Genomic DNA, 55345 nt, shown 5'->3' with positions numbered 1-55345 from the left:
TGCCCGACTACCTCGGCTGGGACTGGAAGTCCAAGGCCGGCATCCCCATCGTGTGCGTCCCGGGCTGCCCGATCCAGCCCGACAACTTCGCCGAGACGCTCACCTATCTGCTCTACCAGGCGGCCGGCTCCGCCCCGATGATCCCGCTGGACGACAAGCTCCGTCCGTCCTGGCTGTTCGGCGCCACCGTGCACGAGGGCTGCGACCGCGCCGGCTACTACGAGCAGGGCGACTTCGCCTCGACATACGACTCGCCCAAGTGCCTGGTCAAGCTCGGCTGCTGGGGCCCGGTCGTCAAGTGCAACGTGCCCAAACGGGGCTGGATGAACGGCATCGGCGGCTGCCCGAACGTCGGCGGCATCTGCATCGCCTGCACCATGCCCGGCTTCCCCGACAAGTTCATGCCCTTCATGGACCAGCCCCCCGGCGCGACCCTCTCCACCGCCGCGAGCGGCGCCTACGGAGCCGTGATCCGCAGGCTGCGCTCCGTCACCCTCCACACCGTCGACAAAGAGCCGAAGTGGCGCCACAAGGGCCGCAAGCTCACCACCGGATACCGGCGTCCGTGGTGAACCCGCGGCACGCCTGACCCCACCCCCGCCCACCTTCCGACCCCCGGCACACGAAGGACACCACACAGACCATGACCCCGAAGACCAAGGCGGCCGGCGACGGCAGCGGCCTGATGGAGATGTCCTGGGACCCGATCACCCGGATCGTGGGCAGCCTGGGCATCCATACGAAGATCGACTTCAAGCAGAAGCGGGTCGCCGAGTGCTACAGCACCTCGTCGGTCTTCCGCGGCTACAGCGTCTTCATGCGCGGCAAGGACCCGCGCGACGCCCACTTCATCACCAGCCGCATCTGCGGGATCTGCGGCGACAACCACGCCACCTGCTCGGTGTACACGCAGAACATGGCCTACGGCGTGAAGCCCCCGCACCTCGGCGAGTGGGTCATCAACCTCGGCGAGGCCGCCGAGTACATGTTCGACCACAACATCTTCCAGGAGAACCTGGTCGGGGTCGACTACTGCGAGAAGATGGTCAAGGAGACCAACCCCGGCGTCCTCGAACTCGCCGAGCGCACCGAGGCCCCGCACGCCGCGGAGCACGGCTACCGCACCATCGCCGACATCATGCGGTCCCTCAACCCCCTCGAAGGCGAGTTCTACCGCGAGGCGCTGCAGGTCAGCCGCTACACCCGCGAGATGTTCTGCCTGATGGAGGGCCGCCACGTCCACCCCTCCACGCTGTACCCCGGCGGTGTCGGCACCAACGCCTCGGTCCAGCTCTTCACGGACTACCTCAGCCGGCTGATGCGGTACGTGGAGTTCATGAAGCGGGTCGTCCCCCTCCACGACGACCTCTTCGACTTCTTCTACGAGGCCATGCCCGGCTACGAGGAGGTCGGCCGCCGCCGCGTCCTGCTCGGCTGCTGGGGAGCGCTCAACGACCCCGAGTACTGCGACTTCACCTACGCCAACATGACGGACTGGGGCCGGCGGATGTTCGTCACCCCCGGCATCGTCGTCGACGGCAAGCTGGTCACCACCGACCTCACGCAGATCAACCTGGGCATCCGCATCCTGCTGGGCAGCTCGTACTACGAGGACTGGGAGGGCAAGGACCTCTTCGTCACCCACGACCCGCTCGGCAACCCGGTCGACCCGCGCCACCCCTGGAACCAGCACACCATCCCGGCCCCGCAGAAGCGGGACTTCGACGACAAGTACAGCTGGGTCATGTCCCCGCGCTGGTTCGACGGCAAGGACCATCTCGCCCTGGACACCGGCGGCGGCCCCATCGCCCGTCTGTGGACCACCGCCCTGGCCGGACTCGTCGACACCGGCGGCGTCAAGGCCACCGGCCACAGCGTGATCATCAACCTGCCGCGGACCATGACCAAGCCCGAGACCACCTTCGAGTGGAAGATCCCGCAGTGGAGCAACGCGCTCGAACGCAACCGCGCGCGCAGCTACTTCCAGGCCTACACCGCCGCCCTCGCCCTGCACTTCGCCGAACAGGCCCTGGACGAGGTCCGCGCCGGACGCACCCAGACCTGGGAGAAGTTCGAGGTCCCCGACGAGAGCATCGGCGTCGGCTTCACCGAGGCGGTCCGCGGTGTCCTCTCCCACCACATGGTGATCCGCGACGGCAAGATCGCCAACTACCACCCCTACCCGCCCACCCCGTGGAACGCCAGCGTCCGGGACTCCTACGGCACTCCCGGCCCGTACGAGGACGCCGTGCAGAACACCCCGATCTTCGAGGAGAACTCCCCGGAGAACTTCAAGGGCATCGACATCATGCGCGCCGTGCGCAGCTTCGACCCCTGTCTGCCCTGCGGTGTCCACATGTACGTCGGCGGCGGCAGGACCGTGCAGAAGATGCACGTGCCCACCGGCCTGAGCGGACTGGGCGGATGAGCGCGCCCACGGCGGCCGCCGCCACGCGCCCGATGAGCGCGGAAGAGGCCGGGCGGCGGATCGAGGACGTCCTCGACCGCCTGGCCGCCACCGGCGACACCGCAGCGGTCGCCGCGGCGGAGGAACTGGTGCGGTCCCTCATGGAGTTCTACGGCGCCGGGCTCGCCCGGATCGTGGACCTGCTGTCCGCGGGCGCCCCCGTCGAGGCCCTGCTCGGCGACGAACTGGTGGCCGGCCTGCTGGTGCTCCACGACCTCCACCCCGAGGACCGGGAGGCCCGCATCGCCCGTGCCCTGGCCACGGTGCCCGACCAGGGCCTGGAGGTCGAGGACTTCGACGAACCCACGGGCAGGCTCCGGCTGCGGGCGGCGGCCGGGGCGGGCTGCGGCTGTGCCGCCACCGCGTCGGCGGTGCGGCAGGCGGCCGAGGACGCCCTCACCTGCTTCGTACCGGAGATCACGGCCGTCGAGGTGCGCACCGCCGACACCCCCGGCGAGTCCGCGCTGCTCCAGATCGGCACCCGGCCCGGGGCCCGCGGATGACCGCTCCGTCGGCCCCGGCGTCCGGCCTGCGCAGATTCCTCACCGAACGCCCGCCGCGGCCCGAGCGATGCGGACTGTGCTCGCTCGTCGTGGCCGAGGGGGAGCACCGCCACCTCGTGGACACCGAGCAGCGGGCGCTGGTGTGCGCCTGCCCGTCCTGCTTCCTGCTGATGGAGCGGCCGGGCGCCGGCGCGGGCCGCTTCCGGCCGGTCCCGGCCCGCTACCTCACCGACCCGGACCACCGCCTCGACGACAACGCCTGGGACACGCTGCGCATCCCGGTCGGTGTCGCGTTCTTCTTCCGCAACACCGCACTCGACCGGCTGGTGGCCCTCTACCCGAGCCCCGCCGGCGCCACCGAGAGCGAGCTCGAACCGGAGGCCTGGACGGCAGTCCTCGCCGCCACCGGGCTCGCCCGGCTGCTCGAACCGGACGTCGAGGCGCTCCTGCTGCGCCGTACCGAGGCCGGTGTCGAGTGCCATCTCGTACCGATCGACCTCTGCTACGAACTGGTCGGCCGGATGCGCCTGTTGTGGCAGGGCTTCGACGGCGGAGCCGAGGCCCGCGCCGCCCTGGACGCGTTCTTCGCACGGGTCGCGGCCCTCGCCAGGCCCGTCGGCGAGGAGGACCGGCCGTGACCGCACTCTCCTTCGTCTGCACCGGCGTACGCGCGGACCGCTACGCGGCCGGACCCACCCTGGTGTTCCGGCTGCGCATCACCAAGCCCGACGACGAACCGGTGCACGCCCTCCTGCTGAACTGCCAGCTCCGCATCGAGCCCGCCCGGCGGGGCTACGACGGTGCCGAGGCGGAGGCGCTCACCGACCTCTTCGGCGAGCGCTCCCGCTGGGGCAGCACCCTCCAGCCGGTGCAGTTCGCACAGGTCCCGCTCATGGTCACGGGCTTCACCCGGGAGACCGAGGCGGACCTGGTCGTGCCCTGCACCTACGACATGGACATCGCCGCGACCCGCTACCTCGACGCCCTGAGCGGCGGCGAGGTGCCGCTGCTGATGCTCTTCTCCGGCACGGCCTTCACCGGCAAGGGCGGCTTCCGTGTCGAGCCGGTGCCCTGGGACCGGGAGGCGACGTTCCGGATGCCCGTCGCGACCTGGCGCGAGATGGTCGACCAGCACTTCCCCGGCTGCGGCTGGATCCGGCTGCCCCGCGACACCATGGTCGCCCTGCTCGCCTTCCGCTCACGCAGGGCACTGTCCTCCTGGGACGCGACCGTACGGGCCCTGCTGGACGAGACACGGAGCGCGTCCGGCACCGGCGCCGTCATCACCGGAAGGACCGCTTCGTGAGCGTGACCACGTTCGCGCCCGAGACCGAGGCGCGGCTCGCCCTCGCCCGGCAGGTGGCCGACGCCGTGCTCTTCGAGGGCTATGTGCTCTACCCGTACCGGGCCTCCTCCGCGAAGAACCGGCTGCGCTGGCAGTTCGGTGTGCTGGTGCCGCCCGGCTGGGGCGCCGAGTGCGAGGAGCACGCCTTCCAGCACACCGAGTGCCTGATGGAACCCCGGTCGGGCGCCACCCTCGCCGTCGAGCTGCGCTTCCTGCGCGCCCGTCGGCGAACCGTCCAACGGGTGCTTGCGGACGGCGGGTTCGAGACGGTCCCCGAACTCCGGCTCGCCGACCGGGTCCTGGTTCCCTGGGACGAGGGCGTCGAGGAACGCGTCGAGGCCGTCGTGCCCGTGGCGGACCTCCTCGCAGGTGACGTCACCATCCCCTTCGACCGCCCCGCGGGCGAGGACAGCGAGCCCGTCCTCGACGAGAACGGCCGCACCGTCGGCCGGACGATCCACCGCTACGAGGAACTCGGCGGACTGCTGCGCCTGTCGGCGCGCGAACTCGACGGGCCCTACCGGGTCGTGCGGCTCACCGCCGTCGCCGAGAACACCAGCACCTGGCTCCCGCCGTCGGGACACGCGGCCGACCGGGACGCGGCACTCCCGCGCTCCCTCGTGGCCGCCCACCTCCTGATGGCGCTGAGCGAGGGGTCGTTCCTGTCGATGACCGATCCCCCCGAGTGGGCGAAGGCCGCGATCGCCTCCTGCCGCAATCTGCACACCTGGCCGGTGCTCGCCGGCGAACCCGGCCGCGCCGATGTCGTCCTGTCCTCACCGATCATCCTGGAGGACCACCCGGCCATCGCGCCCGAAAGCCCCGGCGCCCTGTACGACGCCACCGAGATCGACGAGATCCTCGCCCTGCGCACCGCCGCCCTCACCGACGAGGAGAAGCGCGAGGCACGGGGCACCGACGAGCGGGCCGCCGCCGTGATCGACCTGGCCGACTCGCTGCCCCCGGAGGTGCTGGAACGCCTGCACGGCACCGTGCGCGGCCTGCGCGAGGTGACACGGCCCGCGCCCGTCGCGGGCTTCCCCGACGAGGACGGCGTACCACAGCCCGACGTGCCCTGGTGGGACCCGGCGGCCGACGCCGGCTTCGACCCCGCCCGCGACCGGGTCACGGTCGGCGGGCGGCCGGTGGGCGCCGGCAGCCGGGTCGTCCTGAATCCCGGCCTGCGCCGCACCGACGCCCAGGACCTGTTCCTGCGCGGGCGCACCGCGACGGTCGAGGCCGTGCTGCACGACGTGGACGGCGCAGTGCACCTCGCGGTGACGGTGGACGGCGACCCCGGCGCCGACCTGCGCCGCGAACAGGGTCGCTATCTGTACTTCCAACCCGACGAACTGACCCCCCTGGAGGACGACGCATGAGCCCTTCCCCGGAGCGGGGCCATGACGGCCGTGTGCTCGTGGCGGGCATCGGGAACATCTTCCTCGGCGACGACGGCTTCGGCGTGGAGACCGTGCGCGCCCTCGCGGGACGTGAACTGCCCGGCCACGTCGAGGCGGTGGACATCGGAGTGCGGGGCGTGCACCTCGCCTACCAGCTCCTCGACGGCTACGGCACCCTGATCCTGGTGGACGCCACGGCCCGCGGCGGCGCCCCCGGCACCCTGTATGTGATCGAGCACGACGACATCGGCGCGGACGGCACGGAGCACACCCCGCTCGACGGCCACCGGATGACCCCCGACGCCGTGCTCGCCCTGCTGGGCACCCTGTGCGTCGGCACCGGCGGCCGGCCCCCGCGCCGCACCCTGGTCGTGGGCTGCGAACCGGCCTGTGTGCAGGAGGGGATCGGCCTCAGCGGGCCGGTGTCCGACGCCGTACCGCACGCCGTCCGGCTGATCGAAGAGCTGCTGGCCGCGCCCCCGGAGTCCGGGGCGCCGCCCCGGGCCGCCGAAGCCGTCAACCTAGGAGAGACAGGATGAAGAAGAACATCGCGCTGGGAGTGCTGTCCGCCGCCATCGCGGCCCTGGTCGTGCAGTCGCTGCCCGACATCAGGCGCTACCTGAAGATCAGCCGTATGTGAGACACGGTCCCGTCCGCCCGGCGCCCCGTTGCGGCGAACGGCGTACGTGCCCGGGCGGCGACGGCGTGCCGAGCCGCCCGCCCGTGCTGCCGCGCCTGTAATGGGGTCCGGCGACCGGCGCGCACACCACGCGCCAGGACGGAGACCGATGCACGAGATGTCCATCGCGCTGGCGGTGATCGGACAGGTGGAAGAAGCGGCCGAGCGGGCCGGGGACGTCACCGCCGTGCGTTCGGTGCACCTGGAGGTGGGCGAACTCGCCGGTGTCGTGGCCGACTCCCTGTCCTTCTGCTTCGAACTGGCCTGTGCCGGCACCGTGCTTGAGGGCGCCGAACTGGTCACCGACACCGTCCCGGGGCGGGCGCGCTGCGCACCCTGCGCGCACGAATGGGCCGTCGGCATGCCGCCCTCGCTGACCTGCCCACGGTGCGCCAGCGGGACCACCGAACTGCTGTCGGGCCGAGAACTGCGCGTCACCCGTGTGCGGTGGGACGACGGCGGCGCGCCCCCGGCCACCCGCGAACCGATCGTCCAGGAGCGCTGAACCATGTGCCGTGTGCTCGATCTGCAACAGGCGGTCCTCGCCCGGAACGACGAGGCCGCACACGCCCTGCGCACCGAACTGACGGCCCGCGGCACCACGGTCGTCAACCTGCTCTCCAGCCCCGGCAGCGGCAAGACCGCGCTGCTGGAACACGAGTTGACGCTGGCGCGCGAGCGGTCCGTGCCGGTCGCGGCGCTCACCGCCGACCTCGCCACCGAGAACGACGCGGCACGGCTGGCGCGTTCGGGCGTCCCGGTCAAGCAGGTCCTCACCGACGGACTGTGCCACCTGGAGGCGGGGATGCTCGCCGGGCACCTGGACGGATGGCTGCCCGAGCCGACCCGGCTGCTGTTCGTGGAGAACGTGGGCAACCTCGTCTGCCCCGCCTCCTACGACCTCGGGGAGACGCTCCGCGTCGTGCTGGCCTCCGTGACGGAGGGCGAGGACAAGCCGCTGAAGTACCCCACCGCCTTCGGCCTTGCGCATCTGGTGGTGGTCACCAAGACCGACATCGCCGAGGCGGTCGGCTTCGACGAGGCCGCCTTCCGTGCGAACGTCGAGCGGGTCAATCCCGGCGTCGAGGTGCTGCTGACCTCGGTGCGCGGCAACCAGGGGCTCGGCGCCCTGCTCGACCGGGCCCTGGCGGCCGCCGAGGGCGCCCCGCCGCACAGTCCCGTGATGGCCAGCCAGCCCCTTCACCACCATCACCACGACCACGCCACGGTCCCGTCCCGATCGTGAGCGTCCTGCCTCCACCCCCCGAAGTCGAAGGCCGGACCCGCCTACGGCGCCGGGTCACCGTGCGCGGTGTGGTGCAGGGGGTCGGCTTCCGGCCCTACGTCTTCACCCTCGCCACCGCACTGGACCTGTCCGGGCACGTGACCAACACCCCCGAGGGCGTTGTGGCGGAGGTCGAGGGCGCGCCCGAGGCGGTCGCCCGGTTCTGCGCCCGGATCGCACCGGACGCACCGCCCCTGGCCCGCGTGGACCTGGTCGACCACCAGGACGTGCCCGCCGTCGGCGAGAGCGGGTTCACCATCCTCGTCTCGCGCACGGCAGGACCCGCCGGCACGCTGATCCCCCCGGACACGGCGACCTGCGCGGAGTGCCTGCGCGAACTGGCCGACCCTGCCGACCGGCGCCACCGGCACCCCTTCGTCAACTGCACCCACTGCGGCCCGCGGTTCACGATCGTCACCGGCCTGCCCTACGACCGGGCACAGACCACGATGGCCGGCTTCCCGATGTGCCCCGACTGCGTCCGCGAGTACGCCGATCCCGCCGACCGGCGCTTCCACGCCCAACCGGTCGCCTGCCCGGCCTGCGGGCCCCGTCTGCGACTGCTGGTGCGCGCATCCGAACCCGGAGGCCGGCCGGTCCCGGTCACCGCGGCCGACCCGGTCGCCGAGGCCCGCGCTCTGCTGGCGCGCGGCGCGATCGTCGCGGTCAAGGGACTCGGCGGCTACCACCTCGCCTGCGACGCCACCGACCCCGGCGCGGTCGCCCTGCTGCGCGACCGGAAGTCCAGGGGCGACAAGCCGTTCGCCGTCATGGCCCGGAGCCTCGACGACATCGAGCACCTCGTCCGCCTCGACCCCGAGGAGCGCGCTCTGCTCACCGGCGCCTGCCGCCCGATCGTCCTGCTGCGCGGCCGCGCACACACCGATCCCGCGAGGCCCCGGCCGGCGAAGACCGTCGCCCCCGGCAGCCCCGACCTCGGCATCATGCTGCCGTACACCCCGCTGCACCACCTCCTGTTCGGCCTGCCCGGCGACCCCGAGGGCACCCGGCTGCTCGTCATGACCAGCGGCAATGTGTCCGGCGAGCCGATCGTCACCGACGACGCGGAGGCGCTGGAGCGATTGGCCCCGCTCGCCGACGCCTGGCTCACCCACGACCGGCCGATCCATGTGCCGTGCGACGACTCCGTGGTGCGCGTGTGCGACGGCGAGCCCCTGGTCGTGCGCCGCGCCCGTGGCTACGCGCCCCTGCCCCTCGACCTCCCTGTCCCCGTGCGGCCGGCCCTCGCGGTCGGCGGCGACCTGAAGAACACCCTCTGTCTCGGCGAGGGACGCCGGGCGTGGCTGTCGGCGCACATCGGCGACATGGACGACCTGGCCACCCAGCGGGCCTTCGAACGCGCCGTGGGGCAGCTGCAGTCGATCACCCCGGTACGGCCGACCCTGCTGGCCGCCGACCGGCACCCCGGCTACCGCTCCGCCCGGTGGGCGACCAGGAACGCCGACGGCCGGCCCGTCGTCCGCGTCCAGCACCACCACGCCCATGTGGCCTCCGCGATGGCCGAGCACGGACTGGACGGCAGCCGGCCGGTTCTAGGTGTCGCCTTCGACGGCACCGGCTACGGCGACGACGGGGCCGTGTGGGGCGGGGAGTTCCTGCTCGCGGACTACGACCGCTTCACCCGCTTCGGACACCTGGCCTATGTACCGCTGCCCGGCGCAGACGCCGCGGTCCACCGGCCCTACCGCATGGCCCTCGCGCATTTGCGCGCCGCCGGGATCGACTGGTCCGCCGACCTGGCCTGCGTTGCGCACTGCCCTCCTGGCGAACTGTCCGTCCTGGCACGGCAGTTGGAGCGGAACCTGAACTGCGTTGCCACCTCCAGCATGGGCCGGCTCTTCGACGCCGTGTCGTCGCTCGCGGGGGTGTGCCAGCTGGCCGGGTACGAGGCCCAGGCGGCCGTCGAACTGGAGGCCGCGGCCCTTCAGGCGCCCCGCGAGGACGCCGCCGCCTACGCCTTCGCGCTGCTGGACGGCGAACCGGTGCGGGCCGACGCGGCGCCCGTCCTCTCGGCGATCGTGGCCGATCTGCGTGCGGGTGCCGATCCGGCGAGCGTGGCGGTCCGCTTCCACCGGGCCGTCGCCGATCTCGTCCACCGCGTCTGCCTACGGGCGCGGGAGCGGCACGGAGTCGACACGGTCGCCCTGACCGGCGGAGTGTTCCTCAACTCCCCGCTCTCCTCGGCCTGTACGAGGGCACTGGACGCGGACGGCTTCACGGTGCTGCGCCACCACCTGGTCCCGCCGGGCGACGGCGGTCTGGCCCTGGGCCAGTTGATGGTGGCCGCGCGCACCCCGGTCCCCGACTGACGAACCACCCCACAGCGAGGAGAGGCCCATGTGCCTGGCGGTACCCGGCAGAGTCCTGGATATCGAGGAGCGCGACGGCACCCGGTTGGCCACCGTCGACTTCGGCGGTGTGGTCAAGGAGGTGTGCCTGGAGTACCTGCCCGACCTGCAGGTCGGCGAGTACGCCATCGTGCACGTCGGGTTCGCGCTGCAGCGGCTCGACGAGGAGTCGGCCCGGCAGACGCTCGAACTCTTTGCCGAACTCGGCATGCTCCAGGAGGAGTTCGGCGATCCCTGGGAAGCTGCCGCGGGCGCGGGAGCGACGCACGTCGCCGAGGAGGCGCGCAAGTGAAGTACATGGACGAGTTCCAGGACCCGGCGCTGGCACGGCGGCTCCTCGACGAGATCCACGCCACCGTGACCAGGCCCTGGGCGCTGATGGAGGTCTGCGGCGGGCAGACGCACTCCATCATCCGTCATGGCATCGACCAACTCCTCCCCGAACAGGTCGAGTTGATCCACGGTCCGGGCTGTCCCGTGTGCGTGACCCCGCTCGAGGTCATCGACAAGGCCCTGGAGATCGCCTCCCGGCCGGAGGTGATCTTCTGCTCCTTCGGCGACATGCTCCGGGTGCCCGGCACCGGACGGGACCTGTTCCAGGTGCGCGGCTTGGGCGGCGACGTACGGGTCGTCTACTCTCCGCTCGACGCCCTGCGGATCGCCCAGCAGAACCCGGACCGCCAGGTGGTGTTCTTCGGCATCGGCTTCGAGACGACCGCACCGCCCAACGCCATGACGGTCCACCAGGCCCGCAAGCTGGGCATCCGCAACTTCAGCCTGCTGGTCTCGCACGTCCGCGTGCCTCCCGCCATCGAGGCGATCATGCGCTCCCCGAGCTGCCGGGTGCAGGGCTTCCTGGCCGCCGGGCATGTGTGCACCGTGATGGGCATGGACGAGTATCCGGAGCTGGCGGAGCGCCACCGCGTCCCGATCGTCGTGACCGGCTTCGAGCCGCTCGACATCCTGGAGGGCGTGCGCCGGACCGTGGCGCAGCTGGAGCGCGGTGAGCACACCGTCGACAACGCCTACCCCCGCGCCGTCCGCGCCGAGGGGAACCCGGCCGCGCGGGCCATGCTGGAGGATGTCTTCGAGGTCACCGACCGCGCCTGGCGGGGCATCGGCGTGATCCCCGACAGCGGATGGCGGCTGTCCGCCAAGTACCGCGAGTACGACGCCGAGTCGCGCTTCGCCGTCGAGGGCATCCGCACCCGCGAGCCGGCCGAGTGCCGCAGCGGTGAGGTCCTGCAGGGACTGCTCAAGCCGAACGAGTGCGAGGCCTTCGGCACCCGCTGTACCCCCCGCACCCCGCTCGGAGCCACCATGGTCTCCAGCGAGGGTGCCTGTGCCGCGTACTACCTCTACCGGCGTCTGGACATCACCCCCGCGGCCCGGGAGGCGAGCCCCGTTGCCTGACAGCACCTCCGACACCCTGGACCTGACCGGGTGGACCTGCCCGGCCCCGCTGCGCGACCAGCCCCGGATCGTCATGGGCCACGGCGGTGGCGGCACGCTCTCCGCCGAACTGGTCCAGCATGTGTTCGCGCCCGCCTTCGGGGGCGAGGTCCTCGCTCAGATGGGCGACGCGGCCGCGCTCTCCCTCGGCGGTGTGCGGCTGGCCTTCTCCACCGACTCCTTCGTCGTACGGCCCCTGTTCTTCCCCGGCGGCAGCATCGGCGACCTCGCCGTCAACGGCACGGTCAACGACCTCGCGATGAGCGGGGCCCGGGCCGCCTACCTCTCCTGCGGATTCATCCTGGAGGAGGGCGTGGAGCTGGAGACCGTCTCACGGGTCGCCGAGGCGCTCGGCGCGGCGGCGCGGACCGCGGGCGTCGAGGTCGCGACCGGCGACACCAAGGTGGTGGAGGCGGGCCACGGCGACGGGATCTACCTCAACACCGCCGGCATCGGCCTCGTCCCGGCGGGCGTCGACCTGCGGCCGCAGAGGGTCGTCCCCGGCGACGTCGTGATCGTCAGCGGTGCGATCGGGGTGCACGGCGTGGCCATCATGAGCGTGCGCGAAGGCCTGGAGTTCGGGGTGGAGATCGAGAGCGACTGCGCCGCGCTCGGCGGTCTCGTCGAGACCATGCTCGCCGTCACCCCGGATCTGCATGTGCTGCGCGACCCCACCCGCGGCGGACTCGCGGCCTCGCTCAACGAGATCGCGGCCGCCTCGGGGACGGGCGTGGTCGTCACCGAGCGGGACGTCCCGGTCCCGCCGGAGGTGGCCAACGCCTGTGCGGTGCTGGGCCTCGACCCCTTCTACGTCGCCAACGAGGGCAAGCTCGTGGCCTTCGTGCCGCGCGAGCATGCCGACGCCGTCCTGGACGCGATGCGCGCACATCCGCTGGGCAAGGAGGCGAGGATCATCGGCGAGGCGGTGCGCGAGCACCCCGGGATGGTGGTGGCCCGCACCGGACTCGGGGGCACCCGGGTCGTCGACATGCCCCTGGGGGAGCAGCTCCCGAGGATCTGCTGACCTGACCGGGGCACCCGTCGTTCCGGATGCTTGTCGTACCGGCGGGTGCCCCGATCGGGCGGCGCACTCACCCCACCCGGTGAGCGCCCGGGTGCGCGCGTACCACCGGCGCACAGCGCGCGTTGCTCCGGCATGGACCGAACCTCCGTCGCTTTCCGACGCTCACAGAACCCGGAGCCTGCCGCGCCCCGTCCCGCACGGCCGGCCGCCGCACTGCGGACCCGTGAGCCGATCTACGCGCAACTCGTCGCGGAGTGGCGCGCCGAGGGCCGGTCCGTGCCGGCCGACCCGGACCTGAAGTGGACCTTCCTCGCCGGACTTCCGGTGCGCATCCGGCCCGGGGTGGAGCGTCTGTGAGGCGCTATCCGTCGGCCTGTGGCCCGAGGACCGCGAGCGTGCCGTTGGCCTGGCGCAGGGCCATTTCCAGGGTGCCGGGACCGTGCAGCGCGCCGGTTCCGTCGGGCGGGATCAGCCACTCCAGCGAGCGGGCCGACCGGTACGGCGGCGGTACGGCGACCCAGGACCCCTTGGTCGCGTAGCGCAGCCCGGCGCCGACCCACTGTCCCGACGGGTCGGGCGGCAGGAAGAAGCCGACCCGGTGCGCCGTGGTGTCCACCAGAGTCGGCCCGGGAACGGGCAACGAGGGCCGCCACAGCAGGTCCAGGGTGAGCAGACCGAGTCGGTCGGGAACGCTCAGCACGTCCCAGAAGCGTCCGGCCTCCAGCAGCGCGATGCCCTCACCGTGGTCCCATTCCCATTTGCACGCCCGGGGGTTCGCCGCCGCCGCGGCCAGCCATTCCACGCCCTGCATCCACATCGGGTTCATCATGCACCGCTCCGGGTGATCTCCGCTCGCCTGACACGGGCGTGGGCGCGGCGTCTGTCACCGGGCAGTTCGTGCGACTTCACGCCAACACCGGATATGCATGCTCGTAGATAGATGCACCTGGCGGAAGGGGTGGCGCGCCCTGGCGTTTCATGGTCGACACTCGAAAATCGAGCACGGATTCGGGGTGTCGGGAGAGTAATCGTTACTTCCAGTGACGAGGTGGACGCTCGATTCGAGCACTTGGACACTCGAATCGAGCGTCAAGCCTTGATGGCTCAGCTGCTTCGATCGTACGCTCCGAATGTTCCGTCGCCACTGCCGTCGCCACTGGGGAATTCCATGGACCGCACCCGTCTCCACCACCTCCTGGCCCGCGAGAGCGCCGAGGCCGAGCGCCGCAACCCGCGCTCGAAGGCGGCCTACGCGCGGGCCGATCACCTCTTCGGCCGGGTGCCGATGACCTGGATGAACAAGACCGCCGGCGCCTTTCCGCGCTATCTGGCAACCGCCCGGGGAGCCCGGGTCAGCGACATCGACGGGCACGAGTACATCGACTTCTGCCTCGGTGACACGGGTGCCATGGCCGGTCACTCGCCCGCCGTGGTGGCCGCGGCGGTGCACCGCCGGTTCGCCGAGCAGGGCGGGGCCACCGCGATGCTCCCCACGGAGGACGCCGAGTGGGTCGGCGCGGAGCTGACCCGCCGCTTCGGGCTTGCGCGCTGGAGCTTCTCGCTGACCGCGACCGACGCCAACCGCTGGGCGATCCGGCTCGCCCGGGCCGTCACCGGCCGGTCCAAGATCCTCGTGAACAGCTACAGCTACCACGGCAGCGTCGACGAGTCGCTGATCGTCGTGGGCCCGGACGGCCGCGGCACCGCCCGCCCCGGCAACGTCGGCGCCCCCTGCGACGTCACCCTGACCAGCAGGGTCGCCGAGTTCAACGACCTCGCGCAGCTGGAGCGCGAGCTCGCCCATGGAGATGTCGCCGCCGTCCTCATGGAACCCGCGCTCACCAACATCGGCATCGTGCTGCCCGAACCCGGCTATCTGGCCGGCGTACGCGCTCTCACCCGGCAGTACGGCACCCTCCTCATCAACGACGAGACGCACACCTTCTCCGCCGGGCCCGGAGGCTGCACCGCCGCCTGGGACCTGGAACCCGACCTGCTGACCATCGGCAAGGCCATCGGCGGCGGCATCCCGGCCGGCGCCTACGGCCTCTCGGCCGACCTGGCCGAGCGGCTGCTCGCCCGCGACGACCTGGACCTGGTGGACATGGGCGGCGTCGGCGGCACCCTGGCGGGCAACGCGCTCTCCGTCGCCGCGATGCGAGCCACCCTGGAACACGTCCTCACCGACCAGGCGTTCGACCACATGGCCAAGCTCTCCGAACGCTTCGAGGCCGGCGTCCGCGCGGGCATCGCGGCCCACGCACTGCCCTGGTCGGTCAGCCGCCTCGGCGCCCGCACCGAGTACCGGTTCGCCGACCCGGCGCCGCGCACCGGAACCGAGTCCGAGGCCGCCGCCGACCCGGAGCTGGGGGACTTCCTCCACCTCTACCTGGCCAACCGGGGCATCCTGCTGACCCCGTTCCACAACATGGCGCTGATGTGCCCCGACACCACCGAGCAGGACGTGGACACGCACACCGAGGTCTTCGCCGCCGCCCTCGCCGAACTGAACGGCTGAGCCACGCCACTAGGGTTGACCCGAGCAGGCCAGGGGCGGAGAGGAAGCACGTGGACGAGATCGACCGGGCCATCCTGCGTGAACTGCAGACCGACGGGCGCATCGCGTACGCCGACCTCGGTCCGAAGGTCGGCCTGTCGGCCTCGGCGGCCCGGCAGCGGCTGCAGCGGCTGCTGGATGCCAAGGCCGTGCAGGTCGTCGGCGTCACCGACCCGATGGCCATGGGCGGGCAGGCCATGGCGCTGCTCGGCATCGGCGTGGACGGCGACCCGCGCGCCGTCGCCGACGCCCTGGCCGACCGCCCCGAGGTCGTCTACTCGGTGCTCACCTCGGGCGGCTTCGACCTGTTCGCCGAGGCGGTCACCCCCGGCCCGAAGGACCTGCTGGACTTCGTCAACGACGTCGTCCGGCAGATCGAGGGCGTACGGCAGGTCCAGTCCTTCCCGTACTTCGCCATCCACACCCACCGCTTCCTGTGGGACGTGGGCTGACCCGGTCAGCGCAGGTCGGGGGCGAGGACGAGCATCGTCGCGTCGTCCCGGACGGTGCCGCAGTGCCGTACGAGATCCGACCAGACCAGCTTCGTCAGCGCGGTCGAGCGGTCGTCGGCCAGCTCCGCGAGCCGCTCGGGCAGCGGATAGAAGTCGCCGGAGTCGTCCCGTGCCTCCCACACCCCGTCGGAGGCCAGGAACAGCCGGTCGCCCGGCGCGAGCGCCACCGTGACCTCCTTCGGCGGATCGACACCGACGAGACCGAGCCCCAGGGGAGTGCCCGACTCGACGCCGACCTCGCGGACCCGCCCGTCGTGCAGCAGCAGCGGAGGCGGATGGCCGCAGGCCACGATCCGTACCGAGCGGGCGTCGCCGGAGAACTCCAGCAGCATGGCGGTGGCGAACAGCTCGGCATGCCGCACCCCAGCCGAGTCCACCGTCAGTCTGCGGTCCATGCGGGCCGCCACCGACTCCAGATCGGGCTGGTCGAGCACCGCCTCCCGGAAGGCTCCGAGCAGTGACACCACCGTCGCCACGGCCGACAGCCCGTGCCCCTGCACATCGCCCATCACCGCCCGGACACCGTACGGCCCGTCGCGCACGTCGAAGAAGTCCCCGCCGACCAGCGTCCCGTGCTGGGCGGCCCGGTACAGCCCCGTGCACCTGATCCTCCCGACCCGCTCCGGCAGCGGCGGCGCGACGGCACGCTGCACCACCTCGGCGACCGTCCGCTCCGTGACCAGCTGGGCGTCCCGGTGACTTCGCACATAGGACACGAACACACTCAGTACGGCGACGAAGATGATGGTGAGCAGATCGGTGTTGCCGGGCCGGTTCAGATGGGTGGCCGGTATGTGCAGCACCACGATGACCATGGCGCCGAGCAGCGCGGTCGCCAGCGGACCGTACGACAGGACCGCCAGCGGCGGAATCGCGCCCAGCAGGAACCCCAGGTCGAGGTAGTTGCCACTGGCGACGGTGGCCATGGTGACGCCCACGAGCAGGGCGACGGGCAGCACCCGCACCCACCACGGCGGCGGAGCGCCCCGCAGCCAGCTGCGCTCGTCCCGGTACTGGCGCGACCAGCGCCCGCCCACCGTTCTCACAAGCCCAAGCTACGCCCCCGCACGGTTCCGGGCCCGCCCGCGAGAAAGCGATGGACGTGTGCGTACGCGCCCGCTTACCGTGTGACACCACGCCCGACGACCGCACGGAAGGAGGCGAGTGCCATGAGGTTCACGACCGACCAGCGCTTCCTTCCCGTCGCCCGGGCGTGCCACCTCTGACCTGACCGGGAGCGCTCCACGCCGCATGCATCCCGGAGGAATCCATGACCGGTCCGGTCATCCACACGCTCGACGAGAGCACCGCCCATGTCTTCGACACCATGCCCGACCCGCTGCGCACGCGTGAGGCGTCCCGGTCGGCCCGGCACCGCCCCGACTGGATGCGTGTCGCCCTGCGCGACGGCACGGTGGTGGCGCGGGGCGCCTGGTGGGGCGGCCCCGACGACCCCGAGCCGCTCACCGTCGACTTCTTCGACGTGGCCGAGGGCGAGGAGGACGCGGGGGCCGAGTTGCTGCGCACCGCGCCCTGGCGGGTCGACGGCCTGGAGCTGAACCTGCCGAGCGGCTGGCGTGCCGAACCCCTGCTGCGCGCGGCCGCCGAGACGCGCTTCACCGCCGCGCGGAAGGCCGGGTACGAGCTCTTGGTGGAGCGCTTCGTGTACCGGTGGACACCGGAGTGCGGCCTCCCCGAGCGGCCCGGCCGGCTGGTCTTCGGCCCGGAGCCCGACGATGCGGTGTTCTTCGACGCGCTGCGCCGCATCCACTCCGTCACCCTGGACGCCCACGCCCGCAGGGCCGTCGAGGAAGGGGGAGTGGACCGGGCCGCTCAGGAGGAGCTCGACTTCTTCCGGTGGTGCCCCTCTCCGCGCCAGTGGTGGCAGGTCGCCCGCACGCCGGAGGGAGAACCGGTCGGCATCCATGTCCCCGCGCACAACCCGTCGGGGCCGTGCATCGGTTTCATCGGCGTCCTGCCGGAACAGCGCGGTCACGGCTATGCCTACGACCTCCTCGTGGAGTGCACCCACTTCCTGGTCGAGCGGGGAGCCGAGTGCATCGCCGGTGCCACCGACCAGGGCAACTTCCCGATGACCGCGCACTTCACCAGGGCCGGGTATCCCGTCGTCCGGGAGCTCGCCACTTTCCGGTCGGCACCGGATGTCAGTGCCGGGTGACATGCTGTCCGCGCGGTGATCGACAACGGGTGGCGGAGGGCGTGGGCATGGCGTTCGACGGTTCGGTGTGGCGCGTGCGCAGTGGCGGGGAGTCCGTGGGCGAGATCCTGATCGACGACATGGACTTCCCCTGGCTGTCGGGGAGGTTCACGCCCGGCCCCGCCTTCGGCTCCGTGCGAGAGTTCTTCGCCCGTGAACTCGCCCTGGCGGACCGGGACGACGACTGGGAGCTGTGGGAGGAGGCGTACGACGAGATCCGGCGCCGGGTGTCCCTGTCCTCGCCGGACGGGCCCGTCCCCGAGTTCCTGCTGCACATGGAGGGGGACCGGGCCTGGTTCCGGTGGAGTGAGGAACCGTTCGACGAGGACTGAGACGAGGACTGAACGGACGCGGCCTATGCGGTCCTGCCGTTGAGGCGGGCCTCGGCCGTCGTGAGTATCTCGGTGACCCGCAGGCCGAACGCCGCGTCGCAGGAGTGCGGGCGGCCCGTGCGGGCGGCCGCGAGGAGGGCGTCGGCGGCTCGGGTGAGGGCCGGGACCGCCCCTTCCGAGCTGCGCGGCAGGAGGGTCGCTCCCGCCTCGCCGCGGAGTTCGACCACCGCCCCGGCCGCCGCGGGCGGGGCGGTGAGGCTCAGGGTCAGGGTGCTCGACGTGCCGGTGACATGGTCGAGGACGAGGTGGACGGTGTCTCCGGGACCGTGGGCCGCGGCCGTCACCTCGCGGACGTCGCCGAGGACCGGCAGGAGCACGGACAGCGCGTGCGGGCCCACGTCCCACAGCGCGCCCTTCGCCCGGCGCCAGGGCGAGGCGGCGAACGGGCTGTCGCTGGTGAACACCGCGCCGAGCCATTCCGCCCGGGCGGTGAACCAGCCCGCGACGGCGGCCTGTTCGTCGATCCACGCCTGCGGCTCCTGCTGGAACCGTGTGGTGAAGAACACCAAGGAGGCGACACCGGCCCGCTCGGCCGCCTCGACCATCGCCCGTCCGTCGGCGACATCGAGGGCGAGCGGTTTGTCCAGCAGCAGATGACAGCGCGCCCGGGCCGCGCGCACCGCCAGGTCCGCCTGCACGGTCGGCGGCAGCGCCACGGCCACCGCGTCCACGTCGTCGAGCAGGGCGTCCACGTCGTCGTACGCACGCGTGCCGTACTGCTCGGCCAGCACCGAGGCGGCCTCCGGGCGGCGGCCCCACACCCCGGTGAAGTCCAGTCCACCGTGGCCGCTCAGCGCGGGGGCGTACGCCGCCTGCGCCCACGGTCCGGTCCCGAGCAGTCCCACACGCATACGGTGGCCCCTTCCTGATGTCGTTGCCGGTTCGGTCAAGGGGTCATTCTCCTGCCGCCGTTGAGGTACGGCTGTACCGGTTCGGCGTCCTGCGCCAGCCACTGCGCGATGGAGCGGGCGATCGGCTGACCGGTGTCCATCTCCACGAAGCCGAACTGGCCGGACTGGTTGCACTCCAGGAACCACCAGATCCCGTCGGCGTCCTCCGCGAAGTCGAAGGCCCCGTAGGCGATTTCGGCCTGCTTCATATAGGTGTGGACGGCTTCCGCGGTACGTGGGGGCACGTCCACGGGTACCCAGGGGGCGGCGGAGGGGGCGAAGCGCACGTCCACGTCGTCGGGGTCGGCGTCCGGGGCGACCGGCTTGCGCGCGGCGAGCAGCCGGTCGCCGACGACGGTGAGCCGTATGTCGGCGCGCTTTCCGACCCGTCGCTGCAGCAGGGTCGGCCCGAAGGCGACGGCCGAGAAGTCGGTGTCCGGCGCGACCCGGCTGGTCGGCACCGCCCGGGGCGGCTCCTGGGGATGCGCTCCGGAGACCGGCTTGACCACCAGGTCCGGGAAGCGCTCCGCGAACTCCCGGGCCGCCTGCGGAAAGGTCGTGATGAGGGTGGCCGGCACCGGCAGTCCGCTGCGCTGGGCCAGCTTCAGCTGCCAGGGCTTGTGCCGGGCCCGCCGGGCCGCGTCGGGATGGTTCATCCAGCGGGCGTCGGTGGAGCGCAGCATGCCGTACAGCGCCTGGGAGGACTCCTCGGTCAGCCAGGCGGTCGGCTGGGCGGCCCGGGCGGCCGCGACTCCCGGTCTGCGCACCCAGATGGAGCGCAGACCGTTCATGCTCACCAGGCGGCCCGCGATGGACAGGTGTCCACGGCTGACGCCCTGCACATACTCGCCCGAGAGGGCGACCCGGCTGGTGAGATCGGCGGGATCGAGTCGGACCACGGGCACACCGGCCTCGTTGAGCCGGAGGACCACCATGTCCGCCGTCACGTCCTCGTCGGAAGTCAGGATGAGCACGGTCATCGGGGGGATCCGCGGTCAGTCGTCGAAGTGCGTCTTGGAACCGGCCGTGGAGGTCGTGGTCCCCAGCGCTCTTAGCGTTGCGTGATCGGTCGCAGCGATCCGGCCATCGGGGAACACGTTCAACTGCAGTCCGGAGTCGTACGCGTACGGAGCGGTGACTTCCAACTGCACTGCGGGGCGCGCGTAGTTGAGCGTGAACGGTTGCATGGTCTCTCCCTGTTCAAAGCTTCCATGCACTTATACGAATCGAACGCCTGGTTGGTTTCCTTACTCTGAGTAATCTCAGCCCGATTTAAGCTGCCGTTAAGAAACCAACAGAACGTTGTTTCGTTGGATGGCTGAGATAGCATGCCCGCATGGCACATGACGCCCAGGACGACGAGGCCCGCAGGCGGCTGTCCGCCCTGGGGGACCGTCCCGTCGACGACGGTGCCCCGGCACACCGGCTCGCCCGGGACGCGGCACTGCTCGGACGGCTGCTGACGGCCGCCGACACCCCGGTGCCGGAGGTGACGGTGGACGACGTCGGCGCGGCTCTGAGCCTCTTCGACGAACTGCGCCATCAACTGGACCGGCTGGAGAGCCAGGTGGTCATGGAGGCGCGGCGCCGCGGCATGGACTGGCGGCAGATCGCCGGGTACCAGGGACTGAACTCCTCCCAGGGCGCCTCGCAGCGCCATCAGCGGCTGACGACCCGGCTCGAAGAGATCCGCCAGGGCGTCAGGTAGAAAGACGGATGTGGAAATGACGGACCAGCCCGATGAGCTGTTCGCGGCTGTCGACTCCCTGCTCGCCGCCGTCGACGGCGGCACCGTGCTTCCCGCTCCCGCGGTGCGGGTGAGGCTGCGCGAGACGGCCGGGCTGACGCAGGCCGCCGTGGCCCAGGCGCTCGGGGTACGGGTGCCGAGCATCGAGGCCTGGGAGGCGGGCCGCGCCGAGCCCAGGGGCGAACGCCTGGAGGCCTACCGTCGGCTCCTCGACGGCCTGGCCCACCGCTATCCGGCCGCGCCGCCTCCCGCACCGGCGACGGGCGCGGGTCCCGGACTCCCGCATGCGCAGGGGGCGCCGCCGCAGGACGCGGATGGCGCCGGGCGGCGGCCCGCCGGGGACGAGGCCGAAGCGGGCCCGTCAGGCGGGGAGTCGTCCGGTGGGAAGTCGTCCGGTGGAAAGCCGTCCGGTGGGAAGTCGTCCGGCGGGGAGTCGTCCGGTGCGCGCCCGGTGTCGGGAGCGGCCGGGCGCGGACCGGATTCGGCGTCGCGCCGTCCGGCCGCGAGCAAGGGCGCGGCCAAAGCCCCCCGGAACACGCCCCGGATCACCCCGCGGAACACCCCCAAGTCCGCCCCCGCCGACACCGCCGACCCCCGCTTCGCGCACGGCCCCCTCGCCGTGGTCGACGCGGCCGACGGTGAGATCAACGCGTACTGCGTCGGCGGGCTGGTCCTCGACGTGCCCGCGAAGTCGCTCCCGGCGCTGGTGGAGTGGACGCTTGCCGAGGCGATGCTCGGGCAGCCGCGGCTGCATCGCTCGGGCAAGGACGCGGACCCCCTCGTCGTACTGACCGCGGCGGCCTGCGAGCGCTACGGACTGCCCGCCGAGCTGAGCGACGAGGAGCGCCTGGCGGGCCGTATCCCGGAGTCCCACAAGTCGGTCCGGCAGCTGAAGAAGGCCGACTGGCAGCTCACCAAGCGCGGATTCGGCCCATGGGCCCGTATCTACCGGCCCGCCCAGGGCGGTCGGCGCAGCTGCGTCCAGCTCTGCATTCCCGCCTGGCACGCCCTGGACGCCCGGTACTGGGGCGACGCCGCCGAACAGCCGCCCGTCGAACTCGCCCGTATCCTCGGCACCTACGCCGACCGGGTCCTCACCCCGCGCGGCTCCACCGCCGTCACCGGCCTGGAGCTGATGACCGCGCTGCACCCGCCCACCCGCGCGGTGAAGGACGACCACGACCAGTGGGTGTCCGCCCCGAACCCGGGCGCGCTGACCCAGGCGGTGGACTGCGCCCCGTGCGAAGCCCCCGACGGCCATCCGCTCCTCGCCCATCTGCCGCGCTTCCACCAGCGCACCCCGGCCGAGATCCTGCGCGAGGAGGCCTACGACTGGGCCCGGCCGCTGACCGACGAGGAGTGCATGCAGCCGTACCTCGTCGGGATCGACGTCAACATGGCCTTCGCGGCGGCCGCCAACCGCACCGTCGTCGGCCTCGGCGCGCCGGTCCATGCGCACAACCCCGCCTTCGACCCGTCGCTGCCCGGTTCCTGGCTGGTCGACCTCTCCCACATCCGGCTCGACCCGCGCCTGCCGAGCCCGTTCACCCCGGACGGCGACGCGCCGCTCGGCCCGGCCTGGTACGCGACGCCGACCGTGGCGTACGCGCAGGAACTCGGCTACGAGGTCGCCCCGTTGGAGGCATACGTCCGTCCCGAGCACGGCCCGTACCTGGACGCCTGGTACACCCGTCTGCGTGACGCGTACGTCGCGACCATGGCCGACCTCGGCGTGACCACCGGCATGACGCCCGAGGAGTTCCTGGCCGCGATGGACGGCCACAAGGACCGGGATCCGCAGCTGGCCCTGGTGCTGGCGGCGATCAAGGCCACGGTCAAGGGCGGCATCGGCAAGCTGCGTGAGCGGGCCCGCACCGGATGGCGTCCGGGAGAGCGCTGGCCGGCGCTGGAACGGCCGACGTGGCGGCCCGACATCCGTGCCGCCGTCATCTCCAAGGCCCGGATCAACATGCACCGCAAGATGCTCGCCACCGCCCGGACGACCGGGCAGTACCCGGTGGCGGTGCTGTCCGACTGCGCGGTGTACGCCTCCGACGGGCCCGGGCCACTGGACTTCCTGCCCTACAAGGACGGCAAGCCCCTGCCCGGTGGCTTCCGGATCGGAGTGAGCCCGGGCATGGTCAAGCACGAGGGCACCCAGAGCGTGCTGTGGGCGGAGGGGCTGCGCGAGGAGCACGGCGACCACCTCAACCTGGCCCGCTACATCAAGTCCGGCCAGATCCAGCTCCCGGACGCGGGGGAGTAGTCGGCCGTCCCTCGGTCCGGTCAGGCCGCCGCGGCCCGGCGGGCGACCGCGAGGGCCTGTTCCGCGTACCCCCGGCCGAACAGCACCGCGTGCACCAGCAGCGGGAACAGCTGGTGCACGCCGATGCGGTCCTCCCAGCCCTCGGCCAGGGGTGCGGCCTGCCGGTAGCCCTCCAGTACGCGGTCCAGATGGGGGCAGCCGAAGAGGTGCAGCATCGCCAGGTCGGTCTCGCGGTGTCCGCCGTGCGCGGCCGGGTCGATGAGCCAGACATGACCGTCGGCTCCCCACAGCACATTGCCGTTCCACAGGTCGCCGTGCAGCCGGGCGGGCGGTTCGGCGGGGCCCGCGAGCTCCGGCAACCGTTCGCAGACGCGCTCGACGACGGTGGCCTCGCCGGGGCGGACCGTGCCGTTGTCGACGGCGTCGCGCAGATACGGCAGCACGCGGTACTCGGCGTACCAGCGCGGCCAGTCGGTGCCGGGGACGTTGCGCATGGGGGCGAGACCGATGTACGCCTCCACCGGGCCCTCGGGCGGCGGGGCCCCGAACGCCGGTGCCCCGGCGGTGTGCAGGGCGGCCAGCTCACGGCCGAAACGCAGCGCCGCCTCGGCGCCGGGCCGTCCGTCCGGGACGCGGTCGATCACCATCCACCGCTCGTCGTGACCGCGCACATGCGCTGTACGGACCGCCCCGGCGGCGGCCAGCCAGCGCAGCCCGGCCACCTCGGCCCGAACGGCGCCCGGGCCGTGATCACCACGCTTGGCGATCACGGCCCGGCCACCATCGAGCACCACCTCGGCGAGGTTCCCCGACAACGCCCGCACACTGGTGACCGTTCGACCGGTGAGCCGGGACACCGCGGTGCCCGGCCCCTCGCCCGCTGTTTCGCCGCGCTTGACCACGGCCACCAGCGTACGGTCCGAGGGGATCAGCTGCCCCAGGTCCCCTGGTCCGAGGCGCAGTTCCAGCCCGTGCCCTTCAGGGTGAACTTCACCTTGTAGGTGTGGGTGTTGAGCAGGTGCGTCGGCACCTTGACGCCGAGGCTGGCCTTCTTCTTCAGCGTCAGGGTGTACACCGACACGACCTTGGTCGTGTTCTTGGTGATCTTGCCACCCGTGGGCTTGGCCGTGCCGAAGCGGATGTTCTTCACGTCGGTGACCGTGAAGGTGACCTTCGAGAAGCTCTTGGTCGTGCTCTTGTTCTTGAGCCCGAAGTACAGGCCGCCGTTGGTGACCCAGCCGTGCGAGTCGACGTAGAAGCGGCTCGGATAGACGAGGTCGATCGGGCAGCCGGAGCTCGTCGACGCCGAGGTCTGCGCGGACGCGGCTCCCGCGAGGCCGAGCTGAGCGGCGGTGACGATTCCGACCGCGGCCAGGACCGTGGCGGACGTGCGCATGCGATTCACTGTGGTGTTACCTCCCCCTGTGGCCCGGATGGGCCCGGACGGCACAATCTCATCTCCGGCATCCCGAAGACGTCTGAATTACACGGCACTTCGACGGTTACTACGACTGTTTTTCGCCAAACCCCCGTCAGTCACCCCGACGCGGTGTCGAAGGCCGATCCCGACGGGAAACGGCTGCGCCGGCAGCGGCGTGCGCGCACCATCGCCGACGACGGGGCCTGGCCGGTTTCCTCCCGTCGCCTGCGTCAACAGGTCCTGACGGATGACCGGTTCTCGCTCAAGGACACCTCGGCGCCGGGCCAGGCCGGGGTACGCCGACCGGGTTGCCGGAGGGCAGCACCCCGGAGTCCCAGACCGTCCGGGCCAGTGGTTCGAGGAGGTCGGCGAGGCGCTCGGTGCGGTCCGCGCCCAGAGCGGTCCACGGTCGCTCGGCGGCTGCGTCGGTCTGCGCCTCGACGGCCGCGCGCCCGGCGGCGCCCGCCAAGGTCAGGGCCCCGTCCTCCCCGAGCCACCCGCGTTCGCGCAGTGCGCTCTCGGCGGCCTGCCATGCCGAGGCCTCCCACTTGCGGGTGTCCCGCAGTATGTTCCGGTCCCCTTCACGGGCGGCCGCCTTCAGCACCATCGCCTCGACCGGTCCCAGCCCCTGACCCACCAGAACCGCGAAGTGCCCGTCGCCCCGGTGCTCCCGGAGCGTGGTCAGGGCCTGCCAGAGCCGCACATGCGCCGGCGCGGGACGGTCCAGGGCCTGGTTGGCCGCGGCGAGCACACGGCCCGCCGTGTCCGCGGCCGTGGCCGCCTCCCAGGCCAGATCGGCGGCCTCGGTCATCTCCGACGAGTTGACGACGTCCGCGCCGAACAGCCGGGTCATCGCGGCGTCCATCGCCTGCTGCCGCGCCGCGAGGGCGTCGGCCGGGTCGGCGTATTCCCATGCGTCCGGCAGCGCCCGCGCCACGCGGTCGGGATGGAAGACATAGAAGGATCCGGTCACGACGGAGGCGGGCACCGCGCCCAGCGGCGCCGCGCGCAGCGCGAAGTACCCCATCCAGAAGCCCCGCATCCCGAGCCCGTTTGCGGCTTCACGTGCCTCCGGAGTGAAGTAGACGAGGTCGTGCACCGGCTCGTACCGCTCCCACATCGCCCGCGACATCCCGTCGCCCATGGCTTCCTCCCCGTTCTTCGGTCTGCACCGTCCGGTCCGCACGATCATGCCTCGTGCCCGGAACAGCGTGCGCCATGACCAGGATCACAACAAGTCCCGGCCCGGACGCGTGAGTCCGGCTCAGCAGGTCTCACGGGCGTCATTGACATCAGGAGTCAGTCCTCTACCGTAGAGCCCTGCACAGCATGTCGCACAGTCTTCGATATTTCGAACGAGCGTCAGTGGGGCGGGGAGCGGGACTCTCCGCCCCACGTCATCGACATGCGGAGGACTTCGTGATCCCACCTCTTGGCAGACGGACCTTCCTCACCGCTGCCGGTGCGGCCGCCGCCCTGAACCTGACGGGCGTCCCCGCGGCCCACGCGGCGCAACGCCCCACCGCCGCGCGCCCGGTGAACGCCCCACAGGTGCAGCCCTTCCCCCTCGGTGCGGTCTCCCTGCTGACCGGACCGTTCAAGGACAACCAGAGCCGCAACACCGCCTCTCTGCGCTTCGTCGACATCGATCGCCTGCTGCACACCTTCCGTCGCAACATCGGTCTGCCTGGCACCCCTTCGACGAGGCCTCCGGTACGACGGACGCCGACGCCACCGGCAACGGAAAGGCCGCGTCGCTCGCCGGGGGCGCGTCCTGGGCGCAGCGCCATATCGCCGGTGCCGTGGACCTGGACGGCAACGACGGCCATCTCGCCCTCGGCGAGGACCTGTTGGCCGGAGCGTCCGCGTACTCGGTCGCGACCTGGGTCAGCCAGCGCATCGACGCCGACCCACTGCCCACCGACCGCTGGGTGCACGTGGCCGTGACGTACGGCGCCGGAGGAACCGCCGTGCTCTACGTGGACGGCCGGGAAGTGGGCCGGAACGCGGCGGTCACGGTCGAACCGCGCTACTTCGGCAACCACATCCGGAACGGCTGCATCGGCAGCTCCCAGTATCCCGACCCGTACCTGAAGGCGGCGGTGGACGACTTCCGTGTGTACGGCAGGACACTGACGGCCGCCGAGGTCACGGCGCTGGCCCAGGGGACAAGTGGCACACAGGCTTGACCTCCGTGTTGCGGAAGGATTGACGCGCCACATCCGCCCCTCTAGTTTCTGATCGGTTCACCGAACTTTGTTCGGTATCTCGAACCCCTTCTGGAACTCCTCGAACGCCTCGAACCTCTCGAACGGCTCTACACGTCCCCCCTGGAGAGCAGATGTGCGCTGACCCCCACCCCGCCATGCCGTCGCGACGGCTCTTCCTCGGCATGGCGGCGGCCGTGCCCCTGGCCGCGGCGACCGATCTGACACTCGCAGCGCGCCCCGCGCACGCCGCCGACTCGGCCTACGTCATGGGGTACTTCACCGAGTCACCGAACGGCACCGGCACCGACTACGGCCTCCATCTGGCCGTCAGCACGGACTCGCTGCGCTGGATGCCGCTGAACCAGAACAACCCCGTGGTCACGCCCACCGAGGGGGCGCTCGGACTGCGCGACCCGTTCATCCTGCGCAAGCAGAACGGCGCCTTCGTCGTGCTCGCGACCGACCTCAAGGGCACCGACTGGAGCTATGTCAGCCAGTACATCCACCTCTGGGACTCGGCCGACCTGCGCACCTTCACCGGCTACCGCCGGCTGAAGCTCCACGACATGAACACCCACAGCTGGGCCCCGGAGGCGTTCTGGGACGCGGGACGCGGACAGTACGCGATCATCTACTCGGCCGTGAACTCCAGCGGCCACAACGTGATCATGGTGAACCACACCACCGACTTCCGGACCGTGACATCCCCGCAGGTCTTCTTCGACCCCGGCTACGACGTCATCGACGGCGACATGGCGGTGGACGTCAATGGCGTCAACTACCTCTACTTCAAAAGCAGTTCCGCCCAGGCGCTGGTGGGTGCCAAGTCCTCCACGCTCGACCCCGGCAGCTTCACCGCCTTCAGCACACCGGTCGCCCACGGCGGCACCGAGGCCCCGATCCTCGTCAAGTCCCCGACGTCGGGCGCCTGGTACCTGTGGGGAGACACCTACACCCCCAACGGCGTCTTCTACGCCTGGCAGAGCACCGACCTCGCCGCGGGTACCTGGACCGCCCTGGACCAGCGCGCCTACACCCAGCCGGTCAACTCCAAGCACGGCTCCATCCAGCCGATCACCACCACCGAGTACACCAACCTCGTGTCCAAGTGGGGTGCCCCCGCCTGGAACCGGCTCAAGTCCTACAACCACCCGGACCGTTACGTCCGCCACTCCAACTACGTCGGCCGGATCGACGCCTACCCCTTCGATCCGTACACCGACTCCCAGTGGAGGCTCGTACCCGGTCTGGCCGACAGCGCGGGCGTCTCCTTCCAGTCGGCCAACTACCCGACCCGCTATCTGCGGCACTACAACTACCAACTGCAACTCGACACCGACGACGGCACGTCGACGTTCGCCCAGGACGCCACGTTCTACAAGACCGCGGGCCTCGCCGACGCCACCTGGACGTCGTTCCGCTCGTACAACTTCCCCACCCGCTACATCAGGCACTCCGACTACGTCCTGCGCATCGACCCCGTCACCACGGCCACCGAGAAGGCAGACGCCACCTTCTCCATCGGCTACTGAGCCCGGGCAACGGGCCCTACGGCGATGTCCGTGACCGACACCGACACCGACATCGACGAGGGCCCGGTGCGATCCCTGTGACGGGTCCTTCGGCCGGGTGGGGGCGGGGCGGTTCGGCCCCGGAGGCGAGGCGGTCGGGGCCGTGGGGCCCGGGGAGTCGACCGCCGTACTCGCCTCCGGGTGGTCTGGGGGCCGCCGGGAGCCGGTCCTCGGGCCGTCGCTCCAGCGGCTGGGGGAGGGAGGGCGGAGCCATTGCCGTACGCCTTTCGTCCGGCCTCGCACAGTGGGGGCGTAGGTGTCACATCCGCCCCGCCCACGGCAGAAGCAGACGACAACCCGCGCCGGACGCGCCGTCCACTTCATGCTCGACGAGGACGACGCGGTCGGCGTCGTACGCCGCCTCCTGGAGCCGCTCCCCTCGGGCAGCTATCTGGCGATGTCCATCGGCACCGCCGAGTTCGCGCCACAGGAGGTGGGCCGGGTCGCCCGCGAGTACGCCGCCCGCAACATGCCGATGCGGCTGCGCACCATCGACGAGGCCCATGAGCTCTTCGAGGGCCTGGAGCTGACCGAACCGGGGATCGTCCAGGTCCACAAGTGGCACCCGGACGGCACGGGCGAGCAGCACATCCGGGACGAGGACATCGCCATGTACGGGGCGGTCGCCCGCAAGCCGTGACCGCGCCGGGGCCGGGGCCGGGGCCGGGGAGAGCCTCCCCGGTCCCGGGCCTCAGCCGGTGAGACCCCGACCTCGAGCCTCAGCCGGAACCCGGATGCGCGTCGGAACCGTGGCGGAACGCGTCGGAATGGATCAGTCGTCCGTGGTGCCGGCGATGGACGGCCGCGGTGCGGTGGAGGGCAATGAGGGCCGCGTCGTCGTCGAGGCGTCCTCCGCAGTGGCCCAGCAGATCGCGCCGGATGTGGTGCATGAGCGCTTCCGGGCTGGCCTCGGTCCACTGCGCGACGCGCTCCGTCAGCGGGTAGAAGCGGCCGTCCGCGTCACGGGCCTCGATGACACCGTCGGTGTACAGCAGCAGGGTGTCGCCGGGCTCGAAGGAGAACACGTCCAGCGTGTAGTCCCCGGGCTTCGACGTGTGGACCCCCAAGGGGGGTGCCGGATGCAGGCTCGGCACGGAGACCGCGTGACCGGGGCTGAGCAGCAGCGGCGGAGGGTGGCCGCAACTGGTCATCCGGGTGACCGCGTCGTCCTCGGGGATCTCCACCAGCAGGGCGGTGGCGAAGCGCTCCCCGGCCTCCTCGGGCGGTTCGAAGTCGGCCGTGTAGCGGGTCACGCTCTGCTCCAGCGTGGCGGCGAGGTCCGGCAGGGACGCGTGCCGGTGGGCGCCCTCGCGGAAGGCGCCGAGCAGCAGCGCGGCCTCGCCGATGGCGGACAGACCCTTGCCGCGCACATCACCGATCAGCACGCGCACGGTGTTGTCGACCCGGGTGGTCGCATACAGGTCCCCGCCGATCTGGGCCTCGTCCTCGGCGGCCAGATACAGCGAGGCGATCCGCAGATGGCCGATCTGTTCCGGCAGCGGCCACATCAGCACGTGCTGGGCGGCCTCGGCCACCGACCGGACCTGGGCCAGCTGGGCACGGTACCGGTCGCGGACCGCGCAGTAGACCACAATGAGCGCCGACAGTACGGCCAGGGTGACGATCTGCATGATGTGGTTCGTGGTGGTCAGCCCGCCGTGGAAGACGGCGATGACCGTCTGGGCCGCGACCGCGAGCGCCCCCACCAGCGCGGTCGCCCAGGGCCCGGCGAAGGACGGGGTCAGCGCCGGCGCGATGACCAGTGTGGGTCCCAGATGGACGTCCTCGGGGGAGTGGATGTCCACCACGGCGATGACCACGATGAGCGCGATAGGAAGCAACAGCAGCGCGTGACTCGATTGCCAGGACTGCCGCAGACCCACGAGGCCCTGCCGCGTACCCACCTCTCCAGCGTGCCGCACGCCCGGTGGACTGGCCATCTCATGGCCGACGGACGCCTTCCGGCACGGGCCCGATCTCCCGCTTCCTCGCCCGGATGGACGCCGTCGGCGTGCCCCGGTGCCCGCCCGCTGACGGAATGGGTGGACAGGCACGCACCCGGCCGGAGGCCCCATGAGCGATGCGCACGACCCCGGCTCGTCTCCCGGTCAAGGTCAAGGCCCGGAAGGCGCCCCGGCCCCGGGCGGTCCGGGTACGGCCCACGGAACCGCGGCCGGCCGGGTGGCCCGCAAGGTCGCCTCGGCCGTGCTCATCGTGCTCACCTGCATCCTGGTCCCCGTCGCCCTGCTGACGACCTGGGTGCACGACATCGTGCTCGACACCGACCGGTACGTCTCCACCGTCGCCCCCCTCGCCACCGAACCGGCCGTCCAGGACGCGGCGGTGCAGCGGATCACCGAGGCCGTGGCCGTGCATGTCGACGGGCAGCAGGTCGCCGCGGACATCGCCACCTGGCTGGAGTCCCAGGGACTGCCGCCCCGCGCCGGCGACGCCCTGAAGAACCTGGGACCGCAGCTGAACTCCGCGGTCGACCAGGCCGTGACCAAGGTGGCCACCCGGGTGGTGCAGAGCGACGTCTTCGCCAAGGTGTGGACGGACGCCAACCGGACCGCCCACAACGCCGTCGTGCACGCGCTCACCGGCAAGGGCCGCGGCTCGGTCGGCGTCTCCGGCGGCACCATCACCCTCGATGTGGGCGAGGCCGTCGAACAGGTCAAGAAACAGCTGGTCGACGCCGGACTCTCCCCGGCGAAGTACATCCCCACGGTCAACAAGCAGCTGGTGCTCTTCCACTCCGACGAGCTCGCCAAGGCCCGCAAGGGCGCCCGGCTGCTGGACGCGCTCGGTAACTGGCTCCCCGTCATCGTCGTGCTCATCGGCGTCGGCGGTGTGCTGCTGGCCCGCGGGCGACGGCGGGCCCTGGCCCGCACCGCACTGGGCGCGGCCTTCGCCTGTCTGGTCGTGGCCATCGCGCTGATCGTCGCCCGCGACTACTACCTGGACCACCTCCCGCCCGAGGTGCAGTCGAAGGCGGCGGCGTCCGCGATCTTCGACACGCTCGTGCGCTTTCTGCGCGTCAGCCTGCGCACGGCGATCGTCCTGGGCGTCGTCATCGCGCTCGGCACCTACTTCATCGGCCCGGGAAGGCTGCCGGTTGCCGTGCGCGGCAGGTCCGAGAGCACCGCGGACGCCACGGCCCGCTGGGCGGCGGACCACCACATCCGTACGGGCCGGGCGGGGGAGTGGGCGCAGTCGTACCGCCGGGCGATCACACTCGCCGCGCTGCTGATCGTGGCGCTGGTCTTCGCCCTGTGGAACCATCCGACGGTTCTGACGGTCCTGCTCCTGGTGCTCGTGCTGCTCGCCGTGCTGGCCCTGCTCGCTCTGCTGGCCGCGAGCGGCCGGGCGGAGGCCGAGGGACAGCCGGCGCCGGGCCCGCCAAGGCAAGAAAGAGCCTGATCAGCGGGGGTCCTTCCGCGATGCGAAGGACTGTTCCGTCCAGATCGTCTTGCCTTCGTCCCCGTACCGCGTGCCCCATGCGTGGGCCAGCTGCGAGGCGATGAACAGACCCCGTCCGCCCTCGTCGACCGTGCGGGCGTGCCGCAGATGCGGCGCCGCGGCACCGGCGTCGCGGACCTCGCACGTCAGGCTGCGGTCATGGATCAGCCGCAGCTCCAGGGGCGGGTCCCCGTACCGGATGGCGTTCGTGACCAGCTCGCTGACAATGAGCTCGGTGTTGAAGGCGGTCTCGTCGTCCACCTTCCAGTCGGTGAGCTGCATGCGGACGCGGTGCCGGGCCTCGGCCACCGCCGCGGGATCGGCGTCCAGGTACCAGGAGGCGACACGGTCGGCGGGCAAAGAGCGGACCCGTGCGACGATCACCGCGGCGTCGCCGGCCCCGAGGCCCGAGGGGAGCGCGTACACGACCGCGTCGCACAGCTCCTGCAGCGCGCGGTCGAGGTACTCGGGCGATGAGCGCAGGGGTCCCGGGGAGTCCGCGAGATACGAGGTCAGCAGGGGGTCACTGGTGAAGACCAGGACGCTGCCCTCCGGCGCCTCGAACTCGACAGACGTGAACGGCGCGTCCGCGTCCGTGCCCAGCCGGGGTCCGGACGGCGGGTCCGGGATGCCGACGGTGCCGTCGGGCCGTACCAGGAGAGGAGCCAGCCGGCCCGCTCCCGCGATCACGAAGGTGCCGGTCAGTGGATCGTGGATCGCGTACACACAGTCCGCGGCGAGCGTCTCGCGGCGCAGCGGATCGCCCAGCGGGAGATTCGCGCGCTCCGCGGCCAGCAGGGTCGTCGTGTCGTGCAGCCGGGCCAGGAGCTCGTCGGGGGCGATGTCGAACGCGGACAGCGAGCGGATGACCGTGCGCAACTGGCCCATGGTCGCGGCCGCGTTGAGGCCGTGCCCGGACACGCTTCCCACCACGAGCGCGGTCCGGGCGCCCGACAGGGCGATGGTGTCGTACCAGGACCCGGGATCGGCACCGGTGACGGACAGATAGGCGGTCTCCAGGGACGCGTGGCTCTCCGGTGTACGGGGCAGCAGCTGGCGCTGGATCGTCGCCGCGACGGTGTGCTCCCGGACGAAGCGCCGGGCGTTGTCGATGCACAGGGCCGTGTGCGAGGCCAGCTCGACCGCGAGTCGTCTGTCGCCCTCGTCGAAGGGGGGTGTCTGCCCCGCGCGGTACAGGCTCACCAGGCCCAGGACCGTGTCGCGCAGCGTGAGCGGCACCACCAGCAGGGTGTGGGCCCGCGACGCCTGGATGGCCTCGGCGCGCGCGGGGTCGACGTCGAACCACGGGGCGTCGGGCTCCAGGGAGACCACCCGCGGGAGCAAGTCGGCCAAGGCCTGGGAGAAGGGAGTGGGTCCGGGCAGCCGGCGTACGTCACCCACCGGGTGCGCCTTCGGCGGGTGTGAACTCGTGGCGCGGAACGCGGTGCGCATCAGCGGCGTGCCCTGGGGCAGCGGGGCGAGCGGCGGATCGTCGCCGCGGATGACGGCGTCCACCACTTCGACGACGGCGACGTCGGCGAACGCGGGCACCAGAGCCCCGACCAGTTCCTCACCGGTCACCGCCGCGTCCAGCGTGCGCCCCACGCACCGGCGCACCGAGTCGAGGACCTCGGCGCGGGTCCGGTTCCGCTCGCGTTCGGTGACGTCGACCGCGGTGACGGCCAGGCCGAGCACCGCGCCGGACGGGCTCTCCAGCCGCAGTATGGTGATCTCGAAGTGGCCCACCCGCGGCGGGTCCCCCTGGATACGCGCCCGTACGATGTGGTCCCGCAGCGGGACCCCGGTGTCCAGCACCGCGAGTGCTGCGGCCTCGAGTTCCTGCTGGTCGTCGAGGACGTCGTACACCTCGTGGAGCGGGCGTCCGATCACCTGGTCCATGGGGACGTCCCGCATGGCCGGCGTAGCGGTGTTGACGCGTACGACGCGCAGCTCCGTGTCCAGCAGATGGAGCCCGACCGGTGACTGCGTGAACAGCGCCTCCACCATCGAGGCAGCCCTCTCGTCCACCTGCCGGCCGGGACGGCTGTACGCCACAGGAACCACCTCCGGGGTTCACGCGCATCTCCCAGCGTGCCCCGTGCCGCAAGCCGTCGCATGCGGGGCCTGAAGGCGCTGGTCGGGCGCGGTGCGCGGCCCGGTGCGCCGCACTGTCCCGGTACCCCGCGGCCCGCCGTATCACCTCTGCCGGGTGAGGCCGGGCGGCGCGTCACGGCGGAGGATCGCCAGGAAGCCACAGTTCGCCTGCGCCACACTCCACCCGCGGGGAGAGCAGCTCATGCGGTACGAGATCCGCATCGACGGACACCTGTCTCAGACGCTCGTCGAAGCCTTTCCCGAGCTCGACCATGTCGTCGTGTCGGGTCAGACGCTGCTGTTCGGCCCGGTCGTGGACGAGGCGCACCTCTACGGACTGCTGGCCAGGTGCCAGTCGCTGGGGCTGCACGTCCTGGAGATGCGCCAGTTGCCGGAGTAAGGAGGAGCCATGACCGTACCGTCGCATTCGGGACCTGGTGCCGGACCGGAACAGGACCCCTACGGCACGTCCTTGGGGTCGCAGGGGGATCCCCTGGAGGTGCTGGCCGCTCTCGGCGCCTCCTGGGGCTGGGCGCTGACCTCGGCGCTCGTCACCCTGATTCCGGGCATTGTGATCCTGGTGTGGCCGCACGGGACGCTGCATGTGGTGGCGGTCGTCATCGGCCTGTATCTGCTGGTGAGCGGCGTGCTCAGATTCGTCGCGGCGTTCGCCCGGGAGGCTCAGGGCGAGCGGTTCGCACGGGTCCTGCTCGCGACGCTGTTCGTCGTGGCCGGTGTGCTGTGTCTGCGTCACCCCCTGCAGACCATCGCCGCGCTGTCCCTGATCGTCGGTGTCGCCTGGCTCGTGTCCGGCATGCTCACCCTCTACACCGCCGTCGCCGTCAAGGGCCTGCCGCACCGGGGCGTCCTCGCCGGCGTGGGTGCGCTGGGCGTCGTCGCGGGGATCGTGGTCCTCGCGCTGCCGACCGAGTCCGCGGTCGTCCTGACCCGGCTGCTGGGCCTGTGGCTGGTCCTGCTCGGACTGGCGGAACTGGTGATGGCGTTCGCCCTCCGGGCCGCGATCCGCAGGGCGGAGAAGGACACGGTGTGAGTCCCGGCCCGCCGATCACCCTCATCGGGTGAGGCGCACGGCCGGCGCGGCGGACACGCTGAGGTGGGCACGGACCGCCACCGGGGCGTCCACCCCGAACGGAGGAGGAGACAAGTGGCTGTAGACACGTACCTCGCCTACGACTATCCGCTCCTGAGCGCGTTCTGGACGATGCTCTGGTTCTTCGTGTGGGTCATGTGGTTCATCCTGCTCTTCAAGGTCATCCTCGACATCTTCCGGGACGACTCGCTCGGCGGCTGGGGCAAGGCGGGCTGGCTGGCCTTCGTCATCCTCCTCCCCTTCCTCGGTGTCTTCGTCTACGTCATCGCGCGGGGCAGGGGCATGAGCGGCCGCGAACTCGCCTCCGCGCGTGCGCAGAAGGAGCAGTTCGACACCTACATCCGGCAGACCGCCGGCGGCACGGCCGAGCCGAGCAGCGTCGACCAGCTCGCCAAGCTGTCCGAGATCCGCGCCAGGGGCGACATCACGGAGGAGGAGTTCCAGCGGGCGAAGGCGAAGGTCCTGAGCTGACCGCCGAACGCCGACCACTGCCGGACGACGACCAGAGCCGGACCAGACGAAACGAGGCGAAGCGATGACCACCACCCCCCGCACGCAGACCGGAACGAAACAGGCATGGGCCGCGGGCCTGACGACGTTCGCCGCCGTCATGCTGATGATCACCGGAGTGCTCGGCATCTGCCGCGGCATCATGGCGATCCTCAAGGATGACGTCTTCCTCGTCACGCCCAGCTATGTCTTCCGGTACGACCTGACCGGTTGGGGCTGGATCCATCTCTTCCTCGGCGCGATCGCCGTCGTGGTCGGCCTCGGGCTGTTCCAGGCGACCTTCTGGGCACGGATGGGCGGCATCGCCATCGCCGCGCTGATCGTCGTCGCGAACTTCCTGTCCCTGCCGTACTACCCCGTCTGGTCGATCCTGATGATCGCCATCTCGGGGTTCGTCATCTGGGCCCTGTGCGTGGCGAAGACCGAGGAGCCCGCCTGATCCCCGAGTGCGCCTACGGAAGCAGGGTGGGGGTCCCGAACCGGACGGTGACCCCGGGGGAGTGGAGCACACTGACCGGCGGGCTCGTCAGGGGCGGCAGCCCGGCGGCCGTGACCAGGTCGTCGTCGAGATCGAGCAGCCGGGCCCGGTGCAGCGGCCACGGCGCGTGCTCGTTGGGCAGGTGCACCGTGCGGCCGTGCCATGACACATGCAGACCCCACCGTGCGGTCAGGAACCGCTCCAGCGGCGTGGGTTCGGCGATCGGCTCGCCGACCCGCACGACGGCCCGGCTCGCCTCGCTCCGGCCGCCCGGGCGCCTGCGGCGGCAGCTGTACGTGATCACGTCGCCCTTGCGGCGCAGGCGCATGGTGGACCACACGTACGGCAGCCGGACGCCGAGCCGTCCCACCAGCACCGGTATGAGCCGGGCCGCGTCCAGGGACCGGAAGACGACACCGCGCCGCCCGTGCTCGTCCACCGAGTACAGGCGCACGTTCGTCTCGCAGAACGTGCCCAGGTACGGCAGACCCGGCCCCGGTCCCAGGCCCACAGCGCGCATCAGGAACGGGACCAGGCCGACGTAGGTGACCCCGTCCAGAGTGTCGGGACGGGTGCCCGCGGGCAGCAGACCCGCCACCCGGTCCGGCTCCACCGCCCAGTGCAGGAAGGCCAGTTCGTGCCAGCCCTGGACGAGCGTCGGCCGCCGCACCGGCCGCGGGGTGGACAGGGTGATCGGCTCGGTCTCCATGACGAAGCGTTCTAGCACGGAGACCGAGCCGGTCCGTCAGCGGTCCGGCGACTGCTGGAGCATGGCCAGGGTCAGCACCTGGCCCCCGATGCCCCAGCCTCCGTCGGTCACCTCCTCCACCAGGACCATGGTGGTGGCGCGGGCGCGCTCACCGTAGATCTCGACATAGAGCTCGGTGGTGCGGGTGACGATCAGCTCCTTCTGCTTCTCGTCGAGGCTTCCCGCGGGGACCTTGAAGTTCGCGAACGGCATGGTGGGGTCTCTCCTTTGTGTGGCGATGCTGTCGGTCGGGCGATTCCGTCGTCGGTCAGACGATGCCGCCGTTGGCGCGTACGACCTGGCCGTTGACCCAGTGGCCGGCCGGCGACGCGAGGAAGGCCACCACCTCGGCGATGTCCGCTGGGGTGCCGAGCCGTTCCAGCGGGGGCTGGGCGGCCAGCCGGGCGACGGTCTCCTCGTCCTTGCCCTCCAGGAAGAGGTCGGTGGCGGTGGGACCGGGGGCGACGGCGTTGACGGTGACGTCCCGGCCGCGCAGCTCCCGCGCGAGGACCATGGTCAGCGCCTCGACCGCGCCCTTGCTCGCGCTGTACGGGCCGTACCCGGGGAAGGCCAGGCCCACCACGGAGGTGGAGAAAGTGATGAACGCCCCGCCGGCGCGCAGCGTGCGGGCGGCCTGCTGGGCGACCACGAACGTGCCGCGGATGTTGGTGCGGTGCATCGCGTCGAGCTCGGCCAGATCCAGCTCGGCGACCGGGGCCAGATACATCCGGCCGGCCGCGTGGACGACCACGTCGACCCCGCCGAACTCGGACCCGGCGGTGGCGAACAGCGCGGCCACCCGCTCCTCGTCGGCGACATCGGCCCGGACGGCGACCGCCCGGCCACCGGCCGCGACGGCTTCCTTCACGGCGGCCTCGGCCAGGTCGCGGTTGCCCGCGTACCCGACCACGACGGCATGTCCGTCGGCGGCCAGCCGGCGCACCGTCTCGCGGCCGATGCCGCGCGAGCCGCCGGTGACGACGGCGACGCGGGGTGCCTTGGACCTGGTGGGGGCTGCGGCGGTTTCCTGGGTGGACATGGTGACTCCTGCGCAAGATGCCGTACGAGCGCGCCACGAGGCTTGGTCCGTGGCGCCGGGCGACCCGGTGTTGCCCTGCTTGCGTCCCCACCCTCGGCCGGCGTTCCCGCGACAACCACGGCTGTGTCCACCCTGGGGTCGGCGACCCCTGGTTCCGTCCGCCGGCAGGCGTGACCATGGACGGGTGAACCAGTCGGAGCTCGCCGCTTATCTGAAGTCCCGCCGCGATCGGATCCGCCCGGCCGACGTCGGTCTGCCCACCGGTCCCCGGCGCCGGGTGCCCGGACTGCGCCGCGAGGAGGTCGCCCAGCTGGCCGGGCTGTCCGCGGACTACTACACCGAGCTGGAACGCGGTCGCGGCGCCCAGCCCTCCACCCAGGTCCTGGCCGCGCTGGCCCGCGCGCTACGGCTGAACGGCGACGAACGCGACCACCTCTTCCACCTCGCCGACCGGCCGCTGCCCCCGGCGACCCATGGCTCCGCCGCCCATGTCCAGCCGGCCCTGCTCGGGCTGCTGGACCGGCTCACCACCACCCCCGCCCAGGTCATCACCGACCTGCACGAGACCCTGGTGCAGAACCCCCTGGCCGCGGCGCTCGTCGGCCCGCCCCCGGCGGTGAGCGGACCCGCGGCGAGCTTTGTGTACCGCTGGTTCACCGACCCCGCCTCCCGTGGGCTCTACCCGCGGGAGGACCACCCCCATCACTCCCGGGTGTTCGTCGCCGACCTCCAGGCGGTCGCCGCGAAGCGCGGCAGCGATCCCGAGGTGACCCGGATGGTGGCCACGCTGCGCCGCCGCAGCGAGGAGTTCGCCGCCCTCTGGGACACCCATGACGTCGCGCTCCGCCGGACGGACCACAAACGCATCGTCCACCCCGCGCTCGGCGTCATCGAGCTGGACTGCCACAGCCTGTTCAGCGAGGACGGGCGCCAGCGCCTGCTCTGGTTCACCGCCCCGCCCGGCACCGAGGGCGCCGCCCAGCTGGAGCTTCTCTCGGTCATCGGGACCCAGGACATGACGACGTCGGTCGACGAGTTCGGGCGGCGGCGGGGGTGAGCGGGTGCCGCGGGCGCGCCGAGGCGCAGACTTGAGTCTCCCGCCGGGGGAGACCCGAAGGTGGGGGCATGGACGGCGGCACGCTCTACTCGATCGGTGAACTCGCCCGGCGCACCGGGCTGACGGTCAAGACGATCCGTTTCTACTCCGATCGCGGCATCCTGCCGCCGGCCGACCGCACACCCGCCGGTTACCGCCGCTACGGCCCCGACGCAGTGGCCCGTCTCGCCTTCGTCCGGACGCTGCGTGAACTCGGACTCGGCCTGGACGCGATACGAAACGTCGTGGACCGGCAACTCGCCCTCCCCGACGTCGCCGCGGAGCACGCCGCCGCGCTGGACGTGCAGATCCGCGTCCTGCGTCTGCGCCGGGCGGTGCTGACGGCCGTGGCCGAACGGGAGCCGACCCCCGAGGAGATGGCACGCATGCACCAACTGGCCAAGCTGACCGAAGCCGAACGCAGGCGCCTGACCGACGACTTCCTGGACGCCGTCTTCAACGGCCCCACCGGCCCCGGCGACAACTCGGGCCTTGCCGCGGCCCGTCGCTCGATGACTCCCGAACTGCCCGACAACCCCTCGGACGAGCAGGTCGGAGCATGGGTGGAGCTGGCGGAACTGTCCCTCGACCCGGACTTCCGGACCACGCTGCGGCACCTGGCCGACGAGCAGCGGCGCCTGGCCGAAGACCAGCGGCGCCCGGCCGAGGACCGTACTGCCGAGCCGGCCGACGACGGCCCCGTGCCGCCGCGCCCCGACGTCGTCGCCGTCGCCCGCGATGTCGTGGGCGCGGCCGTGGCATCCGGAATGAGCCCTCGATCGCCGCGGGCCGACTCCGTCGTGGCCACACTCACCGCACGCTGCGCCCTCGCGGGCGGCCGCGCCGACGACGCCGAAGCACGGCGGTGGCTGCTGGAGCGTCTGCAGACCGCCGTCGATCCGCGCAGGGACCGCTACGTCCAGCTGCTCGCCCTGATCAACGGCTGGCCCGCCCCGGAACCCCTCGCCCCGCCGCTCACCTGGACCGTGACGGCGTTGCGCGTCCGGACGTCCCGATGACGGGGCGGTCCCCGGCCCCGGCTCCCCGCAGGTGACGGACCGCGCCGTGTGCCGTTCGGGTGTCTCCCGGTGGCGGGGCTCCCGGGGAGCAGGCTTGCTGGTGGCGGGGACCGCCGGAACCTCCGGAGAGGAAGCGAGCCGCGCATGCAGAACATCGGGCCGGGGGAGCAGGCCCTGCAGACCCCGCGGGCAGCCGGGCTCGCGGGGATCGTCTTCGCGCTGCTGCTCGCGGCCGCCATCGTCCTGATCCGGCTCGGGATTCCCCAGGGCGCCGACGCGGTCACCGCCCCGGGGTTCACCGACTCGGCCCGACGCGGTGCGGTGCGCGCGGCCCTGGATCTCGTGCCGTTCGCCGGCATCTTCTTCCTGTGGTTCGTCGGCGCCGTACGTGCCCATGTCGGCAACGCCGAGGACAAGTTCCTCGCCACCGTCTTCCTCGGCAGCGGCCTGGTCTTCACCGCCACCATGTTCGGCGCGGCCGCGGCGGCCTGGGCCGTCCTCGCCACCCAGCAGCCCTCCGGCAGCGCCCCCGGGCTGTCCACCTGGAACTTCGGCCGCCACTTCGCGTACACGCTGATGACCGGGTACGCGATGCGGATGGCTGCCGTCTTCGCGGGCTCCCTGTCGGTGCTCGGGCACCGCCGCGGAGTCCTGCCCCGGTGGCTGACCCTGCTGGGCTTCCTCACCGCACTGACGCTGCTCTTCGTCGCGCCGAACGTCCCGTGGTCCGAGCTGGTGTTCCCGGGATGGTCGCTGCTGCTGAGCGTGTACATCCTCGCGGTGAGCGGTCGCGGGCGGCGGGCCGTCACGGTCGGCTGAGGACGGCTCCGCGGGACGTCACCCGATCGGAATGTCCCGGCGCGCGCGGCCACATCCCGGCTTCCATGCTGGCGTGCGGGAGATGACCGCCGTCCCGAGGCGAGTGCCCGCCGAGCGGGCGGAGCGCCGACGGACCTGGCCGCCGAAAGGGCGGAGCGTCGATGAGGCTTGTCGTCGATCTCAACAAATGCCAGGGGTACGCGCAGTGCGCGTTCCTCGCGCCGGATGTCTTCGCCATGCACGGCGAGGAGTCGCTCGTCTACAACCCACGGGCCGAGGAGGAGCAACGCGAGCGGCTCGCGCGCGCGGTCGCCGCCTGCCCCGTGCAGGCGATCACGGCCGACGCGCTGGACGGTGTGGGTGGCGCGCCCTCGGAACCCGCTCGGGAGTCCTCCGATGGCAGCTGACTATCTGGACCGGCTCCGGCGCGAGGGCCGGATCGTCATCGTGGGCGCCTCGCTCGCCGGACTGCGGGCCGCCGAGACGCTGCGCGACGAGGGCTTCACCGGTTCGCTCACCCTGATCGGCGACGAGCCGTACGAGCCCTACGACCGGCCGCCGCTGTCCAAGGCGGTGCTGCTGGGCAAGGCGGACCCGCGCCACACCGAGCTGCCCCGGTGTCGTGAGGTCGACGCCAAGTGGCGCCTCGGTGTCCCCGCGACCGGCCTCGACATGACGGCCAAGCGGGTCCGGCTGGCCGACGGGGACGAGGTCGAGTACGACCGTCTGCTGATCGCGACCGGCGTACGGGCCCGGCCCTGGCCCAAGGAGCCGGAGGCCCAGCTCGACGGCGTCCTCGTGCTGCGCACCCGGGACGACGCGGTCGGACTGCACCGGCGGATGAAGGCCGGTCCGCGCCGGGTGTTCGTCATCGGTGCCGGGTTCACCGGTTCGGAGATCGCCTCCGCCTGCCGGGACCAGGGCATCCCGGTCACCCTCGCGGAGCGGGCGGGCGCGCCCCTGGCGGGTGCCCTGGGCGGGGTGATCGGTGCGGTCGCCGCGGACATGCACCGCGAGAACGGCGTGGACCTGCGCACCGGTGTGATGGTCACCGCCCTGGAGGGTGACACGGTCGGCCGGGTGCGCGCCGTGCATCTGTCCGACGAGAGCGTCGTGGAGGCGGACGTCGTGGTCGTCTCGCTCGGCGCCACCCGCAACACCGACTGGCTGGCCGGATCCGGGCTCGGCGCGGGCCCCCGAGGCATCGCCTGCGACGCGGGCTGCCGTGCCTTCGACTTCCGGGGCATCGTCACCGACGACATCTTCGTCGCGGGCGACGTCGCACGCTCCCCGCACGCGCTGTTCGGCTACCAGTTCCTCTCCCTCGAACACTGGGGCAATGCCATCGCGCAGGCCGAGACCGCCGCGCACAACATGATCAGCCCCAGCAGCGATCGCCGCCCGCACCTGTGGATGCCCGCCTTCTGGTCGTCGCAGTTCGGCGTGAACATCAAGTCGGTGGGCGTACCGCCCATGGGCGAGCAGCTCATGATCACGCAGGGCTCGCTGGCCGAGCGCCGTTTCGTCGGGGTCTACGGCTACCAGGGCCGGATCATCGCCGCCGTGAGCTTCGACAACACGCGGTGGCTGGACTTCTACGAGCGGATGATCGAGACGGGCGCGCCGTTCCCGGTGGAGTTCCCCACGGTGGACCGCCGCCCCGAAGGCCGCACGCCCGTCCCGGCCGACTTCCCCGACCCGTCGCTGCCGACACACGGCCCGACCGTGACCCTCAGCGGTTACTCACCGGCCGACCGACAACTGGTCTTCACTCCGGCCCGGCACTGACCGACAGCCGGCCCGTTCGACGTCCGCCCGGACCTGCACGCCCAAGGACCCCACATGACGCAAGCCTCGATCCTGCGGCAGATCACCGACTACGCCAATCGTGCCAACCCGTATCCGCTGTACAAGGAACTGCACAAGACGCCGGTGCTGCAGGACGAGGAGGGCGGTCCCTACGTCGTCAGCTCGTACTGGGACATCAAGGGCCTGCTCCACGACCCGCGGATCAGCTCCGACGCCGCCAACCTCGCCGCCGCGGGCGGCGACCAGGCGGGGATCGAGGAGACGGGGCTGCCGCCGAGCTTCATCCGGCTCGACCCGCCGGAGCACGACCGGCTGCGGCGCATGGCCAACAGTGCTTTCGGCCCGCCGCACCAGCCCCGCCGGATCGACTCCATGCGCGGTGACCTGGCCCAGATCGTCTCCGACCTGATCGACGGCCTCGGGGACCAGCGGCAGATCGACCTGGTCGACCAGTTCGCCTACCCCTTCCCGGTGACCGTGATCTGCCGGCTGCTCGGGGTGCCGCGCGAGGACGAGCCGCGCTTCCGCGCCTGGGTCGACCCGCTCGTCGCCTCCCTCGATCCGGACACCCGCGAGAGCGCCAGCGCCGAATTCCGCAAGTCCGCGCAGGAGGCACGGATGCAGCTGGGCATGTATCTGGCCGGGCTGGTCGAGGAGCGCACCAAGAATCCTCGCGACGACATGCTGACCGACCTGGCGACCAGCCGTGGCCCGGACGGCGCCATGACGATGATGGAAGTGCTCAGCACGGCGGTGCTGCTGCTCATCGCGGGCCACGAGACCACCGTCAATCTGATCACCAACGGCATGCTCACCCTGCTGCGCCACCCGGATGTCCTGCAGCGCCTGCGCGACGACCCCGGACTGTCCGTCAACATCGTGGAGGAGCTGCTGCGTTACGAGCCACCGGTACAGCTCGTGCCGCAGCGCACCTGCATCGCCGACATCGAGCTGCGCGGGGTCACCATCCCGAAGGGCTCCCGCATCTGGCTCGTCCTCGCGGCGGGCAACCGGGACCCGGAGCGCTTCCAGGACCCCGACCGCTTCGACCCGGACCGCGGGGACATCCAGCACCTCGGCTTCGGCAGCGGCATCCACAGCTGCTTCGGCGCCCCGCTGGCCCGCCTCGAAACCCAGATCGCCCTGTCGGAACTGGCCCGCCGGCTCGACAACCCCCGACTGGTCGAGGACCCGCCGCCGTACCGCCCGAACGCGGTGCTGCGTGGTCCCCGCCATCTGACCATCGCCTTCGACGACCTGCTTCCCTAGCCCTGCTCCTTGGCCCGACGGTGCGGGATCTGTTCCCGGGCGGACTGCCAGCGTGAGCGTGCCTGTGCCACCACGCTGTCCCACTGGCGGCGGACCTCCCTCTCCGAGGGGCGCTGCCCCCGTCGGATCCGGCCGAGTTCGTCCCGTACCTCACGCCCGATCGCCGAGGACCCGACGATGACGAGCATGAAGCCGAAGAGACCGGAGATCATCGCGAACACGGCTCCGAAGGAGCCGTACCGGGAGGCGTAGGAGTTGAACAGACGCGGCATGTAGACCGTCGCGCCCACCTGATAGACCCCGGCCAGCACGGACGCGGTCATGGCGAACGGGAACAGGTCGACCCAGCCGATCCGGTTCGCGGACAGGAGCCGGCCGCTCCACAGGAGGAAGACCGCGGTCACCGGCACGTCGCACAGCGCGGGGACCAGACCCACGCGGCCCTGCGGCAGGGTCGCGTTCAGCCAGCCGGTGACCGCCAGAAAGACGCCCAGGGAGAGAATCCACCACAGGCCCTTGCGGGTGTTGCGCACGCTGAGCGGCTTGAGCTCCCAGGTCTGTTCGAACAGCCGCTGCGAGGCCCGTGCGAAGCTCAGCGCGGAGATGGTCAGGAACGCCAGCCCGAACACGCCCCCGCTCGAACCGCTCTCCTCGGCGGGCGTGAAGAGGGAGGTGACCGCCTCGGCGCCGTCCCCGGTGAGGTGGTAGCGGGTGATGATGCGGTTCGCGATGTCGTTGCCGTTCGCGATGTTGTCGAAGACGGCACCGAGGATGATCGCGAGCGGGATCAGCGCCGTCAGCGCGCTGGAGGCCAGAGCCATCGAGCGGTCGAAACCCACGATCTTCTGGAACCGGTTGATGACGCGCAACGCGAAGTCAGGGCGCAGCCAGAACGTCAGCGTTCTGACGAGGCGTTCGCGGTTGATCGTTACCAGGCCTGTCCTCCGGGACGATCGGGACCGGTGGGGCGGCGCCAGCCTAACGGGCGATCATGCGCACGGCGGGTGGACTCGCGTCCGCTTCCGACCGTCACCCGCCCGGCCCATCGACGCAGGCACCGGCGGCCAGGATCACCTCGCGGGAGGCGAGGAACCTGCGCGGCACCGGCGCTCCGGCGACCGGCCGGGCGGCGGGGTCGGCCCCGTAGAGGTGTGCCCCGTCGAGGTAGTCGACCCCGGTCGCCGCGCTGTTCGCGTCGAGCACGACGCGCGCCGCCAGGGCGTTCGTCCGCACCACCAGATGGCCGGGGTGGCTGCGCTGCGCCGCCCGGACGCGCTCGCGCACGGCGCTGCGTCGTCCGTCCGTCGTGGAGAGCGGGATCCGCCACAGGCCCTGCAGCGCATGGGTGCGCCCGCCAGTCCTGTGCCGCGGAGAGGATGACCTTCAGCAACTGCTTGTCCTGGATGGCCAGTTCTGGGTCGGCGAGGGCGGTCGGCAGCCAGCCGTCGAAGCCGTGCCGGGCGTCGTTGGAGGCGTCCGCGTGGAAGGCGGGCACCAGGTAGTTGTCGTTCTCCTCGGCGCCACCCGCGTCGAGCAGCAGGATACGCATGCCCGCGGCGGCGAGGTTGGCGGCGAGCGGCCCGCCGCCCGCGCCGGCCCCGATGACGACATAGTCGAAGCCCGTCTCGGCGGCCGGAGCGGCGCCGGGCTCCGCGGTCACTTCCGGTTCCACTTGACGGGGTTGGTGAGCGAGATGGCGGCCAGCACGGTGTTGGCGGCCGAGACGAGCGTGGTCAGCACCGCGGTGCGGGGCGGGATCTGGCCGCCGATGCCGAGCATCGCCGCCGTCGCGGTGTCGCTGCCGTGAATGAGCACGCCCTCGGACAGATCCTGCCGCAGCTGTTCGTCGTCGTGGGCCAGCAGGGCGAGGCCGAGCAGGATCGTACGGATCCCGAAGAGCCGGAAGGCGTAGACGGCGGCCGGGCTGGGCGGCTCGCGGCCGGGGTCGAGGCGACGGATGAGGAGGTCCGGTGCCAGAAGCCCCGCGGCACCGTTGACCAGCCGTACGGCGGCGAGTGCGTAGACCGCGGCCGGGCGGGGGACGGCAAGATCCGTGCCCATGTTGTCTCCAGGGGGTGCGGTGATTCTTGCGGCGACGGGATCTACCGCCGAACCTCGCGACACGGGAAAGAGGACCCTGGAACGGTCCGAATACCACGTTATGGGACGAATTGGTCGCCTGCACCTTGAGGACATGACAGTCCTGACGGGACATGAGTCAACCCGATGGATGATCCACACGTCTATACGGTGGCGGGAGGCTACGGCGACCGGTGGACAGCCCCTGCCAGGGGGAGTTCATGAGTGCTGGAGTGGATGGGGAGCCGGCTTCCGCGGTCTCGCGGATCGTGTCGTGGCTCTGGCGTGTGCTGTGGGACGAGTGGCGGGGCATCATCGTCGAACCCTTACGACAACTGCTGCGACGCAGGCTGTCCGGGCTCTGCCTGGCGTTCGTGGCCGCGCTCGGGGTCGTCTTCTTCCATGACATCGCCCAGCATCCGGCCGGGGCGAGAGCGGTGTGGCTGCTCGGGGGTGTCACCGCCGACCTGCCGTTATGGCTGTCCCTGCTGCGTACCCCGGTGTCGCTGTACGTGCCTGCGCTCGATCTGCCGGTGTGGGCGGGCATCACCCAGCTGTTCCTGGCCTTCGCCCTGGCCGAACTGTCGCTGGGCCGGGCCAGAACCCTGTTCGTCGCGTACGCCACCACACTGGCCGGCACGCTCACCGCGCGGGCGATGATCGCGCTCGGTCCCGGCTGGTGGGGCCTCGGGCTGCCGCCCGAGTGCGGGAAGGTGCTCGACACCGGGCCGTCCGCGGCGGTGGTGGGCCTGTTCACCTACATCGCGGTGATCCGGCGCGCGCCCGTCGTCTTCGCCCTGACCGGCGGGTCGATGGTGTGGGAGTCGATCGCGGTGCCCAACCTGGCCGGCCGTGAGCATCTGATCGCGGTGGGCGCGGCGATCGTCCTGGGGCTGTACCACGGACGCCGGGAGTGGTTGCCGGGGACCGCACCGAACACTTTGCCGAGGCCGGCCCTCGGTGGTGCGTCGAAGACGTAGTGATCTTCTCCTGAGGGCGGGCACGGCTCGCCCCGGTGCCCGTTGTCAGTGCCGCCTGCGACCCTGCACACCATGGATGAGCAGGAGTTCATGCGCGGCAGGGTGTACGGGGCCGATCACGACGACGCGGGCCCCCGGCCGGGCCACACCTATGTGCAGCTGGTCGGGGGCCCGCTGGACGGGCTGTTGCTGGACATGACGGACCGGTCCGGCGGGGTGCCGGGCGAGCAGGTGGCGCTGGTGACCGAGATAGGCCGGTACGGCCCCGGCGGCCGGGCCCTGTACGCGCCCCGTCCGAGCGACGGCCGCCGCTACGACTGGCGCGGTGACGTGCCCTGACGGCCGGGCCGCCTCAGCAGGCGCCCTCGTCCTGCCAGGGACCCCACTCGGCGGCGCCGGGCACCTCGTTCTGGGTCCACCACTTGGCCTTCCAGTTGTGCTTGTTGTACGAGACCTCGTTGCCGTTCGTGTAGACCGCCGTGGCACTCCAGGCAGGCTTGCACGAGGTGCCCGGCGGCGTCGGTGTGGGGGTGGGCGTCGGGGGCGAGGTGGGCGGGGTGGCTCCGGCGAACTTCACCGAGTACTTGGCGAAGTCCCAGGGGTTCTGGGCCACGCTGGAGCAGGTGCCGGAGGTTCGGCCGCCGTTGTCGGCAGGGGTGCACTGGCGGTCGCGGTTGAGGGACCAGAAGGTGAAGCGGTCCATGTTGTGGCTCGTGGCGTAGTCCAGGACGGTCTGGAAGTCGGCCTGCGAGAAGTACTCGCCGGTGTCGCTGCGGCCGTTCATCCCGGAGAAGCCCTCATGGGCGTAGGCGGTCGCCTGGTCCCAGCCGAAGGTGGACTGCAGGATGGAGTTGAAGTTGGTGAGGGCGCCGGTCTGGGCGGCCGCCCCGTTGAACCCGCCGTCGAACGGCATGATGGAGAAGTTGTTCGGGGTGAACCCCTGCGACTTCGCCTCCAGCAGCATCTGCTTGCCGAACCAGCCGGTGCCGTCCGCCGTGCCCGCCGTGGTGACCGAGACGTAGAGGCCGGGGTTGTTCTGCTGCAGGATCTTGGCGGCGCCGATCTCGTTCCTGATCGCCGCCGTGTTCTCGTACTCCGGCTCCTCCAGGTCGAAGTCGATGGCGTGCAGCCCGTACTTGGTGATGACCTGCTGGTAGGCCGCCGCCGTGGCGGCCGCGTCCGAGCACACCTGGCCCAGCTTGGTGCCGCCGTATCCGCCGATGGAGACGGAGACGTCGCCGCCCTTGGCGCGGATCGTGCTGACGACCGACTGGACGGCGGTGTCCGCGGAGACGGGCGTCGTGCCGCCCCAGGTGGGGGAGCAGCCGCCGCCGTTGGGGGCGAGGACGAAGGCGAGCTGGAACGCCTTGAGACCGGTGGCGTCCATGATGGCCGCCGGGTCCGGCGGGTCGTTGTCCAGGGGCATCAGATACGGGGCGGCGGCGTACCACCGGTCGCTCAGTGCGGTGGTCGCGCCCGAGGCGTTGCCCGCGACGAGCGCGGTCGTGCCTGCCGCGGCGAGCCCGACGGCGGCCGCCGCACCCAGACATGCGCGAAGACGTCTCACTGCCTGCCTCCAGAGGGGTGGGGGGAGAGTTGCCCCAGCCTCCGGGTGCTGTTGCGGTCACGTCAATAGGTTGGTCTAGTCCAAAGCTCACTTTGGACTAGACCATACGTTCTCTTTACCATCGTTCCGCACCGCCGCAGCCGCTCGGTGCGGACGGAGATCAGTGCTGCTCCCTCAGTTCCTGGGTCAGCGCGCTGAGTTTGTCGCGTTCGCCGCCCGGCGGCACATAGGAGAACCGGGGGCACAGGGTGCGGCCGGGGTGTGCCGGATCCTGGGTGCGCATCAGCGCGACGGCCCTGTTCTTCAGCGCGTACATGCCGTGGACGGCCGACTGCAGCGCGGGCGCGGGCACCCTGATGCTGTTGTCGTAGACCTTCTCGACGCCCGCGAAGGCCAGATAGAGGTCGTCCACGAGCCGCGAGTACGTCAGGTCGAACTGGTTCAGCGCGATCGCCTCGGGACCGCCGGCGGTGCCGTTGCGCCGGGTGTACAGCGCCGGGTGGACGGCGCCGTAGTCCACCAGCAGCAGCGCACCCTCGGGGACCTGGTTGGCCAGCTGATGGGTGCGGAAGCGGCGGCCGGTCTGGAGTTCGCGGAAGCGGGCGTAGTGCGAGTACATCTGCCACCCGGAGTGCAGCCGGTCCTCGGAGGTGACCTTCTTGGCCTCCTGCCGCAGGCACTTCTCGGGCAGGCCCTCACCCTCGTCGACGATCTTCTGGATCGCCCTGCGGGCGGAGGCGCGGTCCGTCACCTCGACGACATGACCGGCGCCGCCGTAGTACTCGCTGTCCGGGATCTGGGCGGAGTTCTTGGCGAAGTCCGAGTCCTTGCAGATCTTCTTGTCGTTCAGGGCGGTGAGGATCGCCTCGTAGAACTCGCCGATGGTGCGGTAGCTGCACTCGGCGATGTCGATGTCGGCCAGGTTGGCCGCACCGTGCAGCGGATGCTCGATCTCGACGAAGCTCGCCACGGCCTCCGGGCCGAACGGCAGCAGCTCCAGCGTGCCGATGCCGGAGATCAGCGGGCTGTTGAGGGGGTAGTCGGGGATCGGGCTCAGATTCCTGCGGCCCTGGAACTCGACCGGTTCGGGACTCGGGTTCTGTCCCAGGGCGTTGAGGACGTTGGCCGCGAGCGTCATATGGAGCATCTCCTCCATGACCACGCTGCGGATGGTCTGGGCCGCGTCGGTGTTGCACCCGTCCTTGATGGAGTAGAGCGCCGTCAGATAGACCGGGATGGTGCTGAGCTCCAGGCCGATGGCCAGCTGGAGGGCCGCCTTCAGGTCCTTCGGGTTCGAGATCGGCTGCGTCACTTGCTCTTCCCCTTCAGCTCCTCGGCGATCTGGTCGCCGGTGCGGATGGCCAGCGCGGTCATGGTGAGCGTCGGGTTGGAGGTGCCCAGGGTCGGCAGGCTGCCGCAGCCGACGATGTAGAGGTTGGGCAGGTCGTGGCTGCGCTGGTGGCTGTCGACGACCGAGGCCTTCGCGTCACTGCCCATCCGATGGGTGCCCACGACATGCCCCGCGCCGCGCACCCAGTAGGTCTGGCCGTCGTACGTCACCTCGGCCGCGTCGCCCGGTTCGTAGTGGGTGTAGTCGCCGGGTTCGTACGTGGGACGCCTGACCTTCGTGGAGATCTGGAGCGCGTCGAACAGCTGCCTGCTCGCCCCGGCCGCCCAGGGCAGCGAAGCACGCACATACTCGGAGAGGTCGTACTGGATGACCGGACGGTGCTTGCCCAGCCGGTCCTTGTACTGGTCGCTGATGGTGACCCGGTTCGTCTCCACCGGGTCCTGCTCCAGCTCCCAGGCGATCCGGAACTGGCGGGGCAGGATCTCGCCGAGCCGCTTGCGCAGCGCTTTGCCGTAGAGCTGCGCCTTGCCGGCCTCGCCGCCGCCGACCAGGTCGTGGACCGTGTCGTACGGGGCGTTCTCCGGGAAGTTCCAGCCCCAATTGCCGATCTCGACCCGGAAGCCGGTGCGCTCCGCCCGGAAGGAGCCGTCCCGGAAGGCGGGGATGCCGGACGTGGAGCCGGGGCCGCGGAACGCGCCGGCGTTCTCCTTGAGCAGGCCCCAGGTGAGCAGCAGCGGGTGGTCCATCAGATTGCGGCCGACCTGGTCGCTGTTGTTGGCGGCCGGCTCGGAGGCGAGCAGCAGGGTGGCGTTCTCGATGGCGTTGGCGGCCAGCACGTAGACGTCGGCGGTCACGGTCCGCTCCACCGGCACGCTGCCGTCCTCGTGGTACGTCTTGTACGTCAGCCCCGTGACCTTCCCCTTCTTGCCCTTCTTCTGGTCGTGGTTCACCCGCATGACGACGCACTGGCTGCGCACGGTGACCCTGGCCCTGGCCCTGGCCTCGTCGACGTCGGAGTCCTGGTCGGGGTACTTGATGATCAGCTCGTACAGGGTCTTGAGCGCGTTGTACTTGGCCTGCGCGGGGCAGATCGGGATGCAACTGGAGTTGCCCTCGCACCGCTGGCCCTGGTCGGCGTTCCCGACGGCGCCGATGACCTGGTACCCCTGGCGCGGGGTGGAATTGCGGCCGGCGGGAGTGTTGCTGATCATGACGGGGAACTCGTGCTTCTTGTTCTTCCCGTCGGTCAGCTTGATCACCAGGCCGTCGGTCATCTTGGCGATGTAGTCGTCGAGATAGCTGCTGGGGATCCGCTGCATGGGGAAGTGGTACTCCCCCTTGGGGAACCTCTTCTTGTCGGCGGACTTGAAGAACTTCCTGGGGTCGCCCTTCTCGATGCCGGGGTAGCACTGGTCGTCCACGTCGCCCGCGACGCCGATGATGTCCCACTCGGCGCGCTCGTAGTACGGCTTCAGCTCCTCGTAGGTCAGCGGCCAGTCGACGCCCCGTTTGTAGGCCGACCTCATCCTGAAGTCGTTGGGGAGCATCCGCAGACAGGTGCCGAGCCAGTGCAGGGTGGTGCCGCCCAGCGAGCGGGCGTAGTCGCTGCCGAAGGGCATCGGGCCCATCTGGACGAAGTACCGCCTGCCGGCGGGCCGGCCGGGCTCAGGGCGCCGGATGTCCAGCACGTTCGGCTGCGGGGCCGAACCGCTCGCGGGATAGGGCGCGTTGGGGACCTTGATCAGGGCCTCTTGATAGGCCTCCACATAGGTGTCGTACTTGTCGGCGCTCATCGCGGTGGCCCGTCCGGCCTCGAGGATCAGGATGCGGGGGTACCGGGGCGGGTTCATCCCGGCGGCCTTCTCGATGACCGTCTTGGCGATGGTCGCCCCGGCGATGCCACCGCCGACGATGACCAGGTCGTACTCGTTGCTCATGGTGCTTCCTCGGGTTGTCTCGGGCTTCCTGGGCTTCGGGGGGGCTCAGAGGATCGGGGGCAGATAGGGGGGTTCGGCCCAGGACCCGAAGCCCGGGGGTTTGCCGCCCATGGGGTGGGCTCCGGCGGCGGCCCAGACCAGGCCCTCGCGATAGGCCTGGGGGGAGACGACGTGCTCGACGTCGTTCGCGGTCGAGCCGTTGATGTCGCGGTAGCTCCCGGAGAGCGGATACCAGCTGCCGAGGTACCAGAGCTTGATCAGGCTGACGGCGACCGGACCGAAGCGCGGGCTGTCGATCACGTTCTCCTGCAGGGCCTTGCCGTCCTTGTTCTGCCGGTCGGTCGCCAGGGCGTCGGCCGCGGCCCGCAGCAGCTGTCCGGCCTCGCGCTCGCCGATGATGCGCAGGACGGTGTCGTAGTAGGTGTCGAGCAGGCCGGTGCCGGCCAGCTCCGCACGGTCGAAGCCGGTGAGGGCGACGGACAGGTCGGTGAAGATTTCTCGGGGGTCGGGGGCGTTGTGGGGCATGCGGGTGCTCCCGGGCAGGGTGGGGGCGGGGGTCAGCGAATCATTCGCCCGGAACGCGGTTGACGTAACGGCGTCGACGGGCATCTCATTGGCATATGCAAAGGTCGAGACAGGTTGCGAAGTGCGCCTTTGTGTGAGAAGCCGGGGTTGGTATTCAACGTGCCGAATTCACCCGACCGGGCCTGCCCAGTTGCCCCCTGCCGTCCCCGGCCCCGATGTCAATGTGATGTTTCCCGCCTTCAGCGAGCCACGGGCACACCCCTAACGTGGCCGCGTGGCACGGCAGGGGGATGGCCGACACCATGGTGTTCGTCGCCGGCAGGCTGAAGGGATCGAGGATGTTCCGCAAGGTGCTGGTCGCCAACCGTGGCGAGATCGCGATTCGCGCGTTCCGCGCAGGCTATGAGCTGGGGGCACGGACGGTTGCCGTCTTCCCCTACGAGGACCGCAATTCGCTGCACCGGTTGAAGGCCGACGAGGCCTATGAGATCGGAGAACCGGGCCATCCCGTGCGGGCGTACCTCTCCGTCGAGGAGATCGTCGGCGCCGCCCGCCGGGCGGGAGCGGACGCCGTCTACCCGGGCTACGGCTTCCTGTCCGAGAACCCCGAACTGGCCCGCGCCTGCGAGGAGGCGGGCATCACGTTCGTCGGGCCGAGCGCCCACACCCTGGAGCTCACCGGGAACAAGGCGCGCGCGGTGGCCGCCGCCCGCGCGGCCGGCGTGCCGGTGCTCGGCTCCTCCGCCCCCTCCAACGACGTCGACGAACTGGTGCGCGCCGCCGAGGACATCGGCTTCCCGGTGTTCGTGAAGGCGGTCGCGGGCGGCGGCGGACGCGGTATGCGCCGCGTCGAGGACCCCGCCCAGCTGCGCGAGTCCATCGAGGCGGCGTCGCGCGAGGCGGCGTCCGCGTTCGGCGACCCGACCGTCTTCCTGGAGAAGGCCGTCGTGGAGCCCCGCCACATCGAGGTGCAGATCCTCGCCGACGGGGACGGCAACGTCATCCACCTGTTCGAGCGGGACTGCTCGGTGCAGCGCCGGCACCAGAAGGTGATCGAGCTCGCCCCCGCGCCCAACCTCGACCCGGAGCTGCGCGACCGGATCTGCGCCGACGCGGTGCGCTTCGCCCGCGAGATCGGCTACCGCAACGCGGGCACCGTGGAGTTCCTGCTCGACCGGGAAGGCAACCACGTCTTCATCGAGATGAACCCGCGCATCCAGGTCGAGCACACGGTGACCGAGGAGGTCACCGATGTCGACCTGGTGCAGGCCCAGTTGCGCATCGCGTCCGGTGAGACGCTGGCCGACCTCGGTCTCTCGCAGGAGACCGTGACCCTGCGCGGAGCCGCGCTGCAGTGCCGTATCACCACCGAGGACCCGGCCAACGGCTTCCGCCCGGACACCGGCCGCATCAGCGCGTACCGCTCGCCGGGCGGCTCCGGCATCCGGCTCGACGGCGGCACCACGCATGCGGGTACGGAGATCAGCGCGCACTTCGACTCGATGCTGGTGAAACTCACCTGCCGGGGCCGCGACTTGCGGGCCGCGATCGGCCGGGCCCGGCGTGCCGTCGCCGAGTTCCGCATCCGCGGTGTGGCCACGAACATCCCGTTCCTGCAGGCCGTCCTCGACGACCCGGACTTCCGGGCCGGGCGGGTCACCACGTCGTTCATCGAACAGCGGCCGCACCTGCTCACCGCCCGCTCCTCCGCCGACCGCGGCACCAAGCTGCTCACCTACCTCGCCGACGTCACGGTGAACAAGCCGCACGGCGAGCGTCCCGAGCTGCTCGACCCGCTCACCAAGCTGCCGCCGCTGCCCGCGGGCGAGCCGCCCGCCGGCTCCCGGCAGCATCTCGTCGACCTCGGCCCGGAGGGCTTCGCCCGCCGGCTGCGCGAGTCGCCGACCATCGGAGTCACCGACACCACCTTCCGCGACGCCCACCAGTCGCTGCTCGCCACCCGGGTGCGCACCAAGGACCTGCTCGCCGTCGCCCCGGCCGTCGCGCGGACCCTGCCCGAACTGCTGTCCCTGGAGTGCTGGGGCGGCGCCACCTACGACGTCGCCCTGCGCTTCCTCGCCGAGGACCCCTGGGAGCGGCTGGCCGCACTGCGCGAGGCGGTCCCCAACATCTGTCTGCAGATGCTGCTGCGCGGCCGCAACACCGTCGGCTACACGCCCTACCCGACCGAGGTGACCGACGCCTTCGTGCGGGAGGCCGCCGCCACCGGCATCGACATCTTCCGGATCTTCGACGCCCTCAACGACGTCGGCCAGATGCGGCCCGCCATCGACGCCGTACGGGAGACCGGCACGGCCGTCGCCGAGGTCGCCCTGTGCTACACCTCCGACCTGTCCGACCCGAACGAGCGCCTGTACACCCTGGACTACTACCTCCGCCTGGCCGAGCAGATCGTGGCGGCGGGCGCCCACGTCCTGGCCGTCAAGGACATGGCCGGACTGCTGCGCGCCCCGGCCGCGGCCAAGCTCGTCTCCGCGCTGCGCCGGGAGTTCGACCTGCCGGTGCACCTGCACACCCACGACACCGCGGGCGGCCAGCTCGCCACCTACCTCGCCGCGATCCAGGCGGGCGCCGACGCGGTGGACGGCGCCGTGGCCTCGATGGCGGGGACGACCTCGCAGCCGTCGCTGTCGGCGCTCGTGGCCGCGACCGACCACACCGACCGCCCCACCGGCCTCGACCTCCAGGCGGTGGGCGACCTGGAGCCGTACTGGGAGAGCGTCCGCCGTATCTACGCGCCCTTCGAGGCGGGCCTCGCCTCCCCGACCGGACGCGTCTACCACCACGAGATCCCCGGCGGCCAGCTGTCCAACCTGCGCACCCAGGCGGTCGCCCTGGGCCTCGGCGACCGCTTCGAGGACATCGAGGCGATGTACGCCGCCGCCGACCGGATCCTGGGCCGCCTGGTGAAGGTCACCCCGTCGTCGAAGGTCGTCGGTGACCTCGCGCTGCACCTGGTCGGCGCGGGAGTGAAGCCGGAGGACTTCGAGACGACGCCCGACAAGTACGACATCCCCGACTCCGTGATCGGCTTCCTGCGCGGCGAACTGGGCACCCCGCCCGGCGGCTGGCCCGAGCCCTTCCGCACCAAGGCGCTCCAGGGGCGCGCCGACGGCAAGCCGGTGCA

General features: G+C 71.4%; 57 protein-coding genes and 1 pseudogene (2 of these 58 running past the window's edge). 38 read left to right on the top strand and 20 right to left on the bottom strand.

Annotation, left to right across the window (positions count from 1 at the left end):
• From ACZ4EG_RS28200 to ACZ4EG_RS28130, 15 genes are all read left to right on the top strand, one after another.
• A protein-coding gene (locus ACZ4EG_RS28200) for an NADH-quinone oxidoreductase subunit B family protein (protein WP_390709639.1) crosses the window boundary here: on the top strand, nt 1-572 show its 3' portion. The gene continues 517 nt to the left of window position 1, outside the view; only the last 572 of its 1089 coding nucleotides appear in the window; its start codon lies off the left edge, out of view; it ends in the stop codon at nt 570-572.
• Between the two features lie 71 nt (nt 573-643).
• The gene (locus tag ACZ4EG_RS28195) at nt 644-2428 is read left to right on the top strand and encodes a nickel-dependent hydrogenase large subunit (protein WP_390709638.1); all 1785 of its coding nucleotides are present in this window, start codon (nt 644-646) and stop codon (nt 2426-2428) included.
• Nucleotides 2425-2970, top strand: a complete 546-nt coding sequence (locus tag ACZ4EG_RS28190; protein WP_467792571.1) for a hypothetical protein — start codon at nt 2425-2427, stop codon at nt 2968-2970. Before ACZ4EG_RS28195 ends, ACZ4EG_RS28190 begins: the two co-directional genes overlap by 4 nt.
• Nucleotides 2967-3608 (top strand): DUF5947 family protein, encoded by a 642-nt coding sequence (locus ACZ4EG_RS28185; protein ID WP_467792570.1) that lies wholly within the window; start codon nt 2967-2969, stop codon nt 3606-3608. The genes ACZ4EG_RS28190 and ACZ4EG_RS28185 overlap by 4 nt, the downstream gene beginning before the upstream one ends.
• Nucleotides 3605-4276 (top strand): DUF6084 family protein, encoded by a 672-nt coding sequence (locus tag ACZ4EG_RS28180; protein ID WP_467792569.1) that lies wholly within the window; start codon nt 3605-3607, stop codon nt 4274-4276. The genes ACZ4EG_RS28185 and ACZ4EG_RS28180 overlap by 4 nt, the downstream gene beginning before the upstream one ends.
• On the top strand, nt 4273-5694 hold the full coding sequence (locus ACZ4EG_RS28175; protein ID WP_467792568.1) for a hypothetical protein: 1422 nt from the start codon (nt 4273-4275) through the stop codon (nt 5692-5694). The genes ACZ4EG_RS28180 and ACZ4EG_RS28175 overlap by 4 nt, the downstream gene beginning before the upstream one ends.
• Nucleotides 5691-6254: a hydrogenase maturation protease gene (locus tag ACZ4EG_RS28170; protein WP_467792567.1), complete on the top strand. Its 564-nt coding sequence runs from the start codon at nt 5691-5693 to the stop codon at nt 6252-6254. Before ACZ4EG_RS28175 ends, ACZ4EG_RS28170 begins: the two co-directional genes overlap by 4 nt.
• Nucleotides 6251-6355 (top strand): DUF6893 family small protein, encoded by a 105-nt coding sequence (locus ACZ4EG_RS28165; RefSeq protein WP_390709632.1) that lies wholly within the window; start codon nt 6251-6253, stop codon nt 6353-6355. Before ACZ4EG_RS28170 ends, ACZ4EG_RS28165 begins: the two co-directional genes overlap by 4 nt.
• Before the next feature lie 148 nt (nt 6356-6503).
• Nucleotides 6504-6899: a hydrogenase maturation nickel metallochaperone HypA/HybF gene (locus ACZ4EG_RS28160; RefSeq protein WP_467792566.1), complete on the top strand. Its 396-nt coding sequence runs from the start codon at nt 6504-6506 to the stop codon at nt 6897-6899.
• 3 nt (nt 6900-6902) lie between these two features.
• Entirely contained in the window at nt 6903-7640 is a 738-nt protein-coding gene (gene hypB / locus ACZ4EG_RS28155) for a hydrogenase nickel incorporation protein HypB (RefSeq protein WP_453555884.1), read from the top strand.
• A complete protein-coding gene (gene hypF, locus ACZ4EG_RS28150; RefSeq protein ID WP_467792565.1) occupies nt 7637-10009 on the top strand; it encodes a carbamoyltransferase HypF in 2373 nt (790 codons plus the stop codon). Before hypB ends, hypF begins: the two co-directional genes overlap by 4 nt.
• A 28-nt stretch (nt 10010-10037) precedes the next feature.
• A complete protein-coding gene (locus ACZ4EG_RS28145) occupies nt 10038-10340 on the top strand; it encodes a HypC/HybG/HupF family hydrogenase formation chaperone (protein ID WP_390709628.1) in 303 nt (100 codons plus the stop codon).
• Nucleotides 10337-11461, top strand: coding sequence for a hydrogenase formation protein HypD (gene hypD / locus ACZ4EG_RS28140; protein ID WP_467792564.1), 1125 nt, complete (start codon nt 10337-10339; stop codon nt 11459-11461). Before ACZ4EG_RS28145 ends, hypD begins: the two co-directional genes overlap by 4 nt.
• Nucleotides 11454-12524, top strand: a complete 1071-nt coding sequence (gene hypE / locus ACZ4EG_RS28135) for a hydrogenase expression/formation protein HypE (protein ID WP_467792563.1) — start codon at nt 11454-11456, stop codon at nt 12522-12524. The genes hypD and hypE overlap by 8 nt, the downstream gene beginning before the upstream one ends.
• 132 nt (nt 12525-12656) lie before the next feature.
• Nucleotides 12657-12881 carry a hypothetical protein gene (locus ACZ4EG_RS28130; protein ID WP_467792562.1) on the top strand — a complete coding sequence of 75 codons (225 nt, stop codon included), beginning with the start codon at nt 12657-12659 and terminating at the stop codon, nt 12879-12881.
• 4 nt (nt 12882-12885) lie between these two features.
• On the opposite strand, the gene ACZ4EG_RS28125 is transcribed toward ACZ4EG_RS28130, so the two are convergent.
• Nucleotides 12886-13353 carry a hypothetical protein gene (locus ACZ4EG_RS28125; protein ID WP_453555874.1) on the bottom strand — a complete coding sequence of 156 codons (468 nt, stop codon included), beginning with the start codon at nt 13351-13353 and terminating at the stop codon, nt 12886-12888.
• A gap of 339 nt (nt 13354-13692) precedes the next feature.
• Here ACZ4EG_RS28125 and ACZ4EG_RS28120 point away from each other — a divergent pair, with 339 nt between their 5' ends.
• Entirely contained in the window at nt 13693-15042 is a 1350-nt protein-coding gene (locus ACZ4EG_RS28120; protein ID WP_467792561.1) for a transaminase, read from the top strand.
• A gap of 50 nt (nt 15043-15092) precedes the next feature.
• The gene (locus ACZ4EG_RS28115) at nt 15093-15533 is read left to right on the top strand and encodes an Lrp/AsnC family transcriptional regulator (RefSeq protein WP_453555870.1); all 441 of its coding nucleotides are present in this window, start codon (nt 15093-15095) and stop codon (nt 15531-15533) included.
• A 5-nt stretch (nt 15534-15538) separates the two neighbouring features.
• On the opposite strand, the gene ACZ4EG_RS28110 is transcribed toward ACZ4EG_RS28115, so the two are convergent.
• Nucleotides 15539-16639, bottom strand: a complete 1101-nt coding sequence (locus ACZ4EG_RS28110) for a PP2C family protein-serine/threonine phosphatase (protein WP_467792560.1) — start codon at nt 16637-16639, stop codon at nt 15539-15541.
• Between the two features lie 224 nt (nt 16640-16863).
• Here ACZ4EG_RS28110 and ACZ4EG_RS28105 point away from each other — a divergent pair, with 224 nt between their 5' ends.
• Entirely contained in the window at nt 16864-17772 is a 909-nt protein-coding gene (locus tag ACZ4EG_RS28105; protein ID WP_467792559.1) for a GNAT family N-acetyltransferase, read from the top strand.
• 47 nt (nt 17773-17819) lie between these two features.
• Nucleotides 17820-18143 carry a hypothetical protein gene (locus ACZ4EG_RS28100; RefSeq protein ID WP_467792558.1) on the top strand — a complete coding sequence of 108 codons (324 nt, stop codon included), beginning with the start codon at nt 17820-17822 and terminating at the stop codon, nt 18141-18143.
• A gap of 23 nt (nt 18144-18166) precedes the next feature.
• Here the strand turns inward: ACZ4EG_RS28100 and ACZ4EG_RS28095 are convergent, their stop codons facing one another.
• Genes ACZ4EG_RS28095 through tgmA form a run of 3 tightly spaced genes read right to left on the bottom strand, consistent with a single transcriptional unit; the run spans nt 18167 to nt 20280 of the window.
• Complete coding sequence (locus ACZ4EG_RS28095; RefSeq protein WP_467792557.1) at nt 18167-19054, bottom strand: Gfo/Idh/MocA family protein; 888 nt, start codon at nt 19052-19054, stop codon at nt 18167-18169.
• Nucleotides 19055-19089: 35 nt separating this feature from the next.
• Nucleotides 19090-20073, bottom strand: a complete 984-nt coding sequence (gene tgmB, locus ACZ4EG_RS28090) for an ATP-grasp ribosomal peptide maturase (protein WP_467792556.1) — start codon at nt 20071-20073, stop codon at nt 19090-19092.
• Nucleotides 20074-20088: 15 nt separating this feature from the next.
• Nucleotides 20089-20280, bottom strand: coding sequence for a putative ATP-grasp-modified RiPP (gene tgmA, locus ACZ4EG_RS28085; RefSeq protein WP_263205316.1), 192 nt, complete (start codon nt 20278-20280; stop codon nt 20089-20091).
• 149 nt (nt 20281-20429) lie between these two features.
• On the opposite strand from tgmA, the gene ACZ4EG_RS28080 reads away from it, so the two are divergent.
• Nucleotides 20430-20801, top strand: coding sequence for a hypothetical protein (locus ACZ4EG_RS28080; protein ID WP_467792555.1), 372 nt, complete (start codon nt 20430-20432; stop codon nt 20799-20801).
• A gap of 16 nt (nt 20802-20817) precedes the next feature.
• Nucleotides 20818-23106 carry a telomere-associated protein Tap gene (tap, locus tag ACZ4EG_RS28075; RefSeq protein ID WP_467792554.1) on the top strand — a complete coding sequence of 763 codons (2289 nt, stop codon included), beginning with the start codon at nt 20818-20820 and terminating at the stop codon, nt 23104-23106.
• Nucleotides 23107-23126: 20 nt separating this feature from the next.
• On the opposite strand, the gene ACZ4EG_RS28070 is transcribed toward tap, so the two are convergent.
• From ACZ4EG_RS28070 to ACZ4EG_RS28060, 3 genes are all read right to left on the bottom strand, one after another.
• Nucleotides 23127-24014, bottom strand: a complete 888-nt coding sequence (locus ACZ4EG_RS28070; RefSeq protein ID WP_467792553.1) for a fructosamine kinase family protein — start codon at nt 24012-24014, stop codon at nt 23127-23129.
• A gap of 20 nt (nt 24015-24034) precedes the next feature.
• On the bottom strand, nt 24035-24502 hold the full coding sequence (locus tag ACZ4EG_RS28065) for a hypothetical protein (protein WP_453555855.1): 468 nt from the start codon (nt 24500-24502) through the stop codon (nt 24035-24037).
• 286 nt (nt 24503-24788) lie between these two features.
• Nucleotides 24789-25670: an SCO6745 family protein gene (locus ACZ4EG_RS28060; RefSeq protein ID WP_467792552.1), complete on the bottom strand. Its 882-nt coding sequence runs from the start codon at nt 25668-25670 to the stop codon at nt 24789-24791.
• A 658-nt stretch (nt 25671-26328) separates the two neighbouring features.
• Here ACZ4EG_RS28060 and ACZ4EG_RS28055 point away from each other — a divergent pair.
• The 3 genes and pseudogenes from ACZ4EG_RS28055 to ACZ4EG_RS28045 all read left to right on the top strand — a co-directional run.
• A complete protein-coding gene (locus ACZ4EG_RS28055; RefSeq protein WP_467792551.1) occupies nt 26329-26715 on the top strand; it encodes a LamG domain-containing protein in 387 nt (128 codons plus the stop codon).
• Nucleotides 26716-26867: 152 nt separating this feature from the next.
• Nucleotides 26868-28268, top strand: coding sequence for a glycoside hydrolase family 43 protein (locus ACZ4EG_RS28050; protein WP_467792550.1), 1401 nt, complete (start codon nt 26868-26870; stop codon nt 28266-28268).
• Between the two features lie 352 nt (nt 28269-28620).
• Nucleotides 28621-28947, top strand: a pseudogene (locus ACZ4EG_RS28045) (SAM-dependent methyltransferase); the annotation flags it as partial.
• A gap of 79 nt (nt 28948-29026) precedes the next feature.
• On the opposite strand, the gene ACZ4EG_RS28040 reads toward ACZ4EG_RS28045, so the two are convergent.
• Nucleotides 29027-30247, bottom strand: coding sequence for a PP2C family protein-serine/threonine phosphatase (locus ACZ4EG_RS28040; RefSeq protein WP_467792549.1), 1221 nt, complete (start codon nt 30245-30247; stop codon nt 29027-29029).
• A gap of 133 nt (nt 30248-30380) precedes the next feature.
• Here ACZ4EG_RS28040 and ACZ4EG_RS28035 point away from each other — a divergent pair, with 133 nt between their 5' ends.
• Nucleotides 30381-31727 carry a hypothetical protein gene (locus ACZ4EG_RS28035; RefSeq protein ID WP_467792548.1) on the top strand — a complete coding sequence of 449 codons (1347 nt, stop codon included), beginning with the start codon at nt 30381-30383 and terminating at the stop codon, nt 31725-31727.
• Here ACZ4EG_RS28035 and ACZ4EG_RS28030 read toward each other — a convergent pair whose 3' ends face one another.
• Nucleotides 31728-33821 carry a SpoIIE family protein phosphatase gene (locus ACZ4EG_RS28030; RefSeq protein WP_467792547.1) on the bottom strand — a complete coding sequence of 698 codons (2094 nt, stop codon included), beginning with the start codon at nt 33819-33821 and terminating at the stop codon, nt 31728-31730.
• Between the two features lie 241 nt (nt 33822-34062).
• Between ACZ4EG_RS28030 and ACZ4EG_RS28025 the strand changes: the two genes are divergently transcribed.
• The 4 genes from ACZ4EG_RS28025 to ACZ4EG_RS28010 all read left to right on the top strand — a co-directional run bounded on the left by ACZ4EG_RS28025 (nt 34063) and on the right by ACZ4EG_RS28010 (nt 35920).
• Nucleotides 34063-34260 (top strand): hypothetical protein, encoded by a 198-nt coding sequence (locus ACZ4EG_RS28025; RefSeq protein ID WP_453555841.1) that lies wholly within the window; start codon nt 34063-34065, stop codon nt 34258-34260.
• Between the two features lie 9 nt (nt 34261-34269).
• On the top strand, nt 34270-34911 hold the full coding sequence (locus ACZ4EG_RS28020; RefSeq protein WP_453555839.1) for an HdeD family acid-resistance protein: 642 nt from the start codon (nt 34270-34272) through the stop codon (nt 34909-34911).
• A 114-nt stretch (nt 34912-35025) separates the two neighbouring features.
• Nucleotides 35026-35442: an SHOCT domain-containing protein gene (locus tag ACZ4EG_RS28015; protein ID WP_453555837.1), complete on the top strand. Its 417-nt coding sequence runs from the start codon at nt 35026-35028 to the stop codon at nt 35440-35442.
• A 64-nt stretch (nt 35443-35506) separates the two neighbouring features.
• Complete coding sequence (locus tag ACZ4EG_RS28010) at nt 35507-35920, top strand: DUF7144 family membrane protein (RefSeq protein ID WP_453555835.1); 414 nt, start codon at nt 35507-35509, stop codon at nt 35918-35920.
• A gap of 13 nt (nt 35921-35933) precedes the next feature.
• Here the strand turns inward: ACZ4EG_RS28010 and ACZ4EG_RS28005 are convergent, their stop codons facing one another.
• Genes ACZ4EG_RS28005 through ACZ4EG_RS27995 form a run of 3 tightly spaced genes read right to left on the bottom strand, consistent with a single transcriptional unit; the run spans nt 35934 to nt 37746 of the window.
• The gene (locus ACZ4EG_RS28005) at nt 35934-36668 is read right to left on the bottom strand and encodes a YqjF family protein (RefSeq protein ID WP_467792546.1); all 735 of its coding nucleotides are present in this window, start codon (nt 36666-36668) and stop codon (nt 35934-35936) included.
• Nucleotides 36669-36704: 36 nt separating this feature from the next.
• Nucleotides 36705-36920, bottom strand: a complete 216-nt coding sequence (locus ACZ4EG_RS28000; protein ID WP_453555831.1) for a tautomerase family protein — start codon at nt 36918-36920, stop codon at nt 36705-36707.
• A gap of 55 nt (nt 36921-36975) precedes the next feature.
• Nucleotides 36976-37746: an SDR family oxidoreductase gene (locus ACZ4EG_RS27995; protein ID WP_453555829.1), complete on the bottom strand. Its 771-nt coding sequence runs from the start codon at nt 37744-37746 to the stop codon at nt 36976-36978.
• Between the two features lie 184 nt (nt 37747-37930).
• On the opposite strand from ACZ4EG_RS27995, the gene ACZ4EG_RS27990 reads away from it, so the two are divergent.
• From ACZ4EG_RS27990 to ACZ4EG_RS27965, 6 genes are all read left to right on the top strand, one after another.
• Nucleotides 37931-38803 carry a helix-turn-helix transcriptional regulator gene (locus ACZ4EG_RS27990; protein WP_467792545.1) on the top strand — a complete coding sequence of 291 codons (873 nt, stop codon included), beginning with the start codon at nt 37931-37933 and terminating at the stop codon, nt 38801-38803.
• 68 nt (nt 38804-38871) lie between these two features.
• On the top strand, nt 38872-39861 hold the full coding sequence (locus ACZ4EG_RS27985) for a MerR family transcriptional regulator (RefSeq protein ID WP_467792544.1): 990 nt from the start codon (nt 38872-38874) through the stop codon (nt 39859-39861).
• A 144-nt stretch (nt 39862-40005) separates the two neighbouring features.
• Nucleotides 40006-40680: a hypothetical protein gene (locus ACZ4EG_RS27980; protein ID WP_453555823.1), complete on the top strand. Its 675-nt coding sequence runs from the start codon at nt 40006-40008 to the stop codon at nt 40678-40680.
• 161 nt (nt 40681-40841) lie between these two features.
• Nucleotides 40842-41087 (top strand): ferredoxin, encoded by a 246-nt coding sequence (locus ACZ4EG_RS27975; RefSeq protein ID WP_453555821.1) that lies wholly within the window; start codon nt 40842-40844, stop codon nt 41085-41087.
• The gene (locus tag ACZ4EG_RS27970) at nt 41077-42468 is read left to right on the top strand and encodes an NAD(P)/FAD-dependent oxidoreductase (protein WP_467792543.1); all 1392 of its coding nucleotides are present in this window, start codon (nt 41077-41079) and stop codon (nt 42466-42468) included. Before ACZ4EG_RS27975 ends, ACZ4EG_RS27970 begins: the two co-directional genes overlap by 11 nt.
• A 54-nt stretch (nt 42469-42522) precedes the next feature.
• Entirely contained in the window at nt 42523-43758 is a 1236-nt protein-coding gene (locus ACZ4EG_RS27965) for a cytochrome P450 (RefSeq protein ID WP_467792542.1), read from the top strand.
• Here the strand turns inward: ACZ4EG_RS27965 and ACZ4EG_RS27960 are convergent.
• The 3 genes from ACZ4EG_RS27960 to ACZ4EG_RS27950 form a co-directional block, all read right to left on the bottom strand.
• On the bottom strand, nt 43755-44627 hold the full coding sequence (locus ACZ4EG_RS27960) for a YhjD/YihY/BrkB family envelope integrity protein (RefSeq protein WP_467792541.1): 873 nt from the start codon (nt 44625-44627) through the stop codon (nt 43755-43757). The genes ACZ4EG_RS27965 and ACZ4EG_RS27960 overlap by 4 nt on opposite strands.
• A 160-nt stretch (nt 44628-44787) precedes the next feature.
• Entirely contained in the window at nt 44788-45042 is a 255-nt protein-coding gene (locus tag ACZ4EG_RS27955; protein WP_467792540.1) for a hypothetical protein, read from the bottom strand.
• A gap of 372 nt (nt 45043-45414) precedes the next feature.
• On the bottom strand, nt 45415-45819 hold the full coding sequence (locus ACZ4EG_RS27950) for a hypothetical protein (RefSeq protein WP_467792539.1): 405 nt from the start codon (nt 45817-45819) through the stop codon (nt 45415-45417).
• Between the two features lie 239 nt (nt 45820-46058).
• Between ACZ4EG_RS27950 and ACZ4EG_RS27945 the strand changes: the two genes are divergently transcribed.
• Both ACZ4EG_RS27945 and ACZ4EG_RS27940 read left to right on the top strand, forming a co-directional pair.
• Nucleotides 46059-46817, top strand: coding sequence for a hypothetical protein (locus ACZ4EG_RS27945; protein WP_453555809.1), 759 nt, complete (start codon nt 46059-46061; stop codon nt 46815-46817).
• Nucleotides 46818-46889: 72 nt separating this feature from the next.
• On the top strand, nt 46890-47156 hold the full coding sequence (locus ACZ4EG_RS27940; protein ID WP_363295618.1) for a hypothetical protein: 267 nt from the start codon (nt 46890-46892) through the stop codon (nt 47154-47156).
• Between the two features lie 13 nt (nt 47157-47169).
• Here the strand turns inward: ACZ4EG_RS27940 and ACZ4EG_RS27935 are convergent, their stop codons facing one another.
• The 4 genes from ACZ4EG_RS27935 to ACZ4EG_RS27920 all read right to left on the bottom strand — a co-directional run bounded on the left by ACZ4EG_RS27935 (nt 47170) and on the right by ACZ4EG_RS27920 (nt 52197).
• A complete protein-coding gene (locus tag ACZ4EG_RS27935) occupies nt 47170-48384 on the bottom strand; it encodes a carbohydrate-binding protein (protein WP_467792538.1) in 1215 nt (404 codons plus the stop codon).
• A gap of 160 nt (nt 48385-48544) precedes the next feature.
• Nucleotides 48545-49696 carry a ferritin-like domain-containing protein gene (locus ACZ4EG_RS27930; RefSeq protein ID WP_467792537.1) on the bottom strand — a complete coding sequence of 384 codons (1152 nt, stop codon included), beginning with the start codon at nt 49694-49696 and terminating at the stop codon, nt 48545-48547.
• The gene (locus tag ACZ4EG_RS27925) at nt 49693-51672 is read right to left on the bottom strand and encodes a GMC family oxidoreductase (protein WP_467792536.1); all 1980 of its coding nucleotides are present in this window, start codon (nt 51670-51672) and stop codon (nt 49693-49695) included. The genes ACZ4EG_RS27930 and ACZ4EG_RS27925 overlap by 4 nt, the downstream gene beginning before the upstream one ends.
• 45 nt (nt 51673-51717) lie before the next feature.
• Entirely contained in the window at nt 51718-52197 is a 480-nt protein-coding gene (locus tag ACZ4EG_RS27920) for a hypothetical protein (protein WP_453555801.1), read from the bottom strand.
• Nucleotides 52198-52535: 338 nt separating this feature from the next.
• Here ACZ4EG_RS27920 and ACZ4EG_RS27915 point away from each other — a divergent pair, with 338 nt between their 5' ends.
• Nucleotides 52536-55345: the 5' portion of a pyruvate carboxylase gene (locus tag ACZ4EG_RS27915; protein WP_467792611.1), read on the top strand. It continues 565 nt past the right edge of the window; the window shows 2810 of its 3375 coding nt (coding positions 1-2810); its start codon is at nt 52536-52538; the stop codon falls past the right edge of the window.

This window comes from Streptomyces sp. NPDC025638 (assembly GCF_055558775.1).
This window is presented reverse-complemented; position numbering and strand designations above follow the sequence as displayed.

What these genes read in the sequence shown, in the direction of transcription:
- ACZ4EG_RS28195 (WP_390709638.1), top strand. Translation starts at nt 644, where the DNA reads ATGACCCCGAAGACCAAGGCGGCCGGCGACGGCAGCGGCCTGATGGAG.
- ACZ4EG_RS28190 (WP_467792571.1), top strand. Translation starts at nt 2,425, where the DNA reads ATGAGCGCGCCCACGGCGGCCGCCGCCACGCGCCCGATGAGCGCGGAA.
- ACZ4EG_RS28185 (WP_467792570.1), top strand. Translation starts at nt 2,967, where the DNA reads ATGACCGCTCCGTCGGCCCCGGCGTCCGGCCTGCGCAGATTCCTCACC.
- ACZ4EG_RS28170 (WP_467792567.1), top strand. Translation starts at nt 5,691, where the DNA reads ATGAGCCCTTCCCCGGAGCGGGGCCATGACGGCCGTGTGCTCGTGGCG.
- ACZ4EG_RS28165 (WP_390709632.1), top strand. Translation starts at nt 6,251, where the DNA reads ATGAAGAAGAACATCGCGCTGGGAGTGCTGTCCGCCGCCATCGCGGCC.
- ACZ4EG_RS28160 (WP_467792566.1), top strand. Translation starts at nt 6,504, where the DNA reads ATGCACGAGATGTCCATCGCGCTGGCGGTGATCGGACAGGTGGAAGAA.
- hypB (WP_453555884.1), top strand. Translation starts at nt 6,903, where the DNA reads ATGTGCCGTGTGCTCGATCTGCAACAGGCGGTCCTCGCCCGGAACGAC.
- ACZ4EG_RS28145 (WP_390709628.1), top strand. Translation starts at nt 10,038, where the DNA reads ATGTGCCTGGCGGTACCCGGCAGAGTCCTGGATATCGAGGAGCGCGAC.
- ACZ4EG_RS28130 (WP_467792562.1), top strand. Translation starts at nt 12,657, where the DNA reads ATGGACCGAACCTCCGTCGCTTTCCGACGCTCACAGAACCCGGAGCCT.
- ACZ4EG_RS28125 (WP_453555874.1), bottom strand. Translation starts at nt 13,353, where the DNA reads ATGATGAACCCGATGTGGATGCAGGGCGTGGAATGGCTGGCCGCGGCG.
- ACZ4EG_RS28120 (WP_467792561.1), top strand. Translation starts at nt 13,693, where the DNA reads ATGGACCGCACCCGTCTCCACCACCTCCTGGCCCGCGAGAGCGCCGAG.
- ACZ4EG_RS28105 (WP_467792559.1), top strand. Translation starts at nt 16,864, where the DNA reads ATGACCGGTCCGGTCATCCACACGCTCGACGAGAGCACCGCCCATGTC.
- ACZ4EG_RS28100 (WP_467792558.1), top strand. Translation starts at nt 17,820, where the DNA reads ATGGCGTTCGACGGTTCGGTGTGGCGCGTGCGCAGTGGCGGGGAGTCC.
- ACZ4EG_RS28095 (WP_467792557.1), bottom strand. Translation starts at nt 19,054, where the DNA reads ATGCGTGTGGGACTGCTCGGGACCGGACCGTGGGCGCAGGCGGCGTAC.
- tgmB (WP_467792556.1), bottom strand. Translation starts at nt 20,073, where the DNA reads ATGACCGTGCTCATCCTGACTTCCGACGAGGACGTGACGGCGGACATG.
- tgmA (WP_263205316.1), bottom strand. Translation starts at nt 20,280, where the DNA reads ATGCAACCGTTCACGCTCAACTACGCGCGCCCCGCAGTGCAGTTGGAA.
- ACZ4EG_RS28080 (WP_467792555.1), top strand. Translation starts at nt 20,430, where the DNA reads ATGGCACATGACGCCCAGGACGACGAGGCCCGCAGGCGGCTGTCCGCC.
- tap (WP_467792554.1), top strand. Translation starts at nt 20,818, where the DNA reads ATGACGGACCAGCCCGATGAGCTGTTCGCGGCTGTCGACTCCCTGCTC.
- ACZ4EG_RS28065 (WP_453555855.1), bottom strand. Translation starts at nt 24,502, where the DNA reads ATGCGCACGTCCGCCACGGTCCTGGCCGCGGTCGGAATCGTCACCGCC.
- ACZ4EG_RS28060 (WP_467792552.1), bottom strand. Translation starts at nt 25,670, where the DNA reads ATGGGCGACGGGATGTCGCGGGCGATGTGGGAGCGGTACGAGCCGGTG.
- ACZ4EG_RS28050 (WP_467792550.1), top strand. Translation starts at nt 26,868, where the DNA reads ATGTGCGCTGACCCCCACCCCGCCATGCCGTCGCGACGGCTCTTCCTC.
- ACZ4EG_RS28040 (WP_467792549.1), bottom strand. Translation starts at nt 30,247, where the DNA reads ATGGCCAGTCCACCGGGCGTGCGGCACGCTGGAGAGGTGGGTACGCGG.
- ACZ4EG_RS28035 (WP_467792548.1), top strand. Translation starts at nt 30,381, where the DNA reads ATGAGCGATGCGCACGACCCCGGCTCGTCTCCCGGTCAAGGTCAAGGC.
- ACZ4EG_RS28025 (WP_453555841.1), top strand. Translation starts at nt 34,063, where the DNA reads ATGCGGTACGAGATCCGCATCGACGGACACCTGTCTCAGACGCTCGTC.
- ACZ4EG_RS28020 (WP_453555839.1), top strand. Translation starts at nt 34,270, where the DNA reads ATGACCGTACCGTCGCATTCGGGACCTGGTGCCGGACCGGAACAGGAC.
- ACZ4EG_RS28010 (WP_453555835.1), top strand. Translation starts at nt 35,507, where the DNA reads ATGACCACCACCCCCCGCACGCAGACCGGAACGAAACAGGCATGGGCC.
- ACZ4EG_RS28005 (WP_467792546.1), bottom strand. Translation starts at nt 36,668, where the DNA reads ATGGAGACCGAGCCGATCACCCTGTCCACCCCGCGGCCGGTGCGGCGG.
- ACZ4EG_RS28000 (WP_453555831.1), bottom strand. Translation starts at nt 36,920, where the DNA reads ATGCCGTTCGCGAACTTCAAGGTCCCCGCGGGAAGCCTCGACGAGAAG.
- ACZ4EG_RS27995 (WP_453555829.1), bottom strand. Translation starts at nt 37,746, where the DNA reads ATGTCCACCCAGGAAACCGCCGCAGCCCCCACCAGGTCCAAGGCACCC.
- ACZ4EG_RS27985 (WP_467792544.1), top strand. Translation starts at nt 38,872, where the DNA reads ATGGACGGCGGCACGCTCTACTCGATCGGTGAACTCGCCCGGCGCACC.
- ACZ4EG_RS27980 (WP_453555823.1), top strand. Translation starts at nt 40,006, where the DNA reads ATGCAGAACATCGGGCCGGGGGAGCAGGCCCTGCAGACCCCGCGGGCA.
- ACZ4EG_RS27975 (WP_453555821.1), top strand. Translation starts at nt 40,842, where the DNA reads ATGAGGCTTGTCGTCGATCTCAACAAATGCCAGGGGTACGCGCAGTGC.
- ACZ4EG_RS27970 (WP_467792543.1), top strand. Translation starts at nt 41,077, where the DNA reads ATGGCAGCTGACTATCTGGACCGGCTCCGGCGCGAGGGCCGGATCGTC.
- ACZ4EG_RS27965 (WP_467792542.1), top strand. Translation starts at nt 42,523, where the DNA reads ATGACGCAAGCCTCGATCCTGCGGCAGATCACCGACTACGCCAATCGT.
- ACZ4EG_RS27950 (WP_467792539.1), bottom strand. Translation starts at nt 45,819, where the DNA reads ATGGGCACGGATCTTGCCGTCCCCCGCCCGGCCGCGGTCTACGCACTC.
- ACZ4EG_RS27945 (WP_453555809.1), top strand. Translation starts at nt 46,059, where the DNA reads ATGAGTGCTGGAGTGGATGGGGAGCCGGCTTCCGCGGTCTCGCGGATC.
- ACZ4EG_RS27940 (WP_363295618.1), top strand. Translation starts at nt 46,890, where the DNA reads ATGGATGAGCAGGAGTTCATGCGCGGCAGGGTGTACGGGGCCGATCAC.
- ACZ4EG_RS27925 (WP_467792536.1), bottom strand. Translation starts at nt 51,672, where the DNA reads ATGAGCAACGAGTACGACCTGGTCATCGTCGGCGGTGGCATCGCCGGG.
- ACZ4EG_RS27920 (WP_453555801.1), bottom strand. Translation starts at nt 52,197, where the DNA reads ATGCCCCACAACGCCCCCGACCCCCGAGAAATCTTCACCGACCTGTCC.